The following is a 57671-nucleotide window of genomic DNA, read 5'->3' as shown; positions in this document are numbered from 1 at the left end:
GCACCCGGCCTCCGAGGTGCTCGATCCGGTCCGCTCCCCAGTTGCTCCTGTGGCTGCTTCTCTACCTGGTACTCGCCTACGGAGCCCTGGCCGCGATCCTCGCTCTGACCGGCCAGTGGGCTGCTTTCCCGCAGTGGTCGGCCTACCCCGGTCTGACCGCGGGCGAACTGCTCGGCGCTCGGCTCCCCCGGGAACGGAAATAGAGCTGCCGAATGGCACCGCAGAAAAGCAGTAGGGGCGCTTCCCATTCCGGAAAGCGCCCCTACCGAGCTGCTAAAAACAGCCAAGAGAGCGGATGACGGGAATCGAACCCGCGTATTCAGCTCGGGAACCAGTCGTTAGGGCCTGAAAAGTGCCTCTGACCTGCTGCCCGGGTATGCGCCAGGCCCCCTGTGGACCGGGGCAAGTTGCCGGGAATTACCCCTAGCGACCCCGGGGCTGAGGCGATCTCTTCGGTGCCTTCCCCCTGACCTCCGAAGCGGTGCCTGGTCCAGGGCAGCGCCGTGCTCGCCGGAGGCATCTCACCCGCGCAGCTGATGTTGGAAGTCGCAGGCGGTTTGGTGAATCCGCGTCCGGAGGCTGTCGAGTTGCTGGTTGGCGTTCGCGACGTCGTCGGGGTTGACCGCGTGCCCGTTCATGGGATGGATGACCAGGTCGTTGAAGCTGCCCGGGCCGCCGTAGACGCCCAAAATCCGGGAGAGGCAGTGTGCATCGCCGTTCGCGATATCCGTCCGCACGGCCCTGGCCCAGCGTGCCCAGTGCTGCTCGTCGACGCGCTCGAAGAGAGCTAGCAGCGCGTCGATGTCGGTGGCGAGCTCGCCGATCGGGTCGGATGCCATGGACTTACGGTGGCACAGACCGTCCTGTGTACGCGGAGCGCAGGTGGTACCGAGTCCCGGAGATGCCGAGCATTTGCGCCGGACTGGCTGCGGCGTCATGCCGAGCTCGACGCAGCCCGGGACTGGTCGGACCGGCCGTGCGAGTGAAAATCGACGCCGGGTGTAACGGGAGCCTCATTTGATCGACTTCAGGATGAGCAGATCTGGGAGGCCAGGGTGGGGTTTCGGTACCGGAAGTCGTTCAAGCTGGCCCCGGGCGTGCGCATGAACGTCTCAAAGAGCGGCGTCGGCTACTCAGTCGGAGGCAAGGGCGTGCGGATGACCAAACGTGCGCGTGGCGGGGTCCAGACGACGGTGAACCTGCCGGGAACGGGCCTCGGCTACACGACTGGCAACGGCGGGCCGGCACCCGCCCGGCGGAAGCCGGGGCGCCGAGAAGCAGTCGCGTCCAGGCAGGCCGCTCGCAAAGCGGCTGTTGCGGAGGCGGAGCCGCAGAATGGCCAGCCGGTTTCTGTCCGCGCTCCTGGGAAACGTTGGGTTGCGGGCTCGTGGTACTACGTCGTGTTGGTTGGGACGGCGGGTACGTTCGCGTGGTTACCGTTCCTGCACGCGGCTATCCGCTTGAAGACGGCCAAAGCGCGGCGACTCGCCCTGATCTTCGGTGGCCTCGACTTGCTGGTTTACGTGCTCCTGGCCTTGACCCCCCAGAACAGCCAAGGCCAGGTAACCGACAGCCCGATCAGCACCATCGGCGGTTTGCTCGCGGCGGGAATCATCATTGGCGGTTGCATCGCGCTGACGCCGCTGCGGCGCATGGTGTACGGGGGTATGCCGGTCGAGGAACCAAGCCAGCAGCTTAGTGCCGACCCGGCCATTAACGCAGTACTGGTGGCACGTGCCCGACGGGACGAAGCCAGGAGCTTGGCGGCAGCCGATCCGCTGCTTGCACGCGAGCTGTGCGTCGGTCGGCCCGACCTGGCCCGCTCTTACGATGACGGCGGCTTGGTCGATCTCAACAGCGCGCCGGCTGAGGTCATCGCCGGGCTGTGCGGGGTTTCATCCGACGTGGCTGCCACTGTCGTTGCGGTTCGTGACCGTCGGGGCGTGCCGTTCGCCAACGTAGACGAACTGTTCGTGATGGCTGACATTCCGGTGGACGTGTGGGACCGCATCCGAGATCGGGCAGTGCTGATCCCATGACTTGGCGTCGACAGGGCCTTGGTCCGATAGAGCCAAGTTCGGCAGGAGTGCGATGTCGGTTGCTTGAACGGGCAGTTCGCCGATAGGTCCTCGAACCGTCGTGCCCCGCGCCTCGTCTGCTAGCACCTCAGTCGTCGACTGCCGTTAGTCGGCCATGTTGAGGAGTGACTAATGGCAATGAACTGGCAACCGAGACATCTTCGGGGTAGTTCATAGTTCCAGCCGTCCCGGGGCGAATCCAGCCACGTCGGCGATGCGCCAGCGCCCACCCTCCTTTGGAACAAGAAGGACACCAAAGGCAAACTTGCCTCATTCAGGGAGACAAACTCATACTTCGGGTGCTGCAGCTCGATCGCCAACTGGAGTTCCTGCCGGTACTTTCGGGCAAGAGTGGTGGTGCTGGGCGATCGAGTGATGCTGTTGGAAAGGTCCGCAGAATGCCAGTAGGGGCGCTTCCCATTCCGGAAAGCGCCCCTACCGAGCTGCTAAAACAGCCAAGAGAGCGGATGACGGGAATCGAACCCGCGTATTCAGCTTGGGAAGCTGATGTTCTACCATTGAACTACATCCGCAGTACTCCGCCAGCATACACAACCACGGCACCCCCACGTCCAGCGGGGGCATGCCTTGACGCTCCGCCAGCAAAGTGACAACACTTGTTGTCGAACCACGGTGCGGAGGTGCGCGATGGACGACCCCGAGATGTCTCCCGAGATGTTCCGGCAGGGCGGGTTTCGGCTGGCGGCCCGGACGCGGGGCGCCACCGCCGACGAGGGCCAGATCAAGCGGCTCCGGAGCTTCGCGCAGCAGGAGGACGCCTTGGCGGACGCGGTCGTCGAGTGGCTGCACCGGGAACCCCACAACCGGGACCTCGTCGACCAGGCGCTGGCCGGGAAACAAGGACCGCCGGAGATCGAAGCTTTCCGAGCGCACGTCGAAGCCACCCCGTACTGGGTCGATCACCGGCGGCTCGTCAGCGGCGCGAAGGCGATCACCCGGGCTGGGCTGCTGGGGCTCTTCCCGCTCGGCGACATGTCGCTCATGGGCGGCTACCTGGCCTCGCGGGCGACGAAATCGCTGGTCGGCACCGGGGAGATCGAACATCGGGCACCGCGGCGGCTGGTGGAGACCGCGGCGTGGTGGATTGACGTCACGACTCCGGGGGCGCTCGAGAAGCATGGCACGGGATACCAAGCCGCCTTGAAGATCCGGCTGGTGCACGCGCACGTCCGGCGTGCGATGAACAGCAGGCCGGACTGGGATTACGACCGGTGGGACCGGCCGGTCAACCAGGTCCAGACCGCGGGCACTCTCCTCCTCTTCTCGCTCGTCTATCTGTTCGGCACGCAGCTGCTCGGCCTCCGCTACACCGCCCGCGAGAAGGCCGACATCCTGCATCTTTGGCGCTACGTCGGCTGGCTGATGGGCGTCGACGACGAGCTGCTGCCCGCCGATGAGGACGACGCCTGGCGGTTGCTCTGGATGCTGGCCGCCACCGAGTTCATCCCGGACGACGACTCCAAGCGGCTCGCCCGCGCCCTCGTCGACGCGCACGCGGCGATCGGCGAGGGGCGCGGGGTCGCCGGGAAGGTGCTCGCGCAGGTGAACGTCGGCGTGCACTCCGCGATCAGCCGGCTCGTGCTCGGGCGCGACAACGCCGACTTTCTCGGGCTGCCGGACAACCCGGTCGCGCAGGCCGCGGTGCTCGCCGCCGCTGGGGTGAATTACGCGGCGGAGACGGTCCGGCAACTCGTGCCCGGCGCGACTGCGCTGCAGGAAGCGGTCGGCGCGTTCGGCCGCCGGCGGTACCTCAAGCGGATGGACGCGGTGTTCGGACGGAGGGGCGCCCCGGCCGCGCCTGCCCGCCCGATAGGCTGCATCCGTGCTGCTCAGTGACCGTGACCTCCGCAAAGAGCTCGACGCCGGCCGTCTCGGCATCGACCCCTTCGACCCTGCCATGGTCCAGCCGTCCAGCATCGACGTCCGGCTCGACCGGTACTTCCGGGTCTTCGACAACAGCAAATACACCCACATCGACCCGCAGCTGCAGCAGGACGAGCTGACCTCGCTGGTCGAAAAAGAGGGCGACGAGCCGTTCGTGCTGCACCCCGGCGAGTTCGTGCTCGGGTCCACGTTCGAGCAGGTCCGGCTCGCCGACGACCTCGCCGGACGGCTCGAGGGCAAATCCTCCCTCGGCCGCCTCGGGCTGCTCACCCACTCCACCGCGGGCTTCATCGACCCCGGCTTCTCCGGGCACATCACGCTCGAGCTGTCGAACGTCGCGAATCTGCCGATCACGCTGTGGCCGGGCATGAAAATCGGTCAGCTGTGCATTTTCCGGCTGTCCAGTTCGGCGGAATTCCCGTACGGCTCCAGCGAGGCCGGCTCCCGCTACCAGGGGCAGCGCGGGCCGACGCCGAGCCGGGCGTACAAGAACTTCCACCGCGTCGACACCTGGCGCTAGCCGCTCACGCGACCGGGGCCGCCCAGTCGATCCGGTGGTCCCACATGAACCGGTTCGGGTCGTCGGTGGCCGGTTTGCGCATCGCGCGCGTGAGGAAGAAGTCCCGCAGCACCCGGCCGACCGGACCGGGGGCTTTGGCGTCGCCGTTGCGTTTGCCTTGCGCGACAACGGCTTCCACCCGCCCCCGGCGCAACGTCTCGAAGGTCGTCAACGCGGCCGCCGGATCGGAGACGTCGCGCAGGCACATCGCGAGCGTCACCGCGTCCTCGATCGCCATCGCCGCGCCCTGACCAGCCGCCGGTGAGGTCGCGTGCGCGGCGTCGCCAATGAGGCCGATCCGGCCGCGGTGCCAGACCGGGACCGTCGGGAAGTCGTACGTCGCCCACGGTTCGTAGATGTTTTCGCTGGCCTCGATGATCGCGGTCGCCGGAGTGCGATCGGGGCGGACCAGGTCGAGCAGCCGCTTCCGCCAGCCGGGGCCGCGCATCGCGGCGAGCTCGGACTCCGTCGGCTCGCTGGCGTGCGGCACGTTCGCGAACCACCAGACCGCGCCGTCCGGGGCGAGCACGTGCGCGAAGAACGCCTTGCGGCCGAACACCATGTGCATGACGCCCGGCTCGTCGTCGAGGTCGAGGCCGCGTGCGAAACCGCCGGTGTTGAGCAAGGGCACGTACCGCGGCGATGGCGCGGAAGGATCAAGGATCCGGCGGACTGTCGACCGCAGACCGTCAGCACCGATCAGCACGTCGCCCTCGGATTTCGTGCCGTCGGCGAAGGCAGCGGTGACGCCGTCCGCCGTCTGCGTGGCGTCGGTCAGCCGCTTGCCGAACTCCGTGGCCGCGCCGCGTCTGGCCGCTTCGTCGCGCAGCGCCACGTAGAGGTCGGAGCGCAGCACGGTCTGGCTCACCGTGCCGTCCGGCAGCGGCCCGCCGAGCGGGAACTCGCTGAGCCGGCGGCCGTTGCCGAGCCCGAGCGTCATCCGCGGCGTGTCGAATCCCAGGTCTTTGACCAGCGGTTTCAGTCCTAACGGCGTCAGTGCGTCGAGACCGTTCACCGCGAGCGTCAGGAACGCGCCGACGCCCTCCGCGCTGCGGTCGTACGCCTCGTACAGCACCGGTTCGTGCCCCACCTCGTGCAGCGCGATCGCGGTGATCGCTCCCGCGATGCCCCCGCCCGCGATCAAGACTCGTGCCATGGTTCGCCCCCTCGAATATCTTGGAAAGTAATTCGTTCTATCGAACTAAAGAGTCCGCTAGACTCCGGGGCATGTCAAGCGAACGCGAGGATCTGGTCGCTGAGCTGCTGCTTCGTGCTCGAAAGCTGTCGACCGAGACGGTCATGTTCCACACCGCGATCGCCGAGCAGAACGGGCTCTCCGCGGTCGAAAGCAAGGTCGCCGACTACCTCGCCCGGCTCGGTCCGCTCACGCCGAAGGAGCTGGCCGAGTACGCGGGGCTCGCGCCCGCGTCCGTCACCGCGCTGGTCGACCGGCTCGAGGGCAAAGGCATCGTCAACCGGATGCCGCATCCGGAGGACCGGCGGAAGGTTCTCGTTCGCGTCAACCCGGCGAACGTCGAACGCGCCGCTCCCCTGTGGGACTACATCGTCTCGGCGACCAAGGCGGTCGCGGCCGGCTACACCGACGAGCAACTCCAAACGGTGATCGAGTTCCTCGATCAGGCAGCGGCGATCACCCACGAGTCAACCGTGCGTCTCACTCATCGCTCAGCGGAGTGAGCTAATGCCACTGCCGGGTAGGAAATCGCCGCGGCATCACCGGATGGTGGAAAACTTGCCCACATGGTTTCGGCCGGGAAACGTCTGCTCTTAGTCCTCGGCCTGACGGCCACTCTTTTGCCCCCCGCCGCGCACGCCGCGAAAGCGGCGCCCGCCCGGCCGGTGCGGGATCTGCGGGTCGCAGCGGTCGCCGAACCCCATCGGGTGCACGCTGGCGACCAGGTGACGTTCACGGTGAGCGTGACGAACCCGGCCGCGGACCCAGTGTCCGATGTGGAGGCGGTGGATGAGCGGAACCCGCAGTGCGGCAAGAAGATCGGCACCCTGGTTCCGGGTGCCACCGCGCGCTATCAATGCAGGTTCGCCGCGCCGGAGAAGGGCTTCGTCTCCACGGTCAAGGTGACTGGTGCGGGCCCCGACGGGGAGCAGCTGTCGGCTTCGGCGGGCAGCAACGTCGATGTTCTCCGCCCAGCCTTGGCGTTGAGTCAACAGGTCGACAAACCGGCTTACCGGGCGGGCGATCAGGCGATTTTCACGCTCAAGACCACCAACACCGGCGACGTTCCGCTGCACGACGTGACCATCGGCGACCGAGGGGTCCAATCGTGCGCTCGCGCTCTCGGTTCTCTCGCGCCGGGGCAATCGGTGGTGGGCACCTGTACGGCGACGGTTCCGCTGCCGGACGGAACCAGCGCGACCGTGAAGGGGATCGACCCGCTGGGCAAGGTCGTCACCTCGACCGCGGAGGCGAAAGTCCCGCTGATCACGCCCGCGATCGCCGTCTCGAAGGAGGCTGTCCCGCCGGTGGTGCACGGCGGGGACCAGGTCACCTGGAAGGTCACCGTGCGCAACATCGGCGACAGCCCGCTCAACCCGGTCGTTGTCACCGACGGCACGACTCCGGAGTGCTCCCGGTCCTTCGGCACCCTCACACCCGGCACCCAGCAGGACTACTCGTGCACCGCGAAACCCACGCTCACCACCACAAACGGCGTCACCGCCACGGGTACTGACGCCACCGGCCGACCGGTGACGGCCAAGTCCTCGGCCACCGTCACGGTGATCCATCCGGCCTTGGCGGTCACCGCTGCGGTCTCCCCCGCACAGGTGCGTGAAGGGGACCGCGTCACCTTCGCTGTCACCGTGCGCAACTCCGGCGACGTGCCGCTCGACGACGTAGCGGTAGCCGACGACAGCGTGCCCGGTTGTGTCCGCAAGTTCGGCACGCTGGCTCCGAACGCGGTCGAGACCTACAAGTGCGAACAGTTAGCTCCGGCGGACGACGTGACGAATACCGTTGTCGCGACCGGCAAAGATCAGCTCGGCACCACACAGCGCGCAACCGCGGATGCGCGGATCGACGTAATTCACCCGACGCTGGAGGCTGCCGTCACCGCCGCGCCCGCGCAGGTGCGCGAGGGGGACCGTGTCACGTTTACCGTCACGGTGAGCAACACCGGCGACGCCGAGTTCCACGACGTCACGATGGCAGACGACCGGGTCGCGGAATGTGCGCGCGCACTCGGAACCGTTGCTGCGCAAGGCAAGCAGACCTTCACCTGCAGCACGGTGGCCGGAGCGCAGGGCTTCCCGAACGACCTGGCCGTAACCGGCACCGACCCGACTGGCCGCTCAACCACCGCGAAGGCGAGCGCGTCGTTCACTGTGCAGCACCCAGCGGTCACCTTGACCGCGACTGTCCAAGGCGGACCGTTCCGCGAACACGACAACGTTGCGGTGCACGTGACCGTGGCGAACGCCGGTGACGTGCCTCTTACCGGACTGGCCGTCACGACCATGGCCCGCGCCGAAGGCTGTGCACAACAGCACGACGCACTCGCCCCCGGAGCCACCTGGACGTTCGACTGCACCACGACCGCGCCAAGTGCCGACGTCACCGAAGCACTGCAGGTCACCGCGAAACCGCCGGTCGGAGCACCGGTGACCGCCGCGACCGAGGCAGCGATCGACGTAATCCATCCGTTCATCACGCTCGCGCAGAGCGTGGCGCCGACGGTCGTGCGCCCGGGCCAGCCCGCGACGTTCACCCTGACCGTCACCAACGCCGGTGACACCGAACTCCGCGACACCCAGGTCGCCGACTCCGCGGTACCGGAATGCGCCAAGCGGCTGGGAACTCTTGCCCCGCAAGCAAAGCAGACCTACACCTGCGTCCGGACCGCGACCGACGACTTGACCAGCGACGCGACGGTGACGGGCACCGATCCGTCCGGACGCTCGGTCACCGCGAACGCGAGCGCACACATCGACGTCATCCACCCGGCGATCCAGCTCGCCCAGACTGTCGCGCCGACGCAGGTGCGCGAGGGCGACCAAGTCACCTTCACCGTCACCGTGCGCAACAGTGGAGACGCCCCGCTGGCCAAGGTGTCCGTTGTGGACGAAAGGACGCCCGGCTGCGCTCGCGACTTCCCCGCTCTGGCCGCCGGCGAAGAACAGCACTACACCTGCACCACGAAGGCGGGCCACGACGGCTACTCGAATACCGCGAAGGTGACCGCCGCAGACCCGATCGGCGGCACGGTAACCGCCACGGCGGACGCTGCGTTCACCGTCGTGCACCCAGGACTGGCGTTGACGAAGACCGTCCACGGCGGCCCCTTCCGTGCAGGCGACCCGGTCACCTTCACCATCACGGCCACCAACACCGGTGACGCTCCGCTGACCGCCGTCAAGGTCACCGACCAAGGCCCCTGCGCGAAAGCCCTCGACATCCTCGCCTCGAAAGCGAACAAAACCTACGACTGCACCATCCCCGCCCCAGCCGACGACGCGGTCAGCACCGCACACGTCACCGGCACCCCGCCGGTCGGCCCGCCGCTCACCGCGTCGGCCGACGCGCACATCGATGTCATCCATCCCGCGCTCACCGTGATGACGTCGGCGAACCCGACCGTCGCGCGGGCTGGCGACACCCTCACCGTGACCGTCGCTGTCACCAACACCGGCGACGTTCCGCTCACCGGGGTGACCAGCACCGATCCCGGCTGCCCGAAGAAGTTCGACCGCCTCGAACCCGGTGCCGCGCAGAGCTACCAGTGCACGCTGAAGGCCAAACCGGACGACTTCACCGTCCTTGCCACCCTGACCGGAACCGACCCGACGAACCGCCCGGTCACCGCGTCCGGTTCGGCGAAGATCGACGTCATCCACCCGGAAATCGCGATCATGAAGGACGCCCAGCCCTATGAGGTGCGCCAGGGCGACAAGGTCACCTTCTCGCTGCTGGTCCGCAACGTCGGCGACGTTCCGCTGACCGCGGTGTCCGTTGTGGACGATCGCACGCCAGCCTGCGCGCACCAGATCCCGAGCCTGGCCCCGGACGCCCAAATCGAATACCAGTGCACGATCACCGCGGGCGCGGCCGGGTTCACGAACACCGCGAAGGTGACCGGCACCGACCCGACCCAGCGGACGGTGAGCGGCTCCGCCCAGGCGTCGTTCAAGGTGAAAAACCCCGCGTTGACCGTCGCCAAGCACGCCGCCGGCAGCGCGTATCGAGCCGACGACCCGGTGCCGTTCGAGGTCGTGCTGACCAACACCGGCGACCAGCCGTTGCACGACGTCCGGGTGACTGACGACCCCGCCTGCGGGCACACCTTCGCCGAGCTGCCGGTCGGTGGAACCCAGCGCTACCAGTGCGTGGCGCCAGCAACCGCCGCCCAGGCAACCGCGACCGCGGCCGCTCCGTGGGGCCCGCCGGTCACCGCGACCGGAAAAGCGGATTACTCGGTACTCCACCCAGCGCTAGACCTGCGCCGCGATCACCTGCAGCAACCGATCCGGCCGGGTGACCCGGTGACGTACGTGAGCACCCTCCGGAACACCGGGGACGCGGCCTTGCACGACGTGACCGTTCGCGACGCGGACCCGGCCTGCTCGTTCACCGTCGCCCAGCTGGCCCCTGGCGAGCAGGTCACCCGTGCCTGCACGCTCTCGGCTCGTGCGGACGTCACCACGACAATCACCGCGACCGCGACTGACCAGACTGGCCGGACAGTCACCAAGGAGGCCACCACGACAACGAAGGTCGGGCCTTGAGGAAGGAAAAAGAAAAGGCAGAAGAGAACTCATCTCCCTGCCGTATTTAACTTATAACGCATCAGGGGGCTTGCCGCAAGACCCGGGTGGTACCGCAGAATCTCCAGCCGAAGCCGGCACCAGCGGAAACGCCGGTGCCGGCGAATCGGCTGCCGAACGAAGGCCGGGAACGACCACAGACGGGGGAAACGAACGAATGGGCAGCTACGTGCTCGGTCTCCAGGAGATCGACCGGGAGCAGGTCGCGATCGTCGGAGGCAAGGGCGCGCATCTGGGCGAACTCGCCCGGATCGACGGGGTCCGCGTGCCGCCTGGCTTTTGCGTGACGACGGAAGCGTTCGAGCGGATCATCGAGGGCGCGCCGGAACTGGCCGGACCGCTGGAGCGGTTGTCGAAGCTGAACCCGGACGACCGGGACGCGATCGTCGAGGGCAGCGCGGAGGTCCGGCAGGCGCTGGAAGCGATCGTCATCCCGGACGACCTGGCCGCGGAGATCACCGACGCGCTGGTGGACGGACGCGCCTACGCGGTCCGGTCGAGTGCGACCGCGGAGGACCTTCCGGGAGCTTCCTTCGCTGGTCAGCAGGACACGTACCTCAACGTGCTCGGCGCGGAGGCGGTCCTGCGGCACATCAGCCGGTGCTGGGCGTCGCTGTTCACCGAACGAGCGGTGACCTACCGGCTGCGCAACGGCTTTGACCACCGGAAAGTCCACATGGCAGTGGTCGTGCAGCAGATGGTCTTCCCGCGGGCGGCCGGGGTTCTCTTCACCGCCGATCCGGTGACGTCCAACCGGAAGGTCGCCGTCGTGGAGGCCAGCTTCGGCCTCGGCGAGGCGCTGGTTTCCGGCTTGGTCAACGCTGACAACTACCAGGTGCGCGACGGCGCGATCGTCGACAAGGCGATCGCTGCCAAACAACGCGCCATCCTGGCCGTCGAGGGCGGCGGCACCGAAGAGCAGGAAATCGTCTCAGACCAGCAGGAACAGGCCGCGCTGACCGACGAGGAGGTTCTCCGGCTCGTCGAACTGGGCCGCACGATCGAAGCGCATTTCGGCCGTCCGCAGGACATCGAATGGTGCTTGGCCGACGACGAGTTCCAGATCGTCCAGAGCCGCCCGATCACCACGCTGTTCCCGATCCCGGAGGGCGCCGACGGCGGAAACCACGTCTATCTCTCGGTCGGCCACCAGCAGATGATGACCGACGCGATGAAGCCGCTGGGCCTGTCGGTCTGGCAGCTGACGACCCCGCGGCCGATGGCCGAGGCCGGCGGACGGTTGTTCGCGGACGCCACCGCGTTGCTGTCCGCGCCCCAGAGCCGAGGCAGTTTCCTTGAAGTGGTGGGGAAAACCGACCCGCTGATGAAGGACGCGCTGGAGACCGTCCTTTCCCGCGAGGGCTTCCTCCCGCTGGCCGAGGACGACGGTCCCGGCGAGCGGGTCCCCGGCGCCGTACCGGCCACCATCGAGACCGATCCGGCCGTCGTCACCGAACTGATCCAGCACAGCGAGGCTTCCATCGCCGCGCTGCAACGCGAAATCGCCACGAAGTCCGGCAGCGAGTTGCTCGACTTCCTCTTCGAGGACATCAAGGAAATGCGCCGGATTCTCTTCGACCCGCGCAGCCACCAGGTGTTCACGGCGGCGATGCAGGCGTCCTGGTGGTTGAACGACCACCTGCAAGAGTGGCTCGGCGAAAAGAACGTCGCCGACACGCTCACCCAGTCGGTCCCGCACAACATCACCTCGGAGATGGGCCTCGCACTCCTCGACGTCGCGGACGTGCTCCGGACGCATCCCGAGGTCGTCGCGTTCCTGCAGGACGTCGAGGACAACGGGTTCCTGGACGAACTGCCGAAGCTGGCCGGCGGGGAGGAATCGCGCGCCGCGATCCAGGGGTACCTCGACAAGTACGGCATGCGCTGCGTCGGCGAAATCGACATCACCCGGCCGCGGTGGAGCGAACAGCCGGTCGCGCTGGTGCCGATGTTGTTGTCCAACATCAAAAACTTCGAACCGGGAGCCGGGAAACGCCGCTTCGAACAAGGCCGTCGGGAAGCGTTGGACAAGGCGCGGGAAGTGCTGGAACGCTTGCGTGCCTTGCCGGACGGCGAGGCGAAGGCCGAGGAAACCGAGCGGATGATCGAGCGTGTCCGCACGTTCACCGGATACCGCGAGTACCCGAAGTACGGCATGGTCAGCCGCTATTTCGTGTACAAGCAAGCCCTGCTCGGCGAGGCCGAGCGCCTGGTGCGGGCCGGGGTGCTCGACGAGCCGGAGGACCTCTTTTTCCTGCGGCTGCAGGAATTCCAGGAGGTCGTGCGGACCAACGAGGCCGACCGCGAGCTGATCCGGCAGCGCAGGGAAGCGTTCCGGTCCTGCGAATCGCTGACGCCGCCCCGCGTGCTCACGTCGGACGGCGAGGCCGTTTCCGGCAGCTACCGCCGCGACGACCTGCCCGAAGGCGCGCTGGGCGGACTGCCGGTGTCCGCCGGGACCATCGAAGGACGCGCCCGCGTCATCCTGGATCTCGCCGAGGCCGATCTTGAACCGGGCGACATCCTCGTCACGGCGTACACGGATCCGAGCTGGTCACCGCTGTTCGTGGCGATCACCGGCCTGGTGACCGAGGTCGGCGGCCAGATGACGCACGGCGCGGTGATCGCGCGGGAGTACGGACTGCCCGCGGTCGTCGGGGTCCAGAACGCCACGCGGCTGATCAAGGACGGTCAGCGGATCCGGGTCAACGGGACGGACGGGTACCTCGAGGTGCTCGACGCCGGATAGTGGGTCTCCGGCCGCTGCGCCATTTGGAGGTAACCATCGTAATCAGTTCGTGATAGTTTCCGCGGCTGTGTCCTCCATTAGTGTGCGCGTCCGGGCGGTAAGTGTGACTCTCAGTGTTCTCGTCGGGGGTATCGGAGCAGCAGGCGGAACCTTCGCGCTGCGCTCCGGGCACCTCGGCACACTGAGCGTCGCTGTCCCGGAAACGCGCACCGACGGCGTATCCGCGGGTGCGCTGAGACCGTTCGCGGTGTCGCCGGCGTCCTCCACGTCGGCGACACCGAGCACCACTGCGCCCGCGACCACGACGACGCGGTCGAGTTCGGCCACGCCCGCACCACCCCCGCCCCCGCTGCCGCCGTCCTCCACTGCAGAGTCCAAAAAGGACACTCCGACGAGCAGTAGCAGCAGCAGCGCGAAGCCGGCACCCCAGCCGCGCAGTACGCCGACGCTGGCGGGACAGGTCCTCGCGCTGGTCAACGACGAGCGGGACAAGGCGGGCTGCGACCCGGTGACCGAGGAATCGCACCTCGACAAAGCGGCGCAGGGGCACAGCGACGACATGTCCGAGCGCGACTACTTCTCCCACGACACCCCGGAAGGCGAGAGCTTCGCCGACCGCATCACCGCCGCGGGATATCCCCAGCCGGGCGCGGAGAACATCGCGAAGGGCGCGACCAGCGCGGACCAGGTGATGCAGATGTGGATGAACTCCAGCGGGCACCGCAAGAACATCCTCAACTGCTCGCTGAAGAAACTGGGCGTCGGCGTCGCGACCGACGGCTGGTACTGGACCCAGGACTTCGGCTACTGATTCGGTCGCGGCGGAAGGCCGTACCGGGCCAGCACTGTCGCGCGCAGTTTGGGATCCGTCCGCGGAACCGGCTCGATGAACACCTCTGCGACGTCCGGGAACCGCTCGCTCAGTTCCTCCGCCATCCGCACGCACGCGCGTTCGAGGTCGGCGGCGCCGAGCGCGTCGTCGAAGTCCACGCGGGCGCACACCAGGACGTGGTCGGTGCCCATCAGCATGGTCTGCAGATCCACCAGCGCGTCGATTTCCGGCGCGGAACCGAGGTGGTCCCGGATGCCGCGGACCAGGCGCTGATCCGCCTGGCGGCCGATCAGCAGACCGCGGTTCGTGCTGCCCAGCAGGTATGCGACGCACGCCAGCAGCACGCCGATGAGGATCGACGCGATGCCGTCCCACACGTCCGAGCCGGTCAGCTGGTGCAGCCCGATCCCGGCGAACGCGAGCAGCAGCCCGACCAGCGCCGCCGAGTCCTCGAACAGGACCGTCTTCGGGGCCGGGTCGTCGATCATCCGCAGATAGGCGAAGAACGTGCGCTGCTCGGCCGTCGCGTCGCGACGGACCTGGCGGACCGCCTGCGCCCACGACACCGATTCGAGCGCGAAAGCCAGGGCCAGCACGATGTAGCCGACGATCGGTTTCGTCTGCTCCGCGCCTTTCCCGAAAACGGTGGTAAATCCTTCGTACAGCGCGAAAACCGCACCGGAAGCGAAGATCGACACCGCGGCCAGCAGCGACCAGAAGTACCGTTCCTTGCCGTACCCGAACGGATGGCGGCGATCCGCCGGCCGCTCCGACCGTTTCAACGCGGTGAGCAGCAAAACCTCGGTGATGGTGTCGGCGACCGAATGCGCGGCCTCCGAGAGCATCGCGCCCGATCCGGTGATGATGCCCGCGACGAGCTTCAGCACCGCGATCGCCAGGTTCACCCCGCCGGCCAATACCACGGTGAGGGTGCTTTCGCCGCCGCCTTCCGATTCGTCGCTCACGCCGGAAAGCGTAATGGCCCCAGACGAAAACGGCCCTTCCAGCGCGAGGCTGGAAGGGCCGTTCTCAGTCTTGCTGACGGGTCAGTCGTCGCCCTCGGGCAACGGCGTTCCGGTCGGCTTCTCGTCGGTCGGGACGTCCGGCTTGGCCGACAGCTCCGCGTCCGATTCGTCCAGCGACGGCGCGCCCGAGGCGACCAGCGCCGGCTCCGGCTTGCGCTTCACCGCGGTGAGCAGCAGCTGCGCGACGTCCACGACCTCGACCTTCTCGCTCGCGATGCCGTCGCTCTGGCGCGAGGTGACGCCGTCGGTGAGCATCACGCGGCAGAACGGGCAGCCGGTCGCGATCTTCGACGGAGCGGTGCCGAGCGCCTCGTCCACGCGCTCGACGTTGATCCGCTTGCCGATCTTCTCTTCCATCCACATCCGCGCGCCGCCCGCGCCGCAGCACATCGACCGGTCGCCGTGCCGCGGCATTTCGCGCAGCTGCGCACCGGACGCGCCGACGAGCTCGCGCGGAGCGTCGTAGACCTTGTTGTGCCGGCCCAGGTAGCAGGGGTCGTGGTAGGTGACGTCCTCGGCGACCGGCGCGACCGGCGTCAGGTGCTTCTCCCGCACCAGGCGGTTCAGCAGCTGCGTGTGGTGCACGACGTCGAACTGGCCGCCCAGCTCCGGGTACTCGTTGGCGAGGGTGTTGAAGCAGTGCGCACAGGTGACGACCACCTTGCGTGCCTTGCGTTCCCGGCCCTCGAACACCGAGTTCAGCACCTCGACGTTCTGCTGCGCCAGCATCTGGAACAGGAACTCGTTGCCCGCGCGGCGAGCCGGGTCACCGGTGCAGGACTCCTCCGAGCCGAGCACGGTGTACTTGACGCCCGCGATGTGCAGCAGTTCCGCGACGGCGCGGGTGGTCTTCTTCGCGCGGTCCTCGAACGCGCCGGCGCAGCCGACCCAGAACAGGTACTCGGCGTCGCCGAGGTCGCCGTCGAAGACCGGAACCTCGAAGTCGAGGTCCTCCGTCCACTGCAGACGGTCCTTGGCGTTCTGGCCCCACGGGTTGCCCTTGTTCTCCAGGTTCTTGAACATGCCGTTCAGCTCCGTGGGGAACGACGACTCGATCATCACCTGGTAGCGGCGCATGTCCACGATGTGGTCGACGTGCTCGATGTCGACCGGGCACTGCTCGACACAGGCACCGCAGGAGGTGCAGGACCACAGGACGTCCGGGTCGATCACGCCGCCGTCGTCGCCGACGAGCGCCTTCTGCGACTCGGCGATCGCGAGGACGTCGATGCCCGCGTACATGTTGTCGCCGGACAACCCGATCTCGTCGCCGGCCATGTCGCGCTTGCCGCCCGCGAGCAGGTACGGAGCCTTCGCGTAGGCGTGGTCGCGAAGCTGCGTGATGAGCAGCTTCGGCGACAGCGGCTTGCCGGTGTTCCACGCCGGGCACTGCGACTGGCAACGGCCGCATTCGGTGCAGGTGGAGAAGTCCAGCCAGCCCTTCCAGCTGAAGTCCTCGATCGCGCCGACGCCGAAGGTGTCCTCGTCCGGGTCGGCCTCTTCGAGGTCGAGCACCTTGCCCTTGCTCATCATCGGCTTGACCGCGCCGAGCGCGACGCCGCCGTCCGCCTCGCGCTTGAAGTAGATGTTGAAGAACGCGCTGAACCGGTGCCAGGCGATGCCCATCGTCATCGTGCGGGCCACGACGATCAGCCAGACCGTCGCGCTCATCAGCTTGATAAAGGCGAACACCGACACCAGCGCCGCGCTCGAGGGCAGCAGCTCGCTGAGCGGGTTCGAGACGAACGCGGCCCAGGTCGGCGTCTCGTGGACGTGCATCGCGGCCTTGCCCGCGCGCACGCCGATGATGCCGATGCCCTCGACGATCACCACGGCCTCGACGAAGTAGGCCCACTTGAAGTTCGAGCCCGCGAACCGCGACAGCCGGTCGGCGCGGCGCGGGTGGTTCAGCTGACGGATGATCGCGAGCGCGACGCCGCCGACGACCGTGCCGACGCCGAGCAGCTCCATCAGGAGGCTCCACAGCGACCAGTCCTCGAGGATCGGCCAGCCCCAGGTCGGGACGAACACCTCGCCGTAGGCCTCGAAGAGCGCGAGCGACCCGATCAGGAAGCCCCACATGACCAGCCAGTGCCACGGGGCGACCTGGCGGAACTTCGCCATGCGGGTGTGTGCCGCGAACTCCTTGATCAGGGTCATCAAGCGGGCCATGAACGGGCCGTTGCGCGTCGCGTCCGGCTGGCCGAGCTTGATCACCCGCACGAAGCGGGCAATGGTCGCGATGAACATTCCCCAGGCGACGATGCCCAGGAGGACGGAGATCCCCCCGAGCGTCAGCTGTACAGCGCCCATCGTCGGGTGCCTTTCGTCCGGTGTGGTGGTGCCGCCGCGCGAGCGCGCCGGTGCCGAGCAGGGTAACGCTTCTTACTGATGGGTAACCGGTCCGACGGTCCCAAGTCCCACCGATGTGGTGCACGCCTCGCTAGCAAGTGGGACGATCGTTCAGGTAGTTTCTTCTGCTATGGGTGCTTACTTGTACCTCGCTTTGGCCATCGCCGCAGAAGTGACCGCTACCGTTTCGCTCAAACTCTCTGAGGGCTTCTCGCGGCTAACGCCGTCGATCCTCGTGGTCGTCGGATACGGCTTGGCGTTCTTCGCGCTGTCGCGCGTGCTGAAGCTCGGGCTGCCGATCGGGGTGGCCTACGCGATCTGGGCCGCGGCGGGCGTGGCGCTGGTCGCGCTGGTCGGAGTGCTGTTTTTGAAGGAACCGATCAACCTCGTGACGATTGCCGGGCTCGTACTCGTGATCGGCGGGGTGGTGCTCATCGAGGCCGGGAGCCAAACGTGAAAATCCAGACCGACGGCCGCAAGGCCCGCGGCGAGAAGCGGAGGACCGAGATCATCGAAGCGACCCTGCGAGTGATCGAACGCGACGGCGTCGCCGGGGTCACGCATCGCACGGTCGCGGCCGAAGCCGGCGTGCCGACGACGTCCACGACGTACCACTTCTCCTCGCTGGACGACCTGCTCGTGGCGACCCTTATTTCCTGCGCGCGCGACATGGCGACCGAGGTGTACTGGATGATCGACCGCGCCCGCTCGCGCGGCAGCCGCGGCGCCGAGGAGGTGGCCGGTCTGCTCGCGGAGGCGCTCGGGCCTCGTCGCGGGCGCACGATGGCGGAGTACGAGCTGTACCTGCTGGCCGCGCGCAAACCCGAACTGCGCCCGGCCGCGCGGCGCTGGCTGGATGTGCTGACGTCGATGGTCCGGCACGACGACGAGGTCGCGTTCCGGGTGTTCCTCGCGGGTATCGACGGCCTGCTGATCCAGGGGCTGATCGACGACGAGCCGCCGTCCGCGGAGGAGCTGCGGCCGGTGGTGGATTACCTGCTCAAACCCGCCTGAATTCGGTGGAGTTTCCGGGACGCGGTCGGCTAGCTTGCCGGGCATGAGGGTCGTGGGTGAATACGAGGTCGACGACCGGCCGGAGCGGCTCGACCTCGACGTGCTGTGGGAATTCCTTTCCACCGAGGCTTATTGGGGCCGGTGGCGCACGCGAGAACAGGTGGAAGCGGCGGTCGCCGGGTCGTGGCGGGTGGTCGGCGCGTACTCGCGTTCGAGCGGCCGGCAGGTCGGCTTCGCGCGAGCGTTCTCCGACGGAGTGACCTCGGCGTACCTCGGCGACGTGTTCGTGCTCCCGGAGGCGCGCGGGGCCGGGCTGGGCAAGGAAATCGTGCGCGAGATGATCGACAACGGGCCGGGAGCGAGCTTCCGCTGGATGCTGCACACCGCGGACGCACACGGGCTCTACCGGCAGTTCGGGTTCGCGGAACACGTGAAGGGACGGTTCCTCGAGCGCGAGGGGGCTAACCGGGAGTCTCTTCGGTAAGTCCATTGTGGACGGATAGGGCGGCGGCCACGACGTCGCGGATCAAGGTATCGCGCGCTGCGGAACTGGACGAACGCGCGCCCCTCGGCGTTCAGGACGATCGCGCCCACCACGTCGGGTCGCGGTTGCGGAAGACGAACTCCCGCCGCAACCGCGACCCCCGGCTCCCCCATCGGCAATCTCAGCCCTTGTTCTCGTAAACCGGCACCAACGTCGCCCGGCCCAGCGTGTGTCCGAACATGTTGAAGCCCAGGAACGCGGGCGTGGCGTCCTCCGGAACGTCCAACGTCTCCACGTCCAGCGCGTGCACCACGAAGAAGTACCGGTGCGGCCCGTGTCCGGGAGGCGGCGCGGCTCCCAGGAACTGCTTCACCCCGCCGTCACCCTTAAGCGTGACTGCTCCGTCCGGCAGCCCCGTCCCGGCGGAGTCTCCCGCGCCAGCCGGCAGCGAAGTCACCGAGGCCGGGATGTTGAACACCGCCCAGTGCCAGAAACCGCTGGCAGTCGGGGCGTCCGGGTCGTACACCGTGATCGCGAAGCTGCGGGTGCCTTCCGGGAAGCCTTCCCACGCCAGCTGCGGCGAACGGTCCTCGCCGCCGGCGCCGAAGATGCCCGACAGATGCGCCTGGGCCAGCGTTTCTCCGTCGGCGATGTCCGTGCTGCGCAGGGTGAACGAGGGAACCGACGGCAGGTAGTCGTACGGATTGGGTGGCTGGGGCATGGGTTCCTCCTGATCCACGGGGCTCTCCGGCCGCCAGGTTAGGACCCTGGCCCTCCCGTCGCCGCCTCAGGGATGTTTCGGGGGGTTTACCGGATGTCCCCAGGGTGCCGCACCTTCTAACGTTTCTCGCGACAGCCGAGAGTGGTACTGGGGGGAACTGACATGGCACGCCCGCTTCTGGCACTGGCCGGCATCGCGGTGATCGGCGTTGGGGTGGCGATCGGATTCGGCGGGTGGGGATTCGGGTCCACGGTTTCGCGGGACGCGACGCTGTCGCAGGAGATCCGCGGGGTGAAGCTCGAGAACGGCTCCGGTGACGTGCGTATCCGCACGGCTCCCGGCGCGGCCCGCGTGCATCAGACCCTGCGCTACCACTTCAGCGGCCAGCCCGGCGACGCTTACCGCGTCGAGGGCGATCAGCTCGTCATCGCCGACTGCGGCCGCAACTGCACCGCCGATACGGAGCTGGTCGTCCCGGCCGGCATCCCGGTCACTGGCAGCTCCAATTCCGGCACGCTCGACTTCGCGGGCGTCGGCAGCGTCGACGTCACCGCCGATTCCGGGCGGGCTCAGGTGCGGGACGTCCCCGGGCTGGTCAAGCTGCAGATGGACAGCGGCGCGGCCGAACTGCACAACGTCGGCGAGGTGCGGGTGCACAGCCAGTCCGGCCGGATCGAGGGCGACGGCCTGCGCGGGCCGGTCGACGTCTTCGCGGGCAGCGGGCGCATCGAACTGGCGCTGGCCCAGCCCAACAACGTCAAGGCGCAGGCCGACTCCGGCCGCGTCGAGCTGACCGTGCCGCGCGGCGGGTCCTACCAGGTCACCGGCAACAGCGACAGCGGTCACCGGAGCATCGACGTTCCGCAGAACTCAGGTCCGGACGCGAAGACGCTCGAGGTCACCACGGACAGCGGCAGCGTCACGGTCAAGGCCGTCTGAAGGGGAGAACAGACACATCATGCGCAAACTCGAAACGCGGCTGCTGGCCGCGGTGCTGGCGGGCGCGGTGGGGGCGTTCGCGATCACCGCGGCGGTCGGCCACTCGCCTGAGCCGCCGGCCACGGCACCGGTCGCGGTCGTGGAAATCCCGGTGCAGCAGGGGGTCGTCCGGAACGCGGAGGCGGTCGTGCTCCGCACCGCGGCCGACGATCGGACGGCGCGCCGGGCATGAACCTGGCCGCTCCCGCGCTGACCCTGCTTCCGCTGGTCAGCGCGCCGACGCCGGCGTTGACGTGGACGCCGTGCGGGACCGAGCAGGAACCGGCCGCGCAATGCAGCCAGATCGAGGTGCCGATCGACCGCACTCATCCGGAAACCGGCACGGCGCACCTCTCGCTCACCCGGCTGCCTGCGGCTGATCAGCAGCACCGGATCGGTTCGCTGCTGGTCAATCCGGGCGGGCCGGGCGGATCCGGGGTCGGCTTCGCGCGCTTCGGCGGACTCGACCCCAAAGCCATCGGCTCGGCCCGGAAACCGTTGCAGGACCGCTTCGACCTCATCGGCTTCGACCCGCGCGGCGTGTGGTTCAGCGATCCGAAGATCAGCTGCGACCAGGCGAAGCTGTACGACCCGAAGATCGGCCTCTTCCCGAGCACGCACCAGCAGTACGACGCCTTCGTCGCGCACAACCGCGCGGCGGGCGAGGACTGTCTGGCCAAGACCGGGCCGATGCTGGGGCACGTGGACACGCAGAGCGCCGCCGAGGACATCGACGCGATCCGCGGCGCGCTCGGCGAACAGAAGATCTCCTGGCTCGGCGTCTCGTACGGCACCGAACTGGGCGCGGTGTACGCGTCGAAGCATCCGGACCGGGTGCGCACGATGGTGCTCGACGGCGCGGTCGACCACGCCCGGCCGATGCGGCAGGCGATGGTCGAGGAAGCCGCTGCCACCGAGGACGCCTTGCTGCGGTTCGCCGCGTGGTGCGACCGCTCGAGCGACTGTGCGCTGCACGGCAAGAACGCGCTCGTCCGCTACGACGACCTCGTCACCCATGGCGCGTACGCGAAAGCGCTGGGCCGCCAGGCAACCGGCGAGGAGCTGGCCTCCGGCGCGTACGGCTACCTGTATCTCCCCGCCCAGTGGCCGAACCTGAGCCGCGCGTTGGCGGACCCGGACGCGAGCGCGCTCGCGACGAACTCGCAGTTCGCGAGCGAGACCTACGGCGCGTACCGCTCGATCGGCTGCCAGGACTTCCCGTCGCCGTTCACCGGCTTGGCGGACCTGCACGCGACAGCCAGGACGATCCGCGCGGTCGCCCCGCACAGCTGGCGCTACAGCGAGTACTGGGACCTGTCCGCGGGCTGCACCGGCTGGCCGCTGCCCGCGCTGAACCCGCCGCAGCCGCATCCGGTGCACGGCGCCCCGCCGATCCTCGTCGTGGGCGGTGCGCACGACCCGGCGACGCCGTTGCCGTGGGCTCGCGGGCTCGCCGCGAGCATCGACGGATCGGCGCTGCTCACGTACTACGGCGACGGCCACACCGGGCTGCTCAACTCCGAATGCGTGCGGCGCGTCGAGGCCAGCTACCTGGTGAGCGGCGTCACACCACCGCGGGGCGAATTCTGCGGGTGAACCCGGGAACAAGACCGGAGGGTTGCCCGTTATCCTGATATCAAGGTTGAGCGCAGTCGGCTCAAGTCTGCCAGGCCAGGCCGAGCGCGAGACCGGGAGAACCTGCTAAGAAGGTACTCAAGAGTGCCTCGAAACCGCAGGTCACGAACATAGCAGCAACCCTGTCCAGAACACGAGAGGAAGCACCATGGCGCGAGCGGTCGGCATCGACCTCGGCACGACCAACTCGGTCGTCGCCGTCCTTGAGGGCGGCGAGCCGACGGTCATCGCCAACTCGGAAGGCTCCCGTACCACCCCGTCCATCGTCGCCTTCGCCAAGAACGGCGAAGTGCTCACCGGCCAGCCGGCGAAGAACCAGGCCGTCACGAACGTCGACCGCACCATCCGGTCCGTGAAGCGGCACATCGGCACCGACTGGAAGACCGAGATCGACGGCAAGGCCTACACGCCGCAGGAGATCAGCGCGCGCGTGCTGATGAAGCTGAAGCGCGACGCGGAGGCGTACCTGGGCGAGGAGATCACCGACGCGGTGATCACCGTCCCGGCGTACTTCGAGGACGCGCAGCGGCAGGCCACCAAGGAGGCCGGCCAGATCGCGGGCCTGAACGTGCTCCGGATCGTGAACGAGCCGACCGCGGCCGCGCTGGCCTACGGCCTGGACAAGGGCGAGAAGGAACAGACCATCCTGGTCTTCGACCTCGGCGGCGGCACGTTCGACGTCTCGCTGCTGGAGATCGGCGAGGGCGTCGTGGAGGTGCGCGCCACCTCGGGTGACAACCACCTCGGCGGCGACGACTGGGACGAGCGCATCGTCACCTGGCTGGTCGACAAGTTCAAGGCCGCCAACGGCATTGACCTGACCAAGGACAAGATGGCGCTGCAGCGCATCCGCGAGGCGGCCGAGAAGGCGAAGATCGAGCTGTCCAGCTCCAACTCCGCCAGCATCAACCTGCCCTACATCACGGTGGACGCGGACAAGAACCCGCTGTTCCTCGACGAGACGCTGTCGCGCGCCGAGTTCCAGAAGATCACCTCGGACCTGCTGGACCGCACCAAGGCCCCGTTCAACAACGTCATCCGCGACGCGGGCATCTCGGTCGGCGACATCGACCACGTCGTGCTCGTCGGCGGTTCCACCCGCATGCCGGCGGTGGCCGAGCTGGTCAAGGAGCTGACCGGCGGCCGCGAGCCGAACAAGGGCGTGAACCCGGACGAGGTCGTCGCCGTGGGCGCCGCGCTGCAGGCCGGCGTGCTCAAGGGCGAGGTCAAGGACGTCCTGCTGCTCGACGTGACCCCGCTGTCGCTGGGCATCGAGACCAAGGGCGGCGTCTTCACCAAGCTGATCGAGCGCAACACCACGATCCCGACCAAGCGGTCCGAGATCTTCTCGACGGCGGACGACAACCAGCCGTCGGTGCAGATCCAGGTGTTCCAGGGCGAGCGCGAGATCGCCGCGGCGAACAAGAAGCTCGGCATGTTCGAGCTGACCGGTCTTCCGCCCGCCCCGCGCGGCGTGCCGCAGATCGAGGTCACCTTCGACATCGACGCCAACGGCATCGTGCACGTGACCGCTAAGGACCTCGGCACGAACAAGGAGCAGTCGATGACGATCACCGGCGGCTCCGCGCTGCCGAAGGACGACATCGAGCGCATGGTCAAGGACGCCGAGGCGCACGCCGAGGAAGACAAGAAGCGCCGCGAGGAAGCGGAAACCCGCAACCAGGCGGAGACGCTGGTCTACCAGACCGAGAAGTTCGTCAAGGACAACGACGACAAGCTGCCCGAGGACCTCAAGGGCAAGGTGAAGTCGGCGATCGACGAGGCGAACGAGGCGCTCAAGGGCACCGACTCGGCCAAGATCCGCGAGTCCATCGAGAAGCTGAACACCGCTTCGCAGGAGATGGGCAGCGCGCTGTACGCGAACGCGGGCGCGGCCGGTGCCGAAGGCGCTCCGGGCGCTGAGGGCGCGGCCGGTGCCGCGGGCGACGCTCCGAAGTCGAAGGCGGACGACGTGGTCGACGCCGAGATCGTGGAAGAGGACGAGAAGAAGTGACCCCCCGCCACTCCGAGACCGAGGGCACTGGCCCCGAGGAACCGGTAGTCGTGCGGGATCGGCGACGGGTGGACCCGCAGACCGGCGAGGTCCGCCCGCCGGCCGCGGAGGAAACTCCGGCTGGTGAGGAGCCCGTGGAGCACGCGGGCCCCTCGCTGGGCGATTCCGTGGACGAAGCCGTTCCGGCCGCCTCTGATGTAGAGAAGCAACTGTCCGAGCGCACTGCCGACCTGCAGCGTCTGCAGGCGGAGTACGCGAACTACCGCAAGCGGGTCGACCGCGACCGCGAGGCCGTCGTGCAGAGCGCGAAGGCGTCCGTGGTCGGCGATCTGCTTCCGCTGCTGGACGACCTCCAGCGCGCGGAGCAGCACGGCGACCTCACCGGCGCGTTCAAGTCGGTGGCCGACAAGCTGGTCAGCAGCTTGGAGCGGGCCGGCCTGGAGGCGTTCGGCTCCGAGGGCGAGGAATTCGACCCGAGCATCCACGAGGCCGTCCAGCACAACACGTCCCCGGACGTGAAGGGCCCGACGGTCACCGTGGTGATGCGCCGCGGCTACCGCTTCGGCGAGCGGGTGCTGCGGGCGGCGCTGGTCGGCGTGACCGACCACGAGCCCGGCGAGGCGCCCGCGCAGCAGCCGGTCGATCCGCCGGTGGGCGGCGAACTGCCGCTCGACGGTTCGGTCGATGAGTCCGGCCAGCAGTAACACTCGGTTCGCAGCGAAAGGAGGAGACACCCGATGAGTGCTCGGGAGTGGATCGGCAAGGACTTCTACAAAGAGCTGGGTGTCTCCTCCGACGCGACCACGGACGAGATCAAGAAGGCCTACCGCAAGCTGGCCAAGGAAAACCACCCGGACGCCAACGCGGGCAACACCGCGGCCGAGAACAAGTTCAAGGCCGTGTCCGAGGCGTACGGCGTGCTGTCCGATCCGGCCAAGCGCAAGGAGTACGACGAGGCGCGCACGCTCTTCGGCTCCGGCGGCGGGGGCGGATTCGGCGGCTTCCCCGGCGGTGGCGGCGCGGGCGGGTTCGACATGAGCGACCTGTTCACCCAGGCCGGCGCTGGACAGCAGGGCGGCTTCGGCGGGCTCGGCGACATCCTGGGCGGCATCTTCGGCCGCGGCCGGGGCGGTGCCGGCGGTGCCACGGCGAACCGGCCGCAGCGTGGCGCGGACGTCGAGACTGACGTGCGGATCGACTTCCTCGAGTCGGTCAAGGGCGCGACGCTGCCGTTGCGGCTGTCGAGCCCGGCCACCTGCTCCACCTGCGGCGGCAACGGCGCGCGGCCGGGCACCTCGCCGCGGGTCTGCCCGACCTGCAGCGGGTCCGGGCTGGTCAGCCGCAGCCAGGGCGCGTTCGCGTTCTCCGAGCCGTGCCAGGACTGCCGCGGCCGGGGCAGGATCATCGACGACCCGTGCCCGGAGTGCGCGGGCGAGGGCATCAGCACCCGCACGCGCACGCTCACCGTGCGCATCCCGCCGGGCGTGAAGGACGACCAGCGGATCCGGCTGGCCGGCCAGGGCGAACCCGGCCGAGGCGGCGCGCAGGCGGGCGACCTGTACGTGCGCGTGCACGTGGCCCCGCACAAGCTGTTCGGGCGCAAGGACCTCAACCTCACGCTCACCGTGCCGGTGGACTTCACCGAACTCGCGCTGGGCACGACCATCACGGTGCCGACGCTCGAAGGCAAGGTGTCGCTGAAGGTGCCCGCGGGTACCGCGAGCGGCCGAGTGTTGCGCGTGCGCGGAAAGGGCATTCAGAAGAGGGACGGCGCGCAGGGCGACCTGCTGGTCACCCTGGAGGCGGCGGTCCCGGCGAAGCTCGACGACAAGGCGCGGTCGGCACTCGAGGCCTACGCCGAGGCGATGAAGGGCCACGACCCGCGCCCTGAGATCACCGAGTTGCTCGAAGGCAGGTGAGGGTGATGTTCGGCGGCAATCCGGGACTCCCGCACGGCGCGGACGAGGACACCCCGGTGTTCGTGATTTCGGTGGCGGCCCAGCTTTCCGGGCTGCACGCGCAGACGCTGCGCTCCTACGACCGGCACGGCCTGGTATCGCCAGGCCGCACCGCCGGCGGCGGACGGCGCTACTCGCTGCGCGACATCGCCCTGCTGCGCGAGGTCCAGCGCCTCTCGCAGGAGGAAGGCGTCAACCTTTCCGGCATCAAGCGCATCATCGAACTGGAGAACCAGGTCGACGCGCTGCGGTCCCGGGTGCACGAGCTGACTGAAGAACTCGCCGCTGCCTACGCGGCCGCCGAACAGGCCGCCGCTGCGGTGCACGCGTCCTATCGCAAGGATTTGGTGCCGCTGCGGCAGAACACCGCGCTGGTGGTCTGGAAACCCAAGCGCCGCTGAACACCTGGTGAGTGGCGATCACGGTTCTCAGCGTGATCGCCACTCACGAGCCGAGCCCCTCCTGCTGTCGCTGGAGGGGCTTTTTGCTGCCTGGCCGGGCCCGCCTCCCCTGGGTGTCGCGGGGCAGGCTCCCGCATGGCCAGGTCCGCGAGCTCGGTGCGGGTGTCGTGAGTGTCGATGCCGGTTCTCACCGCGATCGCCACTCACAAGCCTGGTCGGACTTCCGCGCCGAGCGTCCGCAGATCGGCGAACGCCTCGTCCAGGTAGTCGTCCAGGCTCCGCGACGGGTCGCTGATCCAGGCTTGCGTTGCGTGATGGAACGTCGCCCATCCGGCGTGGGCGGCCAACCGCGCGAGCCGGTCCTCGACACCTCGCTGCCGCAATGCTTCCGCGAGTGCTTCGGCGAGCGTCGCGGCCTTGGCGAGGTTGCGTTCGCGCAGGGTCGGCGTTGCGGCGATCAGATCGCGCCGGGGTTCGGCGAACGGGAGGTTGCGCTCCATGATCCGCCCGGCCTTCCGGAAGGCGCGCAGCAGGATTTCCAGCGGCGCGAGGCCTTCCGGGGCTTCGGCGACCGACTTCGTCAGGTCGTCGCGCAGGTCGGCTTCGCCGTCGAAGAGCACCTCGCGCTTGTCCGGGAAGTGCCGGAAGAACGTGCGCTCGGTGACGCCGGCCCGGGCCGCGATCTCCGCGGTGGTCGTCTTGTCGAAGCCGTTTTCCCGGTACAGCTCCAGCGCCGCCTGTTTGAGGCGGCTGCGCGCTTCTGCTCCGCTCCGTGGCACGTCGTGAGCTTACCCGGAGTTTGCGACAGTGACTGACACCACATTGCGTCAGTCACTGTCACTACGCGTAGAGTCAGTGACTGACACTAAGGAGCCTTTCATGCATCTCTTCGTCACTGGCGGCTCCGGCCAGACCGGCCCCGCCGTCGTCACCGAGCTGATCCGGGCCGGGCACACCGTCACCGGCCTGGCCCGGTCGGACGCCGCCGCCGCGCGGCTGGAGTCGCTGGGCGCGATGCCGCGCCGGGGTTCGCTCGACGATCTCGACAGCCTCCGCCGCGGTGCCGAAGCCGCCGACGGCGTGCTGCACATGGCCCAAGGCGGCAGCTACGCCGATCCGGACGACTTGATCCGCCGAGACTGCGAGGCGATCGACGCGCTCGGCCAGGCGCTGGTCGGCACCGGCAAACCGTTCGTCAGCACGTCCGGCACGCTGGTGCTGAAGGCCGACCAGGTCAGCACGGAACTCGACCCGGCGGATCCCAATTCTGTTGCGTACTTCCGCATTCCCGGCGAGCAAACCTGCCTCGGATTCGCCGATCGGGGTGTCCGTGCCAGCGTCGTGCGGCTCGCGCCGACCGTGCATGGGCCGCGCGACCACGGCTTCATTCCGGCGCTGATCGCGGGCGCGCGCCGGGCGGGCGTCGCGGCGTACCTCGGCGACGGCATGAACCGCTGGCCAGCCGTCCATCGCGACGACGCGGCGGTGCTTTTCCGTCTAGCGCTGGAGAAAGCGCCTGCCGGGAGCATGCTGCACGGGGTAGGGGAAACCGTCACGATCAAGAGTGTCGCGGAGAAGATCGCACAGCTGCTGGACATCCGCACGGCGTCCCTGACTCTCGAAGAAGCCGCCGAACACCTCGGAAACCCTTTCCTGGCAAGGTTCTTCTCGCTCGACGTGCCCGTCTCCAGCACGCACACCCAGCAGCTGCTGGGCTGGACGCCGCACCACGCGACACTGCTGGAGGATCTCGAGACGGGCGACTACTTCTCGCCCGAGGCCAGCGACCGCGCCGAGGCGGTCTGGCGGTAGGTCAGTTCCGGTCGGCCGCTGAGCGTTACTTCAGGTGCTCCTCGAAGAACGCGGTGACGCGTCGCCAAGCGTCCGAATCGGACGGTTCGTGATAGCCCATCCCGGCGACTTTCGCGAGCGCGGCCAGCGGTGCGGGCCGGTAATGGTTCGCGAAGCCGTGGCCAGCGTCCGGGTATTCCTTGACGTCGTGCGGGATTCCGCGTTCGGCGAGGGCGGTTTCGAGTTTGGCCGCCGCACCGCGCAGGGAAATGTCCTTGCCGCCGAAGCTGCCGACGATCGGGCACGCACCGTCCAAAACGGACAGATCTCTCGGCAGCTGTCCGTAGTACGGAGCGGACGCGTCGAAGTTCCGCGAGGCGGCCACCAGAGCGAATCCGCCGCCCATGCAGAACCCGACGACGCCGACCTTGCCGGTCGCGTCGTCCCGCCCGGCGACGAGCGCCCGCGCCGCCTCGATGTCCTCGAACGAGCGGCCTTCCCGGGTGAAGAGGTCCTGGAAGGTTCGCTTGATGCACCGGATCATGCCGCCGCGCGAGTACAGATCAGGGCTCAGCGCGAGGTAACCCGCGCCGGCGTACCGGTCGGTGATCTCGCGCGCGTCCTGGTTCAGCCCGAGCACATCGTGGATGAGCACCACCGCGGGGAACGGCCCGTCGCCGTCCGGCACCGCCAGATAGCCGTCGATTTCGCCGTCCGCCACCGGAATCCGGATGTCCATGGCAGCCGACGATAGCGACGCGGGCCGGATCGCGCTCAGTCCGCGGTGAACGGGTCGTACTGGATCTGGTCCAGTGCGCTGCCCGCGACCAGCATCCGCGAAACCGTCGCGCGGATCATCGCGGGCGAACCGGACACCAGGATGTCGTGGTCCGGCCACGCGCCGTACCGCGTGACCGCCTCGGCGAGGGTGCCGTGTTCGCAGCCCGGCAGATGGTCGCCGCGTTCGACGACCGGGGTGATCGTGAGCCAGGGGTTGGTCGCCGCGAGCGCGCGCAGTTCTTCCAGGTCGTAAAGGTCTTCCCGGGTCGGACCGCCGTAGAACAGCCGGGTCTTCGGATTCTCGCCCCACAACGCGAGGTGGTCGAGGATCGCCCGCAGCGGCGCGACGCCGGTGCCGCCCGCGACCATCAGCACGCCGCGCGACTGTTCGCGGTTGACGGTCATCCGGCCCAGCGGCGGACCGAGCCGCCAGACGTCGCCCGCCTGCGTGTGGCTCACGATCGCCCGGGACACCCAGCCGCCGTCGACCGCCCGCACGTGGAATTCGATGCCGCCGTCCTCGCGCGGCGCGTTCGCCGGCGACAGATACCGCCACAACCGCGGTCGCTGCGGCACCTCGACGCTCATGTACTGGCCCGGCGAATACGGCACCGGCTGGTCCGGGATCACCCGCACCAGCGCGAGATCCCAGGTGAGCCGCCGGTGCTCGATCACGGTGGCCGACCACGACGCCGGGTTCTCGTCCGCCGCAGCGGCCTCCTGCATCGCGCGCGCGACGATGGTGAACGCCTCCGCCCACGCGCGCTCGACCTCCGGCGTCCAGTCCGGGCCGAGGTGGTTCTTCAGCGCGGCCAGCAGTGCGGTGCCCACAGCCTCGTAATGCTTGGGTGCGACGCCGAACTTGCGGTGGTCGCGGCCGAGCTGGCGCAGGAACGGGAGCAGGTCGTCCGGCCGGTCCACCATCTGCACGACGCGGGCCAGCGCCCGGATGATGCGCCCGCCCTGCACTTCCATGTTGATCGGGAAGAAATCGCGCGTGGCGGGCGCGAGCGTGAACAGCATCCCGTAGAAGAACTGCGAGATCTCCGGGGCGTACGGCTCCGATTTGGCCCAGGTGTCGCGGATGAGCTGCACCATCGCGACGACGGCCGCGGGCGCCTGCCGGGGCGCGGCCGAGGTCCGCGGGAGCGGGCTGATCGAATCGGCTGTCATCGGGCTGTCGTCGTTCATAGGGCGGAACCGGAGGCCGGGGGGTTGGGAGGGGAAGGTCACGAGAGCAGGGCGGCCGAGGTTGTCGGATTCGGCTCGCGCGGCCGCGCGGGGGAATTCGCCACTCCTGCTCCTCGTTGTCCACGACGTGCTCGCCGCGTCGGCATCGCGGGGCGTCTGGTCCGCAGAGTAGCCGCACTGAGGCGGATTGCCCGCATCGTTGCTCCGGTCGGGTTACCGGCCGGTCGGACGTGGGACAGCTCACCAATTAGATAGTTGTCCTACGCAACCTTTGAGCTTAAACTTGTAGAGTACAAGCAAGTGGGCACTGGCCCGGGAGGAACGATGAGCCCAGCTGACGATGTGCGGCTCGAACTGCTGCGGGAGCTGAAGGCGTCCGCCCAGCTCCAGCACCTGTGGATCATGCAGGCGTGGCAGAACGAGCCAGGGCTGCATCCGGCCTCGGCCATGCTGCTGTCCGACCTCGCCAAACACGGCGAGGCGCGCCCGTCCGAGGTCGCCAAGCGCAGGCTCGTCGACCTGTCGGTGATCAGCAGGCAGATCGCCCAGTTGCAGGCCGCCGGGCTGATCGAGCGCCGCCCCGCCCCCGAGGACGGGCGCGCGTCGCTGATCAGCGTGTCCGAGACCGGTCTCGCCCGGCTCGAACTCTGGCGCAAGCAGTACCTCGAGTTCTTCGAGACGGCACTGGGCGGCTGGGACGAGGACCGGATCGCCGGCCTCACGTCGCAACTCGCCGAATTGAACGAAGGTCTGCGCGCGACGCTCGGCCCGTCCGGGTACTGCGCCGGCGCACCCGCAGACGGGAAAGTGAAGTAGCGAAAGTGGAAACCACCGCATCCGGGCAGTCGATGACGCACCGGGAAATCCTCAAGGCCTTCACCGGCCTGCTGCTGGCCCTGCTGGTGGCGTTGCTGTCGTCGACCATCGTGTCCAACGCGCTGCCGACGATCCTCGCCGACCTGCACGGTTCGCAGAGCGAGTACACCTGGGTCGTCACCGCGACGCTGCTGACGTCGACCGCGACCACCCCGATCTGGGGCAAGCTCTCTGACTTGTTCAGCAAGAAACTGCTGTACCAAATCGCGATCGTCGTTTTCACCGTCGGTTCGGCACTGGGCGGGATCGCGCAGTCGATGCCCGAGCTGATCGCCTTCCGCGCGCTGCAGGGCATCGGGCTCGGCGGGCTGCAGGCGCTGATCCAGGTCGTGATCGCGGCGATGATCGCGCCGCGCGACCGGGGCCGCTACACCGGCTACACCGGCGCGGTGTTCGCTGTCGCGACCGTTTCCGGCCCGTTGATCGGCGGGCTGATCGTGGACTCGCCGCTCGGCTGGCGCTGGTGTTTCTGGGTCTGCGTGCCGCTGGCCGTCGTCGCGTTCATCGTGCTCGGCCGGACGCTGAAGCTGCCGGTCCTCAAGCGCAAGGTGCGGATCGACTGGCTGGGCGCGACCCTGCTGGTCGGCGGCGTCGCGCTGCTGCTGATCTGGGTTTCGCTCGCCGGCGGCAGCTTCGGGTGGGTTTCGTGGTCGAGCGCCGCGTACGTCGGCGGTGCGATTGTCGCGCTGGCGCTGGCGGTTCTCGTCGAATCGCGGGTCGCGGAGCCGGTGGTTCCGCTGCGGCTCTTCCGCAACCGCACCTTCACGCTGTCCGTGCTCGCCTCGCTGGCGGTCGGCACCGCGATGTTCGGCGGTTCGGTGTTCCTCGGGCAGTACTACCAAATCGCGCGCGGCTTTTCGCCGACGCACGCCGGGCTGATGACGCTGCCGATGGTGCTCGGGCTGGCCGTCGCTTCCACCGGAGCGGGCCAGGTCATTTCCCGCACCGGGCGCACCAAGCCGTTCATGATCGCGGGCGGGGTATCGCTCCTGGCCGGGCTGTTCCTGCTCTCGACGGTGGACCACGCGACGAACCTGACGCTGATGGGCGTCTACCTCGCGCTGGTCGGCCTCGGCCTGGGCTTCCTGATGCAGAACCTGGTTCTGGTCGTCCAGAACACAGTCGCGATGAAGGACATCGGTTCGTCGTCCTCGGTCGTCACGTTCTTCCGGTCGCTCGGCGGCGCGGCGGGCGTGTCCGCGCTCGGTGCGGTGCTCGCCGCCCGCGTGGCTACCAACATCGCGAACTCCCTGTCGCAGATGGGTATTCACACTGGCGGCGCGGTTTCCGGCGGTGGCACGTTCGCCATCTCGTCGCTCCCGCCCGCCCTGCAGCCGGTGGTGCGCGGTGCCTTCGGCGACGCGACCGGCACGGTGTTCTTCGTCGCGGGCTGCATCGCCGTGGTCACCTTCCTCGCGGTGCTGTTCATCAAGGAGGTGCCGCTGCGCCGGACCCTCGACGCGGACGCGCCTGCACCGGCAGCAGTTTCGGCCGAGGCAGTCTCCGTCGTCGAAGCTCCAGTCGAGATGACCAGCGTGCTGCGCGGCCGGGTTCTCGATGCGGCCGGTCGCCCAGTGTCCGGTGTCGTGCTCACGCTCACCGACATGGCGGGGCGTCAGGTCGACGTCGGGCGTACGGGACGTACGGGCGCGTACGAACTGTCGGCGAACACCGTGGGCGAGCACGTCCTTCTCGCGACAGCTGGTTCGACGCGGCCGGCGGTGTCGACCGTGCATCTCAACGGCAACGCGCGTTGGCACGACTTGCTGTTGGACAGCCAGGGCACCATCTCGGGCCGCGTACGCGTGGCCGGTCGGCACGCCGCCGTCGCAGGCGCGGTGCTCATCCTCACCGACCGCTTGGGCACTGTCACCGCAACGCACATCGCGGGCGGCGACGGCGCGTACCGCTTCACGGGAATCGAACCGGGCGCGTACACGCTCACCGTCTCCGCACACGGATACACACCTCACGCGGAAACAATGACGGTCGGCGACGGTGCTGCGGCACAGCATGATGTCGAGCTGAGCCAAGCCGCCGAGCGAGAGTTCGTTAGGCACCAAGGAACACTCAGCGTCGACTAAAGGGGCTCGTGAGTGTCTGTCCCGGTTCTCACCGCGACAGACACTTACGTGCTTTCTACTGGGAGTGGCATTTGCCGTCCGGCGATGCGCCCTCCCGGCCCTGCCTCGTCCCCCTTCTCCGGAGGTAGCGTCGAATATGTGACGCGAAGCAGGGTCGCGATGTTGCTGGCAATGGGAATCGACAACTTCGGTTCCGGACTTTTCCTTCCGCTCGCACTGCTTTACGTGACGCGGGTGGTCGGAGTCCCGCTCGTCGAAGCGGGCACAGCGGTCACTGTGGGCACCACGGCCGGGCTTCTCATGCCGCCGCTGGCCGGGCGGCTGGTGGATCGCGCTGGGCCGAGAGCCGGAGTTCTTGCGGCGCAACTGTTGCAGGCAGCCGGAACGAGCGCGTACTTGTTCGCGCACGGCATCGGCGGCGTGGTGGTGGCCGCCGTCCTTCTCGGCGCCGGGCAGCAAATGTTCTACAGCTGCCTGTTCGCGCTCATCTCCGAAGTCGCCGGAGACGTGCCGAAGGATCGGCCGTTCGCCGAGGTCGGAATGGTCCGCGCGGGCGGATTCGGGCTCGGCGGGCTGATGTCGTCCGCATTGCTCACCTGGTTCGGCGACGGCGGTTACAGCGTCGCGCTGGTTGTGGACGTGCTGACTTTCGTCGCGGCGGCGGGCCTCGTCGCGGCGTTCATCCCTCCGGGCCGCCGGTTCGCGCCCGCGGCGCGCGTGCGAAGCGGCGTGCTGCGCAACCGGCCGTACCTGACGTTGATCCTGCTGAGCGGGCTGTTCGGGTTGTCGCTCGACTTCTTCCTCATCGGCACCCCGGTGTTCGTGCTCGACCGGCTGCACGCGCCGACCTGGCTGCCCGGCGCGATCCTGTTCCTGCTGACCGTGCTGACCAGCGCCGGCGGCACGGTCGCGCTCCGGCTCACCCGGGGCCTCAGCCGGATCAGCGCGATGCGGGCCGGGTCCGCGCTGTTCGCCGCGTGGTGCCTGACGAGTGTCGGCGTACTGCTGGTTCCGCGAAGCTGGCAGGTGCCGTACCTGCTGGCCGCCACGCTCGTGTTCGCCGCCGGTGACCTGGTGTTCGGCCCGCGCTCCGGCGCACTCGCCGAGGCCGCCGCACCGCCCGAGGCGAAGGGCCGTTACCTCGCCGCGTTCCAATACGCGTTCACTGTGGCTCAGGTGCTCGCTCCAGCGGTCGTGTCGTTGTTCTCCGTGGCGGCTTGGTTACCCTGGGTTCTGGTCGGGGGTTGTGCTTGCCTCGCCACGCTCGGGCTCGGCAGGCTGGGCCCGAGGCTGCCCGCGGCCGCCGTGGCACCAATTCAGAGTTGAGCGGAACAGACTCAACTTTGCTGACGTTATAGCTATCGACGGGCCTTGGTCGGGCCGGTCACCAGGACTTTCCACAAACGCATGAGGTGAGGGATGGACGCTTTCAACCCGACCACGAAGACCCAGCAGGCGATCTCGTCCGCGGCGCAGGCGGCCACCGTGGCCGGCAACCCGCACGTGTCGGCCGCCCATCTGCTGGGCGCCCTGCTGGCGCAGGGTGACGGGACCACCGCACCGCTGCTGACCGCGGTCGGGGCGGACCCGGAGACGGTGCACAAGGAGCTCGAACCGATCATTCAGGCGCTGCCGTCGGCGACCGGCGCGACCGTGTCGACCCCGCAGTTCGACGCGCCCGCGGTCAAGTCGCTCACGCAGGCGCAGAAGCTCGCCACCGAACTCGGTGACGAGTATGTGTCGACCGAGCACCTGCTCGTCGGCCTCGCCACCGAAGGAGCCCAGGTCGCGGACCTGCTCAAGCGGCACGGCGCCACGCCGGACGCGCTGCGCGAGGCGTTCGCGAAGGTGCGCGGGTCGGCCCGGATCACCAGCGCGGACCCCGAAAGCACGTTCAAGGCGCTCGAGAAGTACGGCGTCGACCTGACCGAGCGCGCGCGTTCGGGCGAACTCGACCCGGTCATCGGCCGCGACACCGAGATCCGCCGCGTCGTGCAGGTGCTGTCCCGGCGTACCAAGAACAACCCGGTGCTGATCGGCGAACCGGGCGTCGGCAAGACGGCGATCGTCGAAGGCCTCGCCCAGCGGATCGTCGCGGGCGACGTGCCGGAATCGTTGCGCGGCAAGCGAGTCGTCGCACTCGACCTCGGGTCGATGGTGGCCGGGGCCAAGTTCCGCGGCGAGTTCGAGGAGCGGTTGAAGGCTGTCCTCAAGGAGATCACCGACTCCGCGGGCGAGGTCATCACGTTCATCGACGAGCTGCACACCATCGTCGGCGCCGGTGCGACCGGCGAGGGCGCGATGGACGCGGGCAACATGATCAAGCCGATGCTCGCCCGCGGCGAGCTGCGGATGGTCGGCGCGACCACGCTCGACGAGTACCGCCAGCACATCGAGAAGGACCCGGCGCTGGAGCGCCGTTTCCAGCAGGTGCTGGTCGGCGAGCCGTCGCCGGAGGACACCATCGCGATCCTGCGCGGGCTGAAGGAGCGGTACGAGGTGCACCACGGGGTCCGGATCACGGACGCCGCGCTGGTCGCCGCCGCGACGCTGTCGGACCGCTACATCACCGCGCGGTTCCTGCCGGACAAGGCGATCGACTTGGTCGACGAGGCCGCGTCGAAGATCCGCATGGAGATCGACTCGCGTCCGGTGGAGATCGACGAGGTCGAACGGGCCGTGCGGCGCATGGAGATCGAGGAGATGGCGCTGTCCAAAGAGGACGACGCGGCTTCTCTCGAACGCCTGACCGCGCTGCGTGCCGAGCTGGCCGAGAAGCGGGAGGAACTGACCGCGCTGACCGCACGGTGGCAGAACGAGAAGGGCTCGATCGAGACCGTCCGTGAGCTGAAGGTGCAACTGGAACAGCTGCGCGGCGAATCGGAACGCGCCGAACGCGACGGCGACCTCGGCAAGGCCGCTGAGCTGCGGTACGGCCGGATTCCGGCGCTGGAGAAGGAGTTCGAGGCCGCGATGGCCGCGAACGAGGCCAGCAAGCAGAACGTCATGCTGAAGGAAGAGGTGGGCGCGGACGACGTCGCCGACGTGGTCAGCGCGTGGACCGGCATCCCGGCCGGGCGTCTGCTGGAAGGCGAGACGGGCAAGCTGCTCCGGATGGAGGAGGAGCTGACCCGCCGCGTCGTCGGCCAGGACCAGGCGATCCAGGTCGTCGCGGACGCCGTGCGGCGGGCGCGGGCCGGAGTCGCCGACCCGGACCGGCCGACGGGTTCGTTCCTGTTCCTCGGCCCGACCGGCGTCGGCAAGACCGAGCTGGCGAAGGCGCTGGCGGAGTTCCTGTTCGACGACGAGCGCGCGATGCAGCGGATCGACATGAGCGAGTACTCCGAGAAGCACTCGGTGGCCCGCCTCGTCGGTGCTCCCCCGGGCTACGTCGGCTACGACCAGGGCGGCCAGCTCACCGAAGCCGTCCGGCGCCGCCCGTACACGGTGGTGCTGCTGGACGAGGTCGAAAAGGCGCACCCGGACGTGTTCGACGTGCTCCTGCAGGTCGTCGACGACGGCAGGCTGACCGACGGCCAGGGCAGGACGGTGGACTTCCGCAACACCATCCTGATCCTGACGTCGAACCTCGGCTCGCAAGCGATCGCCGACCCGGCACTCGACGAACGCCAGCGCCGCGACGCGGTGATGGAGGTCGTGCAGCGGCAGTTCAAGCCGGAGTTCCTGAACCGGCTGGACGACATCGTGGTGTTCCACGCGCTCGGCACCGAGCAGCTGACGTCCATTGTGGACATCCAGGTCGCCCGGCTGGCCAAGCGGCTCGCCCGGCGCCGCCTGCACCTCGAGGTGACCGACGGCGCCCGGGAATGGCTGGCGTTGAACGGCTTCGACCCGATCTACGGCGCGCGCCCGCTGCGCCGGCTGGTGCAGTCGGCGATCGGGGACCAGCTGGCGAAGCAACTGCTCTCCGGCGAGGTCCGGGACGGGGACACCGTGCGGGTGGACCTGCCGGATCTGGAGACCGGCGAGACGTTGAAGGTGTCGAAAGCCTGACGGCGGTCCGTGAAGGGCTCCTTGGGGGAACCAGATTCCCTCAAGGAGCCCTTCACGGCGTTTAGGCCCACGAGTCCACGGCGAGAAACCACGCCGCGCGAGTTTCTCACCAGCAGAACGACAAGCTGGGGACTGGGGTTGCGCCGCATCTCCAAGCCGCTGTTGCGCGAGCAGTAGGCAGGCCACTGCCTCACCGACCTTCACGGCAGGACTCAGGCCGAGCCCAGCTTCAAACACGAAACCGCCCGGCCGCAACACGCGACCGGGCGGTTTCCTGTCTCAAAGTCCTTAAGCGTTTTCCCCACGCTCCGGCTCCCCCGGCCGGCCCGGTGGAACCGCGCTCCCGCCCTGGCTGCCCGGCGGAGTCCGCGGCGCGGGCGGGGAAGGCTGCCGCTCCGTCATGCGGGTGTCCGCCGGAGAGGGAGCTGTCGTCTCGACCGCCCGCGTGTCGACCGGGCGGGTCGCCTGGGTGTCCGCTGGCGACGGAGCGCTCGTCGGGGGGCCAACGGGGGTGCCCGCGGAGGGCGTCCAGGTGCGGTTCGAGTCGTAGTCCTCGTCGAACGGGTCCACGATGTCGGCGATCTCGCCCAGGTCGCGCAGCAGCCGCTCGAGCCGCGACGGTCCCGCGCCCGGCACGACGCTGGCCAGGACCCATTCGTTCTCCAGCCAGGCCACGCCGACGTCGCCGCCCAGCTGGTCGGCCGCGTCGACCAGGTCCTGGGTGATGACCTGGCGCGCGCCCTCCGAATCGTCGGCGAAGGCGTAGCGCTGGCCGATCGGGCCGAGCATCTCCGGCATGTTCTCGCGCTGGAACGGCACGCTCGACAGCCACATCTCGACCGGCACCCGGTGCGTCTTGTTGCAGCGCACGGCCACGACCACCGCGGGCACCTGGCCCTGGGATTCGATGTCGAAGATGAACACCGGACGGCGGCCGTCGGAGGTGAAAGTGGAGCCCGCGACGACGTTCACCGCCGCGTCGGCGCCGAAGTAGCCGATCGCGCCCCCCGACCACTGCCGGGGCAGCCGTTCGTCCTCTTCCACGAACTGCCAGCCGCGCAACTGGGCCCAGCGCTGCCGCTCACGGTTGCGCGAGCCTTCCCTGGCCCGGTCCGCGAAGAGCAGGCCGAGCCCCGCCACCAGCGCGACGGCGGCGATGACGAACCAGATCCACGCCGAGATACCCACGCCGGTCAGGGTATCGCTGCCGGGCGCTCCGACCGGGACGGCAGCACCGTGTCGGCGCGCCCCGTTTGGCCGGAACCGTCCAGGTCGCGTCGACAAATCGGCTAATCGCCCGGATTCGGTGTCCCGTGCGGACGGGTTCCCGCTGACCGGAGGGCCCGCTGCGCCTATCCAGCGATCGGAGCGGACATCCAGGACAGGATTCTTGCCGGACCGCTCCGGGACCGAGTAGAGGTCGTTCGACAGCCTTTCCCGCCGCCGCCGACAGCAGGAAGGACACCCGCATGTCCCTCTCGAGAAGATCGGTTCTGGCCGGCACCGCGGCGGCGCTCGGCACGCTCGCGCTGCCCGGGGCCGCGTCGGCCCGGGAAGCGCGCGACTGGTCCCGTGCCGTCATCGACTCCACCATGAAGCGCTACACCCCGGCGTCCATCGGCGGCTGGAGCTACCCGCTCGGCCTCTACTTCTACGGCCAGTACCTCTTCTACCGGCGCACGAAGGAACGCGAATACCTCGATTACGTCATCGCCTGGTACGACCGGTTCATCACCGACGACGGCATCTCCAACAGCTTCAGCAGCCTCGACTTGATGCGCGCCTGTCAGATGCTTCCGTTGCTGTACAACGAAACCGGCGACGCCAAGTACCGCAAGGCCGCCGACCAGCTGCGCAAACGCTTCGAGACCTACCCGCGCACGAGCGACGGCGGGATGTGGCACGCGGTCAGCCGTCAGCACCAGCTGTGGGGCGACGGCGTGTACATGGCGCAGCCGTTCCTCGCCTTGTACGGCAAGGTTTTCAACGATCCGGGCTACTGCTACGAGGAATCCGCCAAGAACCTTTCCGTCTACTTCGGACACCTCAAGGAACCCGCGAAGGGCCTGATCTACCACGCCTACGACGAAAGCGGCACCCAGCCGTGGGCGACCGGGCCCGGCAAGCACTCCGGCTTCCACTGGGCCCGCGCGGTCGGCTGGTTCGGGATGGCGGCGATCGACATCCTCGAGGTGCTGCCCGCCGACCATCCGCGACGGCCGGAGCTGGTCGGGATCGTCAAGTTCCTGGCGGAGGGGTACCGCCGGTTCCAGGATCCGCGGACCGGCCGGTGGTACCAGGTGGTCGACCACGGCGGCGACGCCGGGAACTGGCTGGAGACGTCCGCGTCCTCGATGTACGCGTTCACCGTTTCCCGCGCGATCGAGCGCGGATACCTGCCCGCGTCCTATGCCTCGGTCGCTCAACGCGGGTATGCCGGAGTCCTGCAGAAGGTGTCCCTGGGTCCGGACGGGCTGACGAATATCACCGACATCTGCGAAGGGACGAACGTCGGGGACTTGCAGTTCTACTTCGCGCGGAAGCGGCTGACCAACGACTTCCACGGGCTCGGCGCGTTCTTGATCATGAACGAGCAGTTCACCCGATATCGACCCTGAAAAGCGCGAAGGGCCCCTTGAGCGAATCAAGGGGCCCTTCACCGCACGCCCGGTTTACGTCTCGCCGGTCGGGTTCGCGGGCTTGGCCAGCGGACCAGGCGACCAGATCCCGGAGTGCGTCACCGACTTCTGATGCAACGCCGCCGAGGGCGGAAGCGCGCTCGAGACCTCGGGCTTCACCTCGTACAACGTCCCCCAGTCCCGGTCGACGTCGCCTTCCAGATACGTCGGCAACGCCTCCATCTGGGTACTCGCGTTCATCCAGGTGAACGGCCCGCCGCCGGCCGGCGAGGACCAGTACCGGCCGACCGTCCGCAGGTCGTCGCCCGCGCTGATCCGGTACTTCGGCATCTCGGCGATCCCGTTGTGAATCGACGACGGACGCAGGCACGGGTGCTGCGCGGCGGCGGCCCACTCCAGGAACACCGGGTCCTGCCCGACCACGTCGGTCATCTTCGCGATCTTCGGCGCCCGCGGCGCGCTGAACGCGAACCAGCCTTCGCTGCCGAGCCCGCGGCCCTTCGCCACGATCCGCACCTGGTCGGCGCCCGCGGGCACGCTGACCCGCGCGTCCCGCCAGTTGGTGTCCTTCTTCTTCGCGTCGAGCTGCTCGCGGCTGAGCACCTGGAACCCGGCGGGGGTGTTCCTGCCGAATTCGGCGGTCAGCGAGTTCGGGTCGTCGGCCTTGCCCGCGAGGGCGACCACGATCGGCACCGAGCCGTCGCGCGCCCGCTCCGGGATCGAGTACCACGGGGTGCGCAGGTCGCCCGCGCCGTCGCCGGACTTGTGGTAGCTGCCCCAGATCGGGGCGCCGTCCTTGCCGAACTGGTACGGCGGGTTCCATTGGTCGGCGTTTTCGGTCGGCAGGCCGCCGTTGGTCACGAAACCCTTCTGGGTGCTGGTCAGCCAGTCCTTCGGCGTGGTTCCGCGGTCGGCGTCGGCGGGCACCTGCCAGCCCGGCGCGGCGTTCTGCGGCTGCTGCGGAGCCGCTTCGAGAAGGCCGGCCTTCGGGTCGCGTTCGACCTTGATGTAGTCGGACAGCCCGCAGCTTTGCCCGGCCAGCTGCCGGATGTTGTCGGCACCCATGTTGTAGGTGTCCCAGCGCTTCTGGATGCCCTTCGCGATGCTGCCGACCTCGAACAGCACCAGAATCGCGCACACCGTCGACAGCGGCGCGAGCCCGAGCCGCAGCGCCCGGCCGCGGTTTTCCAGGTCGGACTTCGCCACCGGGGCGGGCGGTACGAACGGTTCGTGCTCGTTGTGCTTCATGTGCTCGATCGCCGCGATCGCCAGCGCGACCGCGGCCGCGACGAGCGCCATCGTGCTCAGCTTGATGCCGAAAAGCTGCGGCGGCAGGTCGAACCACGGCACGCCCCACGCCGAGACGTACCACCAGGCGTTCGGCCCGGTCGAGGCCAGCGCGACGATCACCATCAGCCCGGCGAAGAACGCCGACCGGTTGCGGCGCGACAGCAGCACGGTGGTGCTGGTCGACAACGCGGTGAGCGCGGCGAGCGGACCGCCGACCGCGACCAGCATGCCGAAGTGGTGCGAGTGCTTGGTCGGAGCGAGCGCGAGGACCACGAAGGACAGTGCGCTGATGCCGAGCAGGCGACGGCTCGGGCCGAGCGCGGCGCCGCGGATGTTCCCGCGCCGCAGCAGCACGACCGCGCAGGTCGCCAGGCAGAGGAAGATCAGCAGCACCGGGAACCGGCGCGTCATGGAGCCGTCCGGGCCGTTGCTGAACAGCATCGTGTACCGGTCCAGCTCGTTGTACCAGGCCCCAGTCGGCCCGAGCGAGGACCGAAGCCGCACCGATTCGAGCGTGCCGCTCAGCGTCTGGTCGCAGAAGATCAGCGCGAGGATCACCAGTCCGGAGGAGGCGATCGGCGCGAGCACCGGCACCCAGCCGAACTGGCGGGCGTGCCGGAGCACGATCTTCGCCAGCGGTTTCAGCCCGACCACGAACGGCAGCACGGCCATCAGCCCGTGCGGGTTGACCGAGACGCACAGCGCCGCGACCGTCAGCCCGATCGCCGCCGGGCCCATCCGCCGGGTCGCCACGGCGCGTTCGACGGTGCAGATCGAGATCAGCGACAGCAGGGCGACCAGGTTTTCCGGGCGCAGTCCGTTGTCGTAGGGCAGCCAGAAGGCCAGGAAGACCGCTCCCGCCGCCCAGCCGGCCGCGCTGCTGATCCGCACCTGCCTGCCGAGCCGGGGAAGCACGCCGCGGCTGATCAGCATCCAGCAGGCGACGCCCATCAACAGCGACGGCAGCCGCATCCACGGCGTGAGCGAACTGACCTTGGCCATCCACGAGTAGACGTCGACGAACCACGCCATCGGCGCGTCCGGCGCGGCGAACCACCGGTAGTACTCGCCGATGTACCCGGCGTCGCCGCGGACGCGCGCCATGGTCGTGAAGTAGCCGTCGTCGGCGGTCATCGCGCCGATCAGCCACCAGACGACGAGCGTGCCGAGCACTGCTATGTCCAGGAATTTCAGCTTCCACCAGCCGCGCGCGGCCAGCCGGGGCGCGCGCCGGCCGGAAAGCCGGTCCAGCCGGTACAGCCCGATCACCGCGCCGGCGAAGCAGAGCACCGACAGGACGATGGCGGCCAGCTTGATGGCGGTCGCGGTGCTGGCCCAGCGGTTGTCCACCTGCGCGGAGACCGAGAGGCCGTGCGTGTCGTCCTGGTTCGTCAGGTCGGAGAAGAAGCCGGTGAGCTGCGGCCGGTGGTCGTCGCTGACGTCGGCCAGCCGGGTCCCGCCGACGGACGCGGTCGTGTGCTTCGCGTCGGAGTGCACGGTGATCGTGCAGTCGCCCTCGCCTACCGGGGCCGAGCCGAGCTGCTGGCCCTGTGAGGAGAGCGTGAGCTGGCCGTCGCCGACCTGCAGGGCCATCCCGGTGACCGTGCCGATGCTGGAGCTCGGCGGGTTGGTGCTGAACAGCACGGCCTTGCCGTCGGTGCGCGCGTCGAGCGCCCGGGCGGTCGCGCACGGGACCTTCGCGTCGAGCGAGATCGGGGCCTGTGCGGTCAGCGGGGCGGACACCGCTCTGGTGCCCTGGGCCGTCGGCCAGTCGAGGGTGGTTTGCTCAAGCGTGACGGGCAGGAACGGGACCGCGATCGCGAGGATCGCGCCGGCGATTCCGAAAACCGCAGCGAGCAACCGCGCCCGACGCGCGGCTGGGCTCTTGCCGATAGCTGTCGGCGACGCCTTTTCGGCGGCAACGGATTCGAGGTCGACCACGCCCCGCAGGCTATCCAAGCGGATGCGCGCGTCCCGCTGGGGACTCTCTCGAAGGCGGCCCCACCTGGTCGAGCCCACATTCCTGCGCCGAATAACCACGGTGGGTAAAGGAAACCCCACCTCGCTTAAGACGAACGGGTGAAGGTCGGCAGCTCGCGGCGGCTCGCGTCGGGGGCCGTTTCACGATCCGGAAACGGTCCGGACTCGGTTGCCGAAAGCGGACTCGGCAGGTCGGTGAATTTAGCCGGGCGAGAAAGTGAACGGCGGCCCGGAAACTGTCCATCCGTTGTCAATGACCGGATTGCCCAGCACCTCGGCGCCCACGTGCTGACTCCGGGTAACCGGAATACCCAGGGTAGAAGCGGTGCTCGCGTGCGCCGCCGCGAGGTCCGCGGCCGACAGTTCGCCGTGGAACCCCTCCGTGCGGTCGGCGGTCGACTGGCTCGTCGCGGCCAGTGTGTGCACCGGGCCGAGGTCGCCGGAGACGCTGTGCCGCTGCGTGGACTCCAGCCGCGTCACGTCGAGCTTGCCGGTGAACTGGCCGAGCACGCTTTCGTCGGAGTTCGCGACCACCGAGCCCGCCGGGCCGAGGTCGACGGCGTCGGCGGCGGTGCGTTCGACGCGGGTGCCGCTCATCAGGTCGCCGGAGAACCGCCCGGCCAGACCCGTCTCGGCACCGGTCTTGCTGCTGGAGAGCGCGTCGACGCCGTGCGGCAGCTGAACGCCGTGCCGCGCCGACTGGTCCAGACCGGCTACGTGCGCACCGTCGAACGGCTGCGTGTGGTGCACGCCGAGGTCGTCGCCGGCGAGCGCGCGGCCTGCCTCGCCGAGCCGCAGCTCGTGGGTCTGGGACTGACCGGCGGTGTCCGGGCCGAGCGCCTGGTGCAGGTTCGACGTGGCGGACGCCGGCAGGTCGCGCGTCGCGATCGTCTCGTCGCGGGTGAACTGGAGATCGGAAGAGGAACCGTGCTGGTGCAGGTCGAGCGGCAATCCCCCGCGCGGGGTGTCCGCCAGCGCCGCGGCCGGGCCGGCGAGCAACAGAGCGAGGGGCGCCGCACCGGCGGCCATCCGGGGCAGATATCCGGGCGTCCGCTTGGTGTGCTTGCCCATGCGCCGGACGATACTGCGCCACCAGCGCAAACGCAGCTGAAAAACGGGTAGCTTCACCCACATGACCACCAGTTCTGTGATCACCGGAGCCACCGCGGGCATCGGCGCGGAATTCGCGCGCCGGCTCGCCGCCGACAAGCACGACCTCGTCCTGGTCGCCCGGGACGAGGAGCGGCTGGCCGCGCTGGCTGGCCAGCTGCGCGCGCGGCACGGCGTCGAGGTGACCGTGCTCCCCGCCGATCTGTCCGAAGTGGACGGCCGTCGTCGCGTCGCCGAGCTGCTCGAAACACAGCCGGTCGACCTGCTGGTCAACAACGCGGGCTTCGGGCTGAGCGGCGAGTTCTGGGAGATCCCGGCCGACGACCTGCAGCGCCAGCTCGACGTGAACGTGACCGCCGTGCTGCAGCTGACCCGGGCGGCGCTGCCGGGCATGGTCGAACGCGGAAGCGGCTCGGTTATCAACATCTCCAGCGTCGCCGGCTTCTTTTCGGGACGCGGCTCGACCTATACCGCCAGCAAGAACTGGGTGACCTCGTTCACCGAGGGCATCGCGATGTCGCTGCCGAAGGGCGTGCGGATGATGGCCCTGTGCCCCGGCTTCACCCACACCGAGTTCCACCAGCGCGCCGGTTTGCGACCGGAGGGGCCGAAGGCGTTCTGGCTCGACGTGGCCCAGGTCGTCGACGAAGCACTCGCCGACCTGCGCCGCGGCAAGGTGATCTCGGTGCCGAGCCTGCAGTACAAAGCCCTGGTCGGGATCGGCGGACTGCTGCCGCGCCCGGTGCTGCGCAAGCTCGCCGGCGGGTTCGGCAACCGCCGCCGCACCTGAGAGGTAGGGGCAGCCCTACCCCGCCCCGGCGTGCGTGCCCCAGGGTGTTTTCCCCCGCCGGCCCCTAGCGTTTTCCCCATGGCGACTGGGGAAGCGGTGCGGCTCGAATCCGTACGCAAGGACTACGGCCGGGTCACGGCACTGGACGGGGTGAGCCTGTCCTTTCCGCGCGGCGGGTTCACCGCGGTGATGGGCCCGTCGGGCTCGGGCAAGAGCACGTTCCTGCACTGCGCGGCCGGACTCGACCGGCCGACCAGCGGTTCGGTCCGGCTGGACGGCCAGGAACTGGGCAAGCTCTCCGAAACGCGGCTGACGAAGCTGCGCCGGGACAAGGTCGGGTTCGTCTTCCAGGCGTTCAACCTGCTGCCCGCGCTGACCGTCGAGCAGAACGTCGTGCTGCCGCTGCGGCTGGCCGGTCGTCGTGCGGAGCGCCGCCGTGTCGCCGACCTGCTCGGGCACGTCGGCCTGAGCGAGCGGCGCAAGCACCTGCCGGGTCAGCTCTCCGGCGGCCAGCAGCAGCGGGTGGCGATCGCTCGCGCGCTGGTCAGCCGTCCCGCGGTGCTGTTCGCCGACGAGCCGACCGGTGCGCTCGACACCCGCACTGCCGGCGAAATCCTTGGCCTGCTGGCGGAATCGGTGCGCGACGGCCTGACCGTCGTGATGGTGACGCACGATCCGGTCGCGGCCTCCTACGCGGACCGCGTCGTCTTTCTCGCGGACGGCCGCGTCGCCGGCGAACTGCTCCAGCCGACCGCGACGGCGATCGCGGAACGCATGACGCACCTCGGCGCCTGGGCCGACCGGATGCCGGTGGGTGGCTTCTGATGTTCGGCCTCGCCTTGCGCACCTTGCGTTTCCGGACCGGCGGGTTCATCGCCGCGTTCGTGGCCGCGTTCCTCGGCGCGGTGATCGTGTCCGCCTGCGCCGGTCTGATGGAGACCGGGATCCGGTCCGCCGCACCGTCGCACCGGCTGGCCTGGGCGTCGGCTGTCGTCGCCGGACAACAGGACTTCGAACTGCGGAAGCACTCCGACAAGCCCAAGACGCAGTCGGTCGCGCTGCCGGAGCGGGTCCGGCTGGACCGGTCGCTGGCGGAGAAGATCCGTGCGACGCCTGGGGTGTCCACTGTGGTCGGTGAAGTGAATTTCCCAGTGTGGCTGGGCAAGCAGGCTCTTGTCGCGCACGGGTGGGAGTCCGCTCGGCTGCCCGGACCCGCGCCGCGTGCCGACGAAGTAGTGCTGCCCGCGGCCAGTGGCGTGTCCGCCGGAAGCCCGGTTGACCTTGCGGTGCAAGGGAAGATCAGCCGCTACCACGTCGTTCGGACCAGTGCCAGTCCCGAGGTTTTCTTCGCTGACGATGTGGCCGATCAGCTCTCCGGACACCCCGGCAAGGTCGACTACTTCGGTGTCGTCACTGACAATCCGGCCGCATTGCAGCTCGGTTCGGGGGTGTCCGTGCTGACCGGGGACGAGCGCGGTCTCGCCGAATTCCCGGAGGCGCAAGCGAGCGGCGGCCGGCTGATCCCGCTGGCCGGTGTCGCGGGTGGACTGTCCATTCTCGTCGCGGTGTTCGTCATCGCGAGCACGCTCATGCTGTCGGTGCGCCAGCGGCAGCGGGAATTGGCTCTGCTGCGCGCGATCGGCACGACGCCGCGGCAGCTGCGGCGGATGGTTCTCGGCGAAGCGCTGGTCATCGGTGTGCTCGCGACCGGTGTCGCGGCCGCGTTGGGGCCGGTGTTCGGTCGCTGGCTGTTCGACCAGTTCACGTCGGGCGGGTTCATTTCGCCCGTCGTGCAGTTCCACCAGGGCTGGATCCCGATGCTCATCGCGGCGGGCGCGACGCTGCTCGCCGTCGGGGTTTCCGCGCTGGTAGCCGGATTCCGGGTCGGCCGTATCCGCCCGACTGCGGCGCTCGCCGAGGCCTCCGTGCCGCGCGGCTGGCTGACTCCGCTGCGGCTGATCGTCGCGCTGCTGTGCTTCGGCGGCGGGACCGCGCTGGGCATCGTCACGCTCGCGGTGATGACGGGACCCAACGCGGCGAGCACGGCGGGTCCGGCGGTGATGCTGTGGGCGATCGGCGTCGCGATGATCAGCCCGGGCGTCACGAAACTGACCGCGATCGTGGTGCAGGGGCCGATGCGCCTGGTCAGCGGCGTCACCGGCTGGCTGGCGATCACCAACACGCGCAACGCCGCCACCCGCGTGGCCGGCGCCGTCACGCCGATCATGCTCGCCGTCGGCATCGCGACCGCCAACATCTACCTCCAGACCACGACCACCGCCGCTTCCGCGCAGGCCTTCGCCGAAGACCTCCGGGCCGACGCGATCGTCTCGGGCCCCACCGGGATTTCCCCGGAAGCACTCGACCGCATCAAGCACGCGGACGGCGTCGCGGCGGCCTCGCCGTACGTCACCAGCCATGCGTTCGTCACCGAGCCATTCGACGAAAACCAGACCAAGAAGGGCTACCCGGCGCTCGGCCTGACCGACGCGACGACCAACGCCGCCACGGTCGTGCGCGGCAACCTCGCCGACCTCACCGGCGACACGATCGCCTTGCCGGACACCGCCGAGGTGTCCCGGTCGGTCGGCGATTCCGTCACGCTCCGTCTCGGCGACGGGACCGATCGGACCCTTCGCATCGTCGCGATCGTGCACCAGCGGGCCGGAGCCGAACAGCTCCTGCTGCCCGCCGACCTGCTCGCCGGACACACCACCGCCGGCCTCGTCCGGCAGGTGCTCGTCCGCGCCGAGCCCGGGGTCGACCAGGCCCGGCTGACGCACAGCCTGACCGCCGCGACCGCCGGTCTCCCGGTGTCGGTCGGCGACCGGAGCACGCTGGCCGCCGCGAACGCCAAGAGCGACGAGACCGGCGCGTGGGTGAACTACCTGCTGGTCGGCATGATCGTCGGGTACACGGTGATCTCCGTGGTGAACACCCTGGTCATGGCCACTTCGCGGCGACGGAGGGAGTTCGGCCTGCAGCGGCTCGGCGGGTTCACCCGCGGTCAGGTGCTGCGGATGGCCGCGGGCGAAGGCGGGCTGATCGCGGTGATCGGCATCCTCCTGGGCACCGTGGTGTCGGCGGGCGCGATCGTGCCGTTCTGTCTCGTCGCGACCGGACGGGTGCTGCCCGACGGTCCGGTGTCGATCTACCTGGTGATCATCGCGACCGCGATCGTGCTCGCGTTGCTCGCCGCGGTCGTGCCCGCTTGGGTGGCGACGCGGACGCGTCCGGTGACGGCTGTCGCGACCGGGGAGTGACGCGCGGAAGTTGTCGGTGCCGTGTGTAAGACTCTCGGCCGTGGCGTACCCCGGGTTGGATCAAACTGCGAAGCTCGAACTGGCAAGGCTGGTCAGCGAACTGGCTGTCGTGCACGGCAAGGTCACCTTGGCCTCGGGCAAGGAAGCCGACTACTACGTCGACCTCCGGCGGGCGACGCTGCAGCACGCGGCCGCCCCGCTCATCGGCAAGCTCCTGCGGCAGCTCACCGCCGACTGGGACTACGTCGCGGCGGGCGGGCTCACCCTCGGCGCGGACCCGGTAGCGCTGGCGATGCTGCACTCCGCCGCGGCCGAGGGCGTGGTGCTCGACGCGTTCGTCGTCCGCAAGGCCATCAAGGAACACGGGATGCAGCGCCGGATCGAGGGCGTAGAGGTGCGCGGACAGCGGGTGCTGGCCGTCGAGGACACCTCCACCACCGGCGGCAGCGTGCTCACCGCGGTCGAGGCGCTGCGCGAAAGCGGGGCCACCGTGGTCGGCGTCGCGACGGTCGTCGACCGCGACACCGGCGCGCGGGAAGCCATCGAGAAGGCCGGGCTCGAATACCGGTACCTGCTGAACAAGGACGACCTCGGGCTCAACTGAGCGAGAGTGAGCACAGTCACCCACAATGCGTGCGTGACGAATTCCCGCCTCGCGGTGTCTCCCTGACGGAAGGGGATGCCGTGACCACGACAAGTGTGCAGCTTGACGACGCCACTCTCGTCAGCCGTGCGCGAGACGGGGACGTGCGCGCGTACGAACAGCTCGTGCTGCGTTATCAGGGCCCGATGTTCCGTCTTGCCCTGAAAATGCTGCACCACCGCGGCGACGCCGAGGACGTAGTGCAGGAAGCGTTCCTCGGCGCGTGGCGGAAGCTGGCGCAGCTGAACGATCCCAACGCGTTCGTCGGCTGGCTGTACCGCGGAACGACCAACCGCTGTCTCAACGTGATCCGGGCGCGCCGCCCGCAGGCCGATGTCGACCTCGACCTGGCCGAATCGCCGCGCCGCGACACTCAGCCCGAGCACGCGGCGCAGGTCAGCGGTCAGCTCGCCGCGCTTGACGAGGCGCTTCAGACGCTCACGCCGCAGCAGCGCGCGTGCTGGCTGTTGCGTGAGGTGCACGGCCGGTCGTACGACGAGATCAGCGAGATCGTCGGCGCGAACCCCACCGCGGTCCGGGGGCGGATCTCCCGGGCCCGTGCGCAGCTGGCGGAGGTGATGAAGCCGTGGAGGTGAACCAGGACTACGAATTGCCGTGCGGCCGGGAACTGGAGACGGTCTGGGAGAACCTGGACGAGGTCGACGACCACCAGGCGGACTGTGTCCACTGCCGTACCGCGCGGGAAAGCCTGCTGGCCCTGCGCTCGGCGACGCAGGAGCTGATCGACGAGCCCGACCCGACTCCGCCGGACCTGGTAGGCCGGATCATGTCGGCCGTCCGCGCCGAGGTGCGGCGCGGCCAGATGCTGGATCTTTCCGCCGCCGAACCAGGCTCCGTCGAAGTGAGCGAGCAAGCCGTCGCGGTCGTGCTCCGCTACGCGGCCGACTCCGCCGGCGACGTCCGCGCCCGCCGCGTACGGGTGCGAAAGGTCGGGGTGGATGACTCTGGCGCGGCCCAAGTCGAGGTCGAAGTCACCCTCGCGACGCGCCTGGGGAACACCAGCGGCGCGGACACGTTGGCCCGCGTACGTGAACTGGTGTCCGCCGCCGCGACCTCGCGGGTGGGTATTTCGTTGGTCAGCCTGAATTTGCTGGTGGAAGACGTGTACGAGGACGGGGAATGACCGCCGAATACGTGATCGCCGGCCCGGTGATCGCGAGCGTTGCCGCCCGCGCGGCCGCCGAAACCGCCGGAGTCGTGCGCCTGGAACCCGGCCTGCGCGGCTTGGCGACCGCCTGGACGCGCGCCGCCCGGCAACGCTGGAAGGGCCTGGAACCGGCCCCCGCGGACGGCGTCCGGGTCCGCACCCACGAGGATCGTTTGACGGTCGAGGTGGATGTGGTCATCTCGGGTGCGGACCAAGCCGCCGCCGTGGGCCGCGCCGTGCAACGGGCGGTGTTCCGGGAAGTCCTCGCGCAGACCGGCCGTTCTGTGGACGCCGTCCGAGTGTCCATTCTGGACATCGAAATGGGGCGGAAGTGACCGATCCGCGTGAGATGGCCGGAAAACTCGCGGACGCCCTGTCGGCCGTCGACGGCCTCCGACCGGCGACGAGCGCAGCCGCGGAGATCAGCTGGCTGCGGACCGATCCCGCTGGCGGATCGGTGGATCTGACCTCGGACGCGGTGGAGATTCGGCTGGTGGCTTTGCGATTGCCGCTGCCTCCCCTGTTGTCAGCTGCCGAGGCCCAGGTGCGGGAGACGCTTGACGGGACGGAGTGGGCGGGTGCCCGCATCCGCCTGGTGGTGACGGACATCGACGGAACCGCGTTCACTGACTGAACGCTTCCCGCGGTCGTCGCCGTCCGGTCGGTAGCGTCGTGTTCGACCTACGAAGGACGACAAGCCTCGGACGTGGAACGTCGAGCCCTACGGCGACGAGGTTCGTCTCAAGGTCGATGACGTGCTCTCCATCGAGTTCGCGCACCCGGCTGACCTGACCTTCGAGGTGTCGCTTCACCCCGATTCCGAGGTCGTCTGGACGTCGGAGGCAGGCCCGAACGCGGGTGTCTTGCTGCCCGATGACCTGAAGCTCAACGATGTCAGCCTCTGGCCGGGCTTCGGCGGCAAAGGCTAGCCGCGATTGCGGTGCCCGGCGGTTTCGCGTGGCGCCGGGTGGTTCCTTCCTTCCCGGTCGTCAACCGGGTCTCCGCCTCCTTTCGCCGACCATTCGCATTCCGCGCCCGTGCACGCATTTACGTCGCGTCGGAGCGCCGGTGGCAGGTGTCCGCGGGAGGTCTCCTACCCGGAGTGATCCCTCCGTTACCTGCCGGGTGAACCCGTTGCTCCGGTGGGTCGAACATCACATCGGGTCCCCCGATTTCCCGCTCCTGGCCCGGGTAATCGGAGTAACGTCGCTGGTAGGTGCACTGGGAAGGGGGCGAAGGTGGACACGACGGTCGCGCATGTTCTCGCCGATCTCACCGTGGCGGTGCACATCCTCGCCCTGCTCTTCATCGGCTTCGGCGGCTTCCTCGCGTGGCGGTGGCCGAAGGTTATTTTCGTGCACGTTTTCTTCGCGGTCTGGGGCGTGCTGGTCAATGTCACGCCGATCCCGTGCCCGCTCACCGCTCTCGAGGACTTTTTCCGGCACCAGCAAGGTCTCGGCGACCTGCCCGGCGGGTTCAACGCGTATTACCTCTACGGCACGGTGGTCCCGCGCTCGCTGCTGCCGGTGGTGGTCGTGGTGGCGCTGGCGGTGCTGGTGATCTCGTACCTCGGGGCGTACCTGCGGTGGCGGCACCGCCACGACCAGACTCCGGCGCACGGCGTCAGCCTCGGCTGAGCGAGAATCGTCCTTCGTGACGACGGAACATCCCGATACGGGCCCCACCGAGTGGGTGAGCCGCGAGGAGGTCGGCGTCGGTCCCTGGCCAGGCACCTGGCCGGACGACCCGCGCTACGACCCCGAACTCCTGGCCAACGGCGACCGCCGCAACGTGGTCGACGCCTACCGCTACTGGCGCCGCGAAGCCATCGTGTCCGATGTGGACACCCGACGGCACCCGTTCCACGTCGCGATCGAAAACTTCCAGCACGACCACAACATCGGCACCGTCGTCCGCACCGCGAACGCCTTCGCCGCCGCGGAGGTCCACATCGTCGGCCGCCGCCGCTGGAACCGCCGAGGTGCGATGGTGACGGACCGCTACCAGCATCTTCGCCACCACGAGGACGTCGCGAGCCTGCTGGAATTCGCCAAAGCCGAGGGTTTGACGGTGGTAGCCGTGGACAACACGCCCGGTGCCGAGCCGGTGGAAACCGCGGTGCTGCCCCGGAACTGCCTGCTGTTGTTCGGCCAGGAAGGCCCCGGCCTGTCCGAAGCGGCCCAGACCGACTCAGCGAAAGTGGTGTCCATCGCCCAGTTCGGCACCACGAGGTCAATCAACGCGGGCGTCGCGGCTGGCATCGTGATGCACGCGTGGATTCGACAGCACGCGGACCTGTCCAAAGCCTGGTGACCCCCTGGTCCTCGTGAGTGGTTACACCGGCTAGAACCGGTATAGGCACGAGCATCCAGGCTTGGCGCGGCCTGAATCGCCTCGCCGAGTTGCCAGGCGGTGGGGAAGCGGCGTGGAGAGGCAAGTTTTCCTCGGCGCAGGCAGAATCACCCCATGACCGCCGATTCAGCAGAGCCCAACGATTCCGCTGCACCCGGCGACGCAGCCCGCCCTGGCGCAGGACGCGCAGGTGATGCTGCCGAACATGCGCCAAGCTCCGCCGAGGGCACGGCAGATCTGGCTGATCGTGCGGCGACGGCCGGTCGCGCGGCCGACGACGCAACCGATCCGGCCGAGCGCGCCGCCGCCGCAGAACGGGCTGCAGAAGCGGCCGATGGTGCGGCAGACCATGTCGGTCGCGCGGGGAAGAACGCGGCCGAGAACACGGGGGAGGTTGCTGAGCGCGCGGCGGCGGGCGACCACGCGACGAACCGGGCCGACGACGCAACCGAGCCGACCGAGCGCACCGGCACCGCCGAGCGGCCTGCAGAAGCGGCCGATGGTGCGGCAGATACTGCCGATCGCCCGGGCAGCCAGGCCGAGGGCGCGGCGGACGTCGCTGGGCAGGCGGCGGGCGCTCGCGCGACGAGCCGGGCCAAGGATGCAACCGTCCCAGCCGAGCGCCCCACCAACCCGGCCGAGCGCCCCACCAACCCGGCCGAGGACGCCACCGACCCGGCCGAGGACGCCACCGACCCGGCCGATCGCGCCACGGCAACCGAGCACGCCGCGGCAACTGAGCACGCTGCGGCAGTCGGCCGCGCCGCGGCAACCGAGCGCGCCGTCGCAGCTGAGCGGGCGGTGTGCGCCAGGCATCTCCGCCGCCTCTGGGCCATCCCCGGCACCGTCCTCGGGCGTAGTGGTTGGCCGCCCACCTTGAGCCAGCGGTTCCACTGGCACTGGAACTACTGGTGGCAGGCACACCTCCTCGACAGCCTCGTCGACGCGCAACTCCGCGACCCCACCGACGAGCGCGCACTGTTGATCAACCGTTTCATCAAAACGGTGCACCGACGCAACTTCGACTCCTGGGTCAACGACTACTACGACGACATAGCCTGGCTAGGGCTCGCATTGCAGCGCGTGCGTCGACTCCAACTATCCACAGTGGACGAAGCGCTCGAGGCCATCGACAAACGGCTGCACGAAGGCTGGACAGAAGACCTTGGCGGGGGAATTTGGTGGCGGCGCGGCGACTCCTTCAAGAATACCCCCGCGAACGGTCCGGCGGCTATCTTTCACGCTCGGACGGGTGATCAAGAACGCGCCCGCGCCATGACGCAATGGCTCACCGACACCCTCGTCGACCCGGAGACCGGCCTTGTCTGGGACGGGATCCGGGCGGACACCGGCGAAGTGGTCAAGCATATTTTCTCGTACTGCCAAGGGGTTTACCTCGGAGCGTGCCTGGAGCAGTCCCGGTGGGACGACGCGGCCCGCACTATCCGAGCGGTGGAGAAGCACATGGCACCACAAGGAATCCTCCCCGGATCGGAGGGTGGCGACGGCGGGCTCTTCTCGGCGATCGCCGCTCGCTACCTGGCACTCGCGGCCAAGAACCTGCCCAGGCCGGAAGCGGAAACAGCCAAGCGGCTCGTACAGAAGTCGGCGGAAGCGTGCTGGAACGGGGCGGCGCAAGAGAAAACCGGACCGTTGTTCAGTGCGGAGTGGGCAAGGCCAGCCCCGACGCCGCCCGGTCAAGCGGAGCGGGATCTGTCTGTCCAAATTGGAGGCTGGATGCTGCTGGAAGCGGCCGCCACGCTGTAAAACTCAGCAGCCGCACGAAGCGCGGTGCAAGAAACGCGGCGCGAGCCGCACGGACTCCGGCCGACGCTCCGGCTCGCGGCAGCGGGCGAGCAGCAACTGCACCGCCCGGCGGCCGATTTCCGAGATCGGTTGCGCCATCGTCGTCACGCCAGGGGAAACCGTGCGCGCCCAGTCCATGTCGCCGTAGCCGACAACCGCCAGCTCCGACCCGATCCGGATCCCGCGGCGGTGCGCTTCCCACTGCACGCCGATCAGCATCGCTTCCCCAGCGACCACGAGAGCAGTGGGCGACGGCCAGCCATCCAGGAGTTTGGCCGCCGCGCGAGCCGCGCCGCCCGCGGTGGATTGGCCGGACGCCACCAGCTCCGGGTGGTACCGCAGCCCGGCTCGGCCTAGGCCCAATCGGTAGCCCAGGGCGCGTTCTTCGCTGACGGTGGTGCCTTCGGTACCGGTGATCAGCGCGATCCGCCGGTGCCGTCGCGCGGCAAGGTGCTCGACCAGCGCGGACATCGCCTGAAAGTTCTCCGACCCGACCTGGTCGACGTCGTTGCGGCCGGCGATCCGGTCGACCAGCACGGTCGGCACGCCGGTCTGCACGAGCCCGTTCACGACCGCCTCGTCGCCAGGGGCGGGCACCAGAAGGACGCCGTCGACGCGATCCGCCTGCAGTGCGCGCAGCACTTCGGCTTCCTCGCGCGCCGAATCACCGGTGTCGGCCAGCAACAGGTCGCAGCCCGCCCGCGCGGCAGCGCCGCGGATGGCCCGCAGCAGCTGGTCGTGGTACGGGCTGGCGTGCCTCCCCAATGCCACCCCGAACCGATGGGTGACCGGCAGGTCCCAGTGGGAGACCTCCGGCGCCAGAACGGTCATGTCTCATGGCCCTCGTCGTAGATACCTACCCAACAGTAGCCACTGCCGGGCCACCGGCGAGAGGGTCCGAGACGATCGGGTCCCGAGAATCACTGAGGTGAGTGAACGAAGCATCCGCTTGGTCACGCCGGGCAGTCGGTCGCAGAATCTACGCGCACCCGCACGAAGCCCGGTGCCGCAAGGTCGGCGGCAACCGCACAGTCTCGGCGGGCCGTCCGGGATCCGCCAGTCGAGCCAGCAGCAATTGCACCGCCCGCCGGCCGATTTCGTCGATCGGCTGGGCCATGGTCGTCAGCGGCGGGTCCACGAGATCGGCCCATTCGACGTCGTCGTAAACCACCACCGGCAGGTCCTGGCCGATCCGCAACCCCCGTCGCCGCGCCTCGTGCAGGACGCCGACCATCATGCTGTCGTTGGCCACCACCAGCGCGGTCGGCGGATCCGGCAGCGCCAGCAGCGTGCTCAGCGCCAGCCCGCCGCCGTCCCGTGAGGACTGTCCGCACGCCACCAGGTCCTGCGACCAGCTCAACCCCGACCGGCCGAGGCCGAGCCGGTAGCCCAGCACGCGTTCGTCGCTCGTCGTCAGCCCCGGCGCGCCGGAGATCATGCCGATCCGGCGATGGCCCAGCGACGCCAGATGCGCCGTCAGCGCCGACGTCGCCTGGATGTTTTCCGAACCGACCTGGTCGATGTCGGTCCGGGTGGTGAGCCGGTCCATCAGCACGGTCGGCACGTCCAGCGACACCAGTTCGCCGAGCACCGACCCGTCGCCGGGCGCGGGCGTGATCAGCAGTCCGTCGACCCGTCGCGAGCGCAACGCGCGCACCACGTCCCGCTCGGTGTCCGCGGTGTCGTGCGTGTCCGCCAGCAGCACGGTGTATCCGTTTGCCGACGCCTCTCGCTCGATCGCGTGCATCAGCGCCGCGAAGTACGGGTTCGCGACCAGCGAGATCGCCATCCCGATGGACCGCGTACCGCCGGTGACCAGCGACCGCGCGATCGCGTCGCCGGTGTACCCGGTGGTCTCGATCGCGCGCAGCACCGCGGCTTTCGTCTCCTCGGCCACCGCCCGCGTGCCGTTGACGACGTGCGAGACCGTCGTGATCGACACGCCCGCCATTTCGGCGATGTCGCGCTGGGTCGGGCGGGCGGAGCGGGGTCGCGGCATGTCTGTCCTTCATCAAGAGAGCGAAACCAGGAGCGTTGGCAAGCGTTTGCGCAAACGCTTGCGCCAAGGCATGAGTCTGTCTACCTTCCCGTCCATCGGCAAGCTCGCACCTCGATTCGGAGGGCATCTCCATGAGACACCGGAGTCTCACCGCACTCGCTTTGGCGGCCGCTGTCGCGGTCTCCACCGCCGGGTGCACCGTCGAACGCCACTGGGGCGGCAGCTCCAAAACCGGCGGCAGCGGCAAGGCCAAGGTCGGCCTCGTCACGAAGACCGACACCAACCCGTACTTCGTCGAACTGCGCAACGCCGCCTCCGCCGCGGCGAAGGCCAACGGCGCCGACTTCAGCGCACTCGCCGGGCAGTTCGACGGCGACAACGACGGTCAGGTGCGCGCCATCGAGAACCTGATGCAGCAGGGCGTCAACACCATCCTGATCACGCCGAGTTCCTCCACCGGCGTGCTCAAGGCCATCAAGGACGCCCGTGACGCCGGCATCCTGGTGATCGCCCTCGACACCGCCACCGAACCGCCGGACGCGGTCGACGCCACCTTCGCCACCGACAACTTCGCGGCGGGCGAGCAGCAGGGCGCGTACGTCAAGGCGGCCCTGAAGGGCGCGGACCCGAAGCTCCTGATGGTCGACGGCACCGCGGGCAGTTCGGTCGACACCCAGCGGCACGGCGGGTTCCTCAAGGGCATCGGGCTCAAGGACGGCGCGCCGGAGATCAAGGGCCACACCAACGCCAACGGCGACCAGAGCCTCGCCCAGCAGGGCATGGAGAACCTCCTGCAGCGCACCACCGACCTCGACGCGGTGTACACGATGAACGAGCCGATGGGCCGCGGCGCTTACGCGGCCCTGAAAGCGCGGGGGCTCAACAGCCAGCTCGTCGTCGGCTCGATCGATGGCGGTTGCGAAGGCGTGCAGAACGTCAAGTCCGGCCAGTTCGCCGTCACCGTGATGCAGTTCCCGCGGAAGATGGCCGAACAGGGCGTGCTCGCGGCGGTCGAGTACGCGAAGACCGGCAAGAAGCCGAGCGGGTTCGTGAACACCGGCTCGACCGCGATCACCGACCACCCGATGCCGGGTGTTCCGAGCAAGGACACGGCCTGGGGTCTGCAGAACTGCTGGGGAGGCGGGAAATGACGACCGCTACGGTCACCAACCGCGAGCGCGAGACGCTCGGCGAGTTCTTCCTGCGGGCCCCGGCGATCGGTCCGGCGCTGGCGTTGGTCGTGGCGGTCGTGGTGTTTTCCTTCGCCACGGACACGTTTTTCGACCTGGACAATCTGTCCACAGTGGTCCAGCAGTCGCTGGTGGTCGGGACGCTCGCGCTCGGCCAGACGCTGATCATCCTGATCGCGGGCATCGACCTTTCCAACGCGT

General features: G+C 68.9%; 51 protein-coding genes, 1 tRNA gene and 1 pseudogene (1 of these 53 running past the window's edge). 38 read left to right on the top strand and 15 right to left on the bottom strand.

The annotated features are described in order from the left end of the window. Positions 1-41 precede the first annotated feature (41 nt). Positions 42-203: a hypothetical protein gene (locus tag H5411_RS08380; RefSeq protein WP_183123462.1), complete on the top strand. Its 162-nt coding sequence runs from the start codon at positions 42-44 to the stop codon at positions 201-203. 318 nt (positions 204-521) lie between these two features. Here H5411_RS08380 and H5411_RS08375 read toward each other — a convergent pair whose 3' ends face one another. After that, a complete protein-coding gene (locus H5411_RS08375; protein ID WP_101436847.1) occupies positions 522-839 on the bottom strand; it encodes a DUF6966 domain-containing protein in 318 nt (105 codons plus the stop codon). Between the two features lie 216 nt (positions 840-1055). Between H5411_RS08375 and H5411_RS46955 the strand changes: the two genes are divergently transcribed. Next, a complete protein-coding gene (locus H5411_RS46955; protein ID WP_220816649.1) occupies positions 1056-2039 on the top strand; it encodes a DUF4236 domain-containing protein in 984 nt (327 codons plus the stop codon). A 501-nt stretch (positions 2040-2540) separates the two neighbouring features. Here H5411_RS46955 and H5411_RS08365 read toward each other — a convergent pair. After that, positions 2541-2611: transfer RNA gene (locus H5411_RS08365), tRNA-Gly, on the bottom strand. A gap of 115 nt (positions 2612-2726) precedes the next feature. Here H5411_RS08365 and H5411_RS08360 point away from each other — a divergent pair. Both H5411_RS08360 and dcd read left to right on the top strand, forming a co-directional pair. Next, a complete protein-coding gene (locus tag H5411_RS08360; RefSeq protein ID WP_101436848.1) occupies positions 2727-3935 on the top strand; it encodes an oxygenase MpaB family protein in 1209 nt (402 codons plus the stop codon). Continuing rightward, the gene (gene dcd / locus H5411_RS08355) at positions 3922-4503 is read left to right on the top strand and encodes a dCTP deaminase (protein WP_101436849.1); all 582 of its coding nucleotides are present in this window, start codon (positions 3922-3924) and stop codon (positions 4501-4503) included. Before H5411_RS08360 ends, dcd begins: the two co-directional genes overlap by 14 nt. Positions 4504-4507: 4 nt before the next feature. Here dcd and H5411_RS08350 read toward each other — a convergent pair whose 3' ends face one another. After that, positions 4508-5698 (bottom strand): FAD-dependent oxidoreductase, encoded by a 1191-nt coding sequence (locus tag H5411_RS08350; protein WP_183123461.1) that lies wholly within the window; start codon positions 5696-5698, stop codon positions 4508-4510. A gap of 71 nt (positions 5699-5769) precedes the next feature. Between H5411_RS08350 and H5411_RS08345 the strand changes: the two genes are divergently transcribed. From H5411_RS08345 to rph, 3 genes are all read left to right on the top strand, one after another. Beyond that, entirely contained in the window at positions 5770-6240 is a 471-nt protein-coding gene (locus tag H5411_RS08345) for a MarR family winged helix-turn-helix transcriptional regulator (RefSeq protein WP_183123460.1), read from the top strand. A gap of 63 nt (positions 6241-6303) precedes the next feature. After that, positions 6304-10302 carry a DUF7507 domain-containing protein gene (locus tag H5411_RS08340; RefSeq protein ID WP_183123459.1) on the top strand — a complete coding sequence of 1333 codons (3999 nt, stop codon included), beginning with the start codon at positions 6304-6306 and terminating at the stop codon, positions 10300-10302. 196 nt (positions 10303-10498) lie between these two features. Further along, positions 10499-13090 carry a rifamycin-inactivating phosphotransferase gene (gene rph, locus H5411_RS08335; RefSeq protein WP_183123458.1) on the top strand — a complete coding sequence of 864 codons (2592 nt, stop codon included), beginning with the start codon at positions 10499-10501 and terminating at the stop codon, positions 13088-13090. A gap of 42 nt (positions 13091-13132) precedes the next feature. On the opposite strand, the gene H5411_RS48885 is transcribed toward rph, so the two are convergent. Further along, entirely contained in the window at positions 13133-13417 is a 285-nt protein-coding gene (locus tag H5411_RS48885; RefSeq protein WP_312877919.1) for a hypothetical protein, read from the bottom strand. Between H5411_RS48885 and H5411_RS08330 the strand changes: the two genes are divergently transcribed. Then, on the top strand, positions 13338-13901 hold the full coding sequence (locus H5411_RS08330) for a CAP domain-containing protein (RefSeq protein WP_312877918.1): 564 nt from the start codon (positions 13338-13340) through the stop codon (positions 13899-13901). The two genes, H5411_RS48885 and H5411_RS08330, sit on opposite strands and share 80 nt — an antisense overlap. Here the strand turns inward: H5411_RS08330 and H5411_RS08325 are convergent. Both H5411_RS08325 and H5411_RS08320 read right to left on the bottom strand, forming a co-directional pair. Further along, complete coding sequence (locus H5411_RS08325; protein WP_183123456.1) at positions 13895-14887, bottom strand: cation diffusion facilitator family transporter; 993 nt, start codon at positions 14885-14887, stop codon at positions 13895-13897. The genes H5411_RS08330 and H5411_RS08325 overlap by 7 nt on opposite strands. A gap of 81 nt (positions 14888-14968) precedes the next feature. Next, on the bottom strand, positions 14969-17260 hold the full coding sequence (locus H5411_RS08320; RefSeq protein ID WP_183123455.1) for a (Fe-S)-binding protein: 2292 nt from the start codon (positions 17258-17260) through the stop codon (positions 14969-14971). A 169-nt stretch (positions 17261-17429) separates the two neighbouring features. Between H5411_RS08320 and H5411_RS08315 the strand changes: the two genes are divergently transcribed. Genes H5411_RS08315 through H5411_RS08305 form a run of 3 tightly spaced genes read left to right on the top strand, consistent with a single transcriptional unit; the run spans position 17430 to position 18797 of the window. Continuing rightward, positions 17430-17756, top strand: a complete 327-nt coding sequence (locus H5411_RS08315; RefSeq protein ID WP_183123454.1) for a DMT family transporter — start codon at positions 17430-17432, stop codon at positions 17754-17756. After that, positions 17753-18313, top strand: coding sequence for a TetR/AcrR family transcriptional regulator (locus H5411_RS08310; RefSeq protein ID WP_009085017.1), 561 nt, complete (start codon positions 17753-17755; stop codon positions 18311-18313). The genes H5411_RS08315 and H5411_RS08310 overlap by 4 nt, the downstream gene beginning before the upstream one ends. A 43-nt stretch (positions 18314-18356) precedes the next feature. Next, positions 18357-18797, top strand: a complete 441-nt coding sequence (locus H5411_RS08305; protein ID WP_183123453.1) for a GNAT family N-acetyltransferase — start codon at positions 18357-18359, stop codon at positions 18795-18797. Positions 18798-18978: 181 nt separating this feature from the next. On the opposite strand, the gene H5411_RS08300 is transcribed toward H5411_RS08305, so the two are convergent. Continuing rightward, positions 18979-19518 carry a YbhB/YbcL family Raf kinase inhibitor-like protein gene (locus H5411_RS08300; protein ID WP_101436859.1) on the bottom strand — a complete coding sequence of 180 codons (540 nt, stop codon included), beginning with the start codon at positions 19516-19518 and terminating at the stop codon, positions 18979-18981. A 162-nt stretch (positions 19519-19680) separates the two neighbouring features. Between H5411_RS08300 and H5411_RS08295 the strand changes: the two genes are divergently transcribed. From H5411_RS08295 to H5411_RS08265, 7 genes are all read left to right on the top strand, one after another. Next, positions 19681-20457, top strand: coding sequence for a DUF4097 family beta strand repeat-containing protein (locus H5411_RS08295; RefSeq protein ID WP_183123452.1), 777 nt, complete (start codon positions 19681-19683; stop codon positions 20455-20457). A gap of 19 nt (positions 20458-20476) precedes the next feature. Further along, a complete protein-coding gene (locus H5411_RS08290) occupies positions 20477-20689 on the top strand; it encodes a hypothetical protein (RefSeq protein WP_101436861.1) in 213 nt (70 codons plus the stop codon). Next, positions 20686-22092, top strand: a complete 1407-nt coding sequence (locus H5411_RS08285) for an alpha/beta hydrolase (RefSeq protein WP_183123451.1) — start codon at positions 20686-20688, stop codon at positions 22090-22092. The genes H5411_RS08290 and H5411_RS08285 overlap by 4 nt, the downstream gene beginning before the upstream one ends. Before the next feature lie 187 nt (positions 22093-22279). Further along, a complete protein-coding gene (dnaK, locus tag H5411_RS08280; RefSeq protein ID WP_183123450.1) occupies positions 22280-24145 on the top strand; it encodes a molecular chaperone DnaK in 1866 nt (621 codons plus the stop codon). Then, the gene (grpE, locus tag H5411_RS08275; RefSeq protein ID WP_101436863.1) at positions 24142-24849 is read left to right on the top strand and encodes a nucleotide exchange factor GrpE; all 708 of its coding nucleotides are present in this window, start codon (positions 24142-24144) and stop codon (positions 24847-24849) included. Before dnaK ends, grpE begins: the two co-directional genes overlap by 4 nt. 33 nt (positions 24850-24882) lie before the next feature. Further along, positions 24883-26064, top strand: a complete 1182-nt coding sequence (gene dnaJ, locus H5411_RS08270) for a molecular chaperone DnaJ (RefSeq protein WP_101436864.1) — start codon at positions 24883-24885, stop codon at positions 26062-26064. Between the two features lie 5 nt (positions 26065-26069). Further along, a complete protein-coding gene (locus tag H5411_RS08265) occupies positions 26070-26504 on the top strand; it encodes a heat shock protein transcriptional repressor HspR (protein WP_101436865.1) in 435 nt (144 codons plus the stop codon). Positions 26505-26707: 203 nt separating this feature from the next. On the opposite strand, the gene H5411_RS08260 is transcribed toward H5411_RS08265, so the two are convergent. Further along, the gene (locus tag H5411_RS08260) at positions 26708-27283 is read right to left on the bottom strand and encodes a TetR family transcriptional regulator (RefSeq protein ID WP_183123449.1); all 576 of its coding nucleotides are present in this window, start codon (positions 27281-27283) and stop codon (positions 26708-26710) included. 100 nt (positions 27284-27383) lie between these two features. Here H5411_RS08260 and H5411_RS08255 point away from each other — a divergent pair, with 100 nt between their 5' ends. Then, positions 27384-28316, top strand: a complete 933-nt coding sequence (locus H5411_RS08255; protein ID WP_183123448.1) for an SDR family oxidoreductase — start codon at positions 27384-27386, stop codon at positions 28314-28316. A gap of 25 nt (positions 28317-28341) precedes the next feature. Here H5411_RS08255 and H5411_RS08250 read toward each other — a convergent pair whose 3' ends face one another. Next, positions 28342-29034 carry a dienelactone hydrolase family protein gene (locus H5411_RS08250; RefSeq protein ID WP_183123447.1) on the bottom strand — a complete coding sequence of 231 codons (693 nt, stop codon included), beginning with the start codon at positions 29032-29034 and terminating at the stop codon, positions 28342-28344. A gap of 35 nt (positions 29035-29069) precedes the next feature. Then, positions 29070-30248 (bottom strand): globin domain-containing protein, encoded by a 1179-nt coding sequence (locus tag H5411_RS08245; protein ID WP_183123475.1) that lies wholly within the window; start codon positions 30246-30248, stop codon positions 29070-29072. 342 nt (positions 30249-30590) lie between these two features. Here H5411_RS08245 and H5411_RS08240 point away from each other — a divergent pair, with 342 nt between their 5' ends. From H5411_RS08240 to clpB, 4 genes are all read left to right on the top strand, one after another. After that, on the top strand, positions 30591-31082 hold the full coding sequence (locus H5411_RS08240; protein WP_101436869.1) for a MarR family winged helix-turn-helix transcriptional regulator: 492 nt from the start codon (positions 30591-30593) through the stop codon (positions 31080-31082). Positions 31083-31114: 32 nt separating this feature from the next. Next, positions 31115-33226, top strand: a complete 2112-nt coding sequence (locus H5411_RS08235) for an MFS transporter (RefSeq protein ID WP_183123474.1) — start codon at positions 31115-31117, stop codon at positions 33224-33226. A 138-nt stretch (positions 33227-33364) separates the two neighbouring features. Then, positions 33365-34552 carry an MFS transporter gene (locus H5411_RS08230; protein WP_101436870.1) on the top strand — a complete coding sequence of 396 codons (1188 nt, stop codon included), beginning with the start codon at positions 33365-33367 and terminating at the stop codon, positions 34550-34552. Positions 34553-34645: 93 nt separating this feature from the next. Beyond that, positions 34646-37240 carry an ATP-dependent chaperone ClpB gene (gene clpB, locus H5411_RS08225; protein WP_183123446.1) on the top strand — a complete coding sequence of 865 codons (2595 nt, stop codon included), beginning with the start codon at positions 34646-34648 and terminating at the stop codon, positions 37238-37240. Between the two features lie 498 nt (positions 37241-37738). Here the strand turns inward: clpB and H5411_RS08220 are convergent. Continuing rightward, a pseudogene (locus tag H5411_RS08220) lies at positions 37739-38428 on the bottom strand (hypothetical protein); the annotation flags it as partial. A gap of 281 nt (positions 38429-38709) precedes the next feature. On the opposite strand from H5411_RS08220, the gene H5411_RS08215 reads away from it, so the two are divergent. Beyond that, positions 38710-39858 carry a glycoside hydrolase family 88/105 protein gene (locus H5411_RS08215; protein ID WP_183123445.1) on the top strand — a complete coding sequence of 383 codons (1149 nt, stop codon included), beginning with the start codon at positions 38710-38712 and terminating at the stop codon, positions 39856-39858. Positions 39859-39912: 54 nt separating this feature from the next. On the opposite strand, the gene H5411_RS08210 is transcribed toward H5411_RS08215, so the two are convergent. Beyond that, entirely contained in the window at positions 39913-43110 is a 3198-nt protein-coding gene (locus H5411_RS08210; RefSeq protein WP_208637377.1) for an arabinosyltransferase domain-containing protein, read from the bottom strand. 240 nt (positions 43111-43350) lie between these two features. Further along, the gene (locus H5411_RS08205; RefSeq protein ID WP_246368850.1) at positions 43351-44220 is read right to left on the bottom strand and encodes a hypothetical protein; all 870 of its coding nucleotides are present in this window, start codon (positions 44218-44220) and stop codon (positions 43351-43353) included. A gap of 61 nt (positions 44221-44281) precedes the next feature. On the opposite strand from H5411_RS08205, the gene H5411_RS08200 reads away from it, so the two are divergent. The 12 genes from H5411_RS08200 (at position 44282) to H5411_RS49760 (ending at position 54242) form a co-directional block, all read left to right on the top strand. Then, positions 44282-45049: an SDR family NAD(P)-dependent oxidoreductase gene (locus H5411_RS08200; protein WP_183123443.1), complete on the top strand. Its 768-nt coding sequence runs from the start codon at positions 44282-44284 to the stop codon at positions 45047-45049. A 78-nt stretch (positions 45050-45127) separates the two neighbouring features. Continuing rightward, on the top strand, positions 45128-45874 hold the full coding sequence (locus H5411_RS08195; RefSeq protein ID WP_183123442.1) for an ABC transporter ATP-binding protein: 747 nt from the start codon (positions 45128-45130) through the stop codon (positions 45872-45874). Continuing rightward, entirely contained in the window at positions 45874-48312 is a 2439-nt protein-coding gene (locus tag H5411_RS08190) for an ABC transporter permease (RefSeq protein ID WP_183123441.1), read from the top strand. Before H5411_RS08195 ends, H5411_RS08190 begins: the two co-directional genes overlap by 1 nt. A 40-nt stretch (positions 48313-48352) precedes the next feature. Beyond that, positions 48353-48916 (top strand): orotate phosphoribosyltransferase, encoded by a 564-nt coding sequence (pyrE, locus tag H5411_RS08185; RefSeq protein ID WP_101436879.1) that lies wholly within the window; start codon positions 48353-48355, stop codon positions 48914-48916. Positions 48917-48996: 80 nt separating this feature from the next. Continuing rightward, positions 48997-49551 carry an RNA polymerase sigma factor gene (locus tag H5411_RS08180; protein WP_101436880.1) on the top strand — a complete coding sequence of 185 codons (555 nt, stop codon included), beginning with the start codon at positions 48997-48999 and terminating at the stop codon, positions 49549-49551. Then, entirely contained in the window at positions 49542-50099 is a 558-nt protein-coding gene (locus H5411_RS08175; protein WP_183123440.1) for an Asp23/Gls24 family envelope stress response protein, read from the top strand. The genes H5411_RS08180 and H5411_RS08175 overlap by 10 nt, the downstream gene beginning before the upstream one ends. Next, positions 50096-50458: an Asp23/Gls24 family envelope stress response protein gene (locus tag H5411_RS08170; RefSeq protein WP_183123439.1), complete on the top strand. Its 363-nt coding sequence runs from the start codon at positions 50096-50098 to the stop codon at positions 50456-50458. The genes H5411_RS08175 and H5411_RS08170 overlap by 4 nt, the downstream gene beginning before the upstream one ends. Next, positions 50455-50757 (top strand): hypothetical protein, encoded by a 303-nt coding sequence (locus H5411_RS08165; protein WP_183123438.1) that lies wholly within the window; start codon positions 50455-50457, stop codon positions 50755-50757. Before H5411_RS08170 ends, H5411_RS08165 begins: the two co-directional genes overlap by 4 nt. 121 nt (positions 50758-50878) lie before the next feature. Beyond that, complete coding sequence (locus tag H5411_RS08160) at positions 50879-51052, top strand: hypothetical protein (protein ID WP_183123437.1); 174 nt, start codon at positions 50879-50881, stop codon at positions 51050-51052. A 309-nt stretch (positions 51053-51361) separates the two neighbouring features. Beyond that, positions 51362-51760, top strand: coding sequence for a DUF2784 domain-containing protein (locus H5411_RS08155; RefSeq protein WP_183123436.1), 399 nt, complete (start codon positions 51362-51364; stop codon positions 51758-51760). Positions 51761-51776: 16 nt separating this feature from the next. Beyond that, positions 51777-52436, top strand: coding sequence for a TrmH family RNA methyltransferase (locus H5411_RS08150; RefSeq protein WP_183123435.1), 660 nt, complete (start codon positions 51777-51779; stop codon positions 52434-52436). Between the two features lie 840 nt (positions 52437-53276). Further along, entirely contained in the window at positions 53277-54242 is a 966-nt protein-coding gene (locus tag H5411_RS49760) for a glycoside hydrolase family 76 protein (protein WP_183123473.1), read from the top strand. Positions 54243-54245: 3 nt separating this feature from the next. On the opposite strand, the gene H5411_RS08140 is transcribed toward H5411_RS49760, so the two are convergent. Both H5411_RS08140 and H5411_RS08135 read right to left on the bottom strand, forming a co-directional pair. Continuing rightward, positions 54246-55112 carry a LacI family DNA-binding transcriptional regulator gene (locus H5411_RS08140; protein WP_183123434.1) on the bottom strand — a complete coding sequence of 289 codons (867 nt, stop codon included), beginning with the start codon at positions 55110-55112 and terminating at the stop codon, positions 54246-54248. 148 nt (positions 55113-55260) lie between these two features. Further along, positions 55261-56280, bottom strand: coding sequence for a LacI family DNA-binding transcriptional regulator (locus H5411_RS08135; protein ID WP_183123433.1), 1020 nt, complete (start codon positions 56278-56280; stop codon positions 55261-55263). A gap of 131 nt (positions 56281-56411) precedes the next feature. Here H5411_RS08135 and H5411_RS08130 point away from each other — a divergent pair, with 131 nt between their 5' ends. Together H5411_RS08130 and H5411_RS08125 are read left to right on the top strand one after the other, a co-directional pair. After that, a complete protein-coding gene (locus tag H5411_RS08130) occupies positions 56412-57431 on the top strand; it encodes a substrate-binding domain-containing protein (protein WP_183123432.1) in 1020 nt (339 codons plus the stop codon). Further along, positions 57428-57671: the 5' end (the start) of an ABC transporter permease gene (locus H5411_RS08125; protein WP_101436890.1), read on the top strand. It continues 746 nt past the right edge of the window; only the first 244 of its 990 coding nucleotides appear in the window; it begins with the start codon at positions 57428-57430; the stop codon falls past the right edge of the window. The genes H5411_RS08130 and H5411_RS08125 overlap by 4 nt, the downstream gene beginning before the upstream one ends.

Source organism: Amycolatopsis echigonensis, assembly GCF_014174495.1.
Classification (GTDB): domain Bacteria; phylum Actinomycetota; class Actinomycetes; order Mycobacteriales; family Pseudonocardiaceae; genus Amycolatopsis; species Amycolatopsis echigonensis.
This window is presented reverse-complemented; position numbering and strand designations above follow the sequence as displayed.

Coding starts and splice junctions, on each gene's coding strand:
- H5411_RS08375 (WP_101436847.1), bottom strand. CDS start 839: ATGGCATCCGACCCGATCGGCGAGCTCGCCACCGACATCGACGCGCTG.
- H5411_RS08360 (WP_101436848.1), top strand. CDS start 2,727: ATGGACGACCCCGAGATGTCTCCCGAGATGTTCCGGCAGGGCGGGTTT.
- H5411_RS08350 (WP_183123461.1), bottom strand. CDS start 5,698: ATGGCACGAGTCTTGATCGCGGGCGGGGGCATCGCGGGAGCGATCACC.
- H5411_RS08345 (WP_183123460.1), top strand. CDS start 5,770: ATGTCAAGCGAACGCGAGGATCTGGTCGCTGAGCTGCTGCTTCGTGCT.
- H5411_RS08340 (WP_183123459.1), top strand. CDS start 6,304: ATGGTTTCGGCCGGGAAACGTCTGCTCTTAGTCCTCGGCCTGACGGCC.
- rph (WP_183123458.1), top strand. CDS start 10,499: ATGGGCAGCTACGTGCTCGGTCTCCAGGAGATCGACCGGGAGCAGGTC.
- H5411_RS08320 (WP_183123455.1), bottom strand. CDS start 17,260: ATGGGCGCTGTACAGCTGACGCTCGGGGGGATCTCCGTCCTCCTGGGC.
- H5411_RS08315 (WP_183123454.1), top strand. CDS start 17,430: ATGGGTGCTTACTTGTACCTCGCTTTGGCCATCGCCGCAGAAGTGACC.
- H5411_RS08305 (WP_183123453.1), top strand. CDS start 18,357: ATGAGGGTCGTGGGTGAATACGAGGTCGACGACCGGCCGGAGCGGCTC.
- H5411_RS08300 (WP_101436859.1), bottom strand. CDS start 19,518: ATGCCCCAGCCACCCAATCCGTACGACTACCTGCCGTCGGTTCCCTCG.
- H5411_RS08295 (WP_183123452.1), top strand. CDS start 19,681: ATGGCACGCCCGCTTCTGGCACTGGCCGGCATCGCGGTGATCGGCGTT.
- H5411_RS08290 (WP_101436861.1), top strand. CDS start 20,477: ATGCGCAAACTCGAAACGCGGCTGCTGGCCGCGGTGCTGGCGGGCGCG.
- H5411_RS08285 (WP_183123451.1), top strand. CDS start 20,686: ATGAACCTGGCCGCTCCCGCGCTGACCCTGCTTCCGCTGGTCAGCGCG.
- dnaK (WP_183123450.1), top strand. CDS start 22,280: ATGGCGCGAGCGGTCGGCATCGACCTCGGCACGACCAACTCGGTCGTC.
- dnaJ (WP_101436864.1), top strand. CDS start 24,883: ATGAGTGCTCGGGAGTGGATCGGCAAGGACTTCTACAAAGAGCTGGGT.
- H5411_RS08265 (WP_101436865.1), top strand. CDS start 26,070: ATGTTCGGCGGCAATCCGGGACTCCCGCACGGCGCGGACGAGGACACC.
- H5411_RS08255 (WP_183123448.1), top strand. CDS start 27,384: ATGCATCTCTTCGTCACTGGCGGCTCCGGCCAGACCGGCCCCGCCGTC.
- H5411_RS08250 (WP_183123447.1), bottom strand. CDS start 29,034: ATGGACATCCGGATTCCGGTGGCGGACGGCGAAATCGACGGCTATCTG.
- H5411_RS08245 (WP_183123475.1), bottom strand. CDS start 30,248: ATGACAGCCGATTCGATCAGCCCGCTCCCGCGGACCTCGGCCGCGCCC.
- H5411_RS08240 (WP_101436869.1), top strand. CDS start 30,591: ATGAGCCCAGCTGACGATGTGCGGCTCGAACTGCTGCGGGAGCTGAAG.
- H5411_RS08235 (WP_183123474.1), top strand. CDS start 31,115: ATGACGCACCGGGAAATCCTCAAGGCCTTCACCGGCCTGCTGCTGGCC.
- clpB (WP_183123446.1), top strand. CDS start 34,646: ATGGACGCTTTCAACCCGACCACGAAGACCCAGCAGGCGATCTCGTCC.
- H5411_RS08215 (WP_183123445.1), top strand. CDS start 38,710: ATGTCCCTCTCGAGAAGATCGGTTCTGGCCGGCACCGCGGCGGCGCTC.
- H5411_RS08205 (WP_246368850.1), bottom strand. CDS start 44,220: ATGGGCAAGCACACCAAGCGGACGCCCGGATATCTGCCCCGGATGGCC.
- H5411_RS08200 (WP_183123443.1), top strand. CDS start 44,282: ATGACCACCAGTTCTGTGATCACCGGAGCCACCGCGGGCATCGGCGCG.
- H5411_RS08195 (WP_183123442.1), top strand. CDS start 45,128: ATGGCGACTGGGGAAGCGGTGCGGCTCGAATCCGTACGCAAGGACTAC.
- H5411_RS08190 (WP_183123441.1), top strand. CDS start 45,874: ATGTTCGGCCTCGCCTTGCGCACCTTGCGTTTCCGGACCGGCGGGTTC.
- H5411_RS08170 (WP_183123439.1), top strand. CDS start 50,096: ATGACCGCCGAATACGTGATCGCCGGCCCGGTGATCGCGAGCGTTGCC.
- H5411_RS08140 (WP_183123434.1), bottom strand. CDS start 55,112: ATGACCGTTCTGGCGCCGGAGGTCTCCCACTGGGACCTGCCGGTCACC.
- H5411_RS08135 (WP_183123433.1), bottom strand. CDS start 56,280: ATGCCGCGACCCCGCTCCGCCCGCCCGACCCAGCGCGACATCGCCGAA.
- H5411_RS08130 (WP_183123432.1), top strand. CDS start 56,412: ATGAGACACCGGAGTCTCACCGCACTCGCTTTGGCGGCCGCTGTCGCG.